The sequence below is a fragment of the Luteimonas endophytica genome, assembly GCF_029887875.1.
GTDB classification, from domain to species: domain Bacteria; phylum Pseudomonadota; class Gammaproteobacteria; order Xanthomonadales; family Xanthomonadaceae; genus Luteimonas; species Luteimonas endophytica.
Genome location: NZ_JARXRM010000036.1, coordinates 50,810 through 108,480, shown reverse-complemented (window position 1 = coordinate 108,480; position 57,671 = coordinate 50,810). Strand labels below are relative to the sequence as shown.

The 57,671-nt window shown below is 69.4% G+C and carries 45 protein-coding genes and 2 tRNA genes (1 of these 47 cut by a window edge); 37 read left to right on the top strand and 10 right to left on the bottom strand.

Annotation, left to right across the window (positions count from 1 at the left end; all coding sequences use genetic code 11):
* From petA to QFW77_RS12730, 5 genes are all read left to right on the top strand, one after another.
* Positions 1-112, top strand: partial view of a ubiquinol-cytochrome c reductase iron-sulfur subunit gene (gene petA, locus QFW77_RS12750; protein ID WP_280575124.1) — the final stretch only. It extends 527 nt beyond the left edge of the window; only the last 112 of its 639 coding nucleotides appear in the window; the start codon falls outside the window, past its left edge; the stop codon is at positions 110-112.
* 99 nt (positions 113-211) lie between these two features.
* Positions 212-1,402 (top strand): cytochrome b, encoded by a 1,191-nt coding sequence (locus QFW77_RS12745; protein ID WP_280575192.1) that lies wholly within the window; start codon positions 212-214, stop codon positions 1,400-1,402.
* Positions 1,403-1,433: 31 nt separating this feature from the next.
* Positions 1,434-2,198 (top strand): cytochrome c1, encoded by a 765-nt coding sequence (locus QFW77_RS12740; protein WP_425603325.1) that lies wholly within the window; start codon positions 1,434-1,436, stop codon positions 2,196-2,198.
* Between the two features lie 169 nt (positions 2,199-2,367).
* Positions 2,368-3,003 (top strand): glutathione S-transferase N-terminal domain-containing protein, encoded by a 636-nt coding sequence (locus tag QFW77_RS12735; RefSeq protein ID WP_280575191.1) that lies wholly within the window; start codon positions 2,368-2,370, stop codon positions 3,001-3,003.
* A 45-nt stretch (positions 3,004-3,048) separates the two neighbouring features.
* Positions 3,049-3,495 carry a ClpXP protease specificity-enhancing factor gene (locus QFW77_RS12730; protein ID WP_280575122.1) on the top strand — a complete coding sequence of 149 codons (447 nt, stop codon included), beginning with the start codon at positions 3,049-3,051 and terminating at the stop codon, positions 3,493-3,495.
* A gap of 30 nt (positions 3,496-3,525) precedes the next feature.
* Here QFW77_RS12730 and QFW77_RS12725 read toward each other — a convergent pair whose 3' ends face one another.
* Positions 3,526-3,849, bottom strand: coding sequence for a DUF3301 domain-containing protein (locus QFW77_RS12725; protein ID WP_280575121.1), 324 nt, complete (start codon positions 3,847-3,849; stop codon positions 3,526-3,528).
* A gap of 76 nt (positions 3,850-3,925) precedes the next feature.
* On the opposite strand from QFW77_RS12725, the gene QFW77_RS12720 reads away from it, so the two are divergent.
* The gene (locus QFW77_RS12720; RefSeq protein ID WP_280575119.1) at positions 3,926-4,726 is read left to right on the top strand and encodes an FHA domain-containing protein; all 801 of its coding nucleotides are present in this window, start codon (positions 3,926-3,928) and stop codon (positions 4,724-4,726) included.
* On the opposite strand, the gene nadC is transcribed toward QFW77_RS12720, so the two are convergent.
* Entirely contained in the window at positions 4,723-5,592 is an 870-nt protein-coding gene (nadC, locus tag QFW77_RS12715) for a carboxylating nicotinate-nucleotide diphosphorylase (protein WP_280575118.1), read from the bottom strand. The genes QFW77_RS12720 and nadC overlap by 4 nt on opposite strands.
* An 8-nt stretch (positions 5,593-5,600) precedes the next feature.
* Complete coding sequence (locus tag QFW77_RS12710) at positions 5,601-5,867, bottom strand: Trm112 family protein (RefSeq protein WP_280575117.1); 267 nt, start codon at positions 5,865-5,867, stop codon at positions 5,601-5,603.
* Positions 5,868-6,012: 145 nt separating this feature from the next.
* Here QFW77_RS12710 and purE point away from each other — a divergent pair, with 145 nt between their 5' ends.
* A complete protein-coding gene (gene purE, locus QFW77_RS12705; protein WP_280575115.1) occupies positions 6,013-6,552 on the top strand; it encodes a 5-(carboxyamino)imidazole ribonucleotide mutase in 540 nt (179 codons plus the stop codon).
* Complete coding sequence (locus QFW77_RS12700) at positions 6,549-7,721, top strand: 5-(carboxyamino)imidazole ribonucleotide synthase (RefSeq protein WP_280575114.1); 1,173 nt, start codon at positions 6,549-6,551, stop codon at positions 7,719-7,721. The genes purE and QFW77_RS12700 overlap by 4 nt, the downstream gene beginning before the upstream one ends.
* 182 nt (positions 7,722-7,903) lie before the next feature.
* On the opposite strand, the gene QFW77_RS12695 is transcribed toward QFW77_RS12700, so the two are convergent.
* Positions 7,904-8,488: a superoxide dismutase gene (locus tag QFW77_RS12695; protein WP_280575112.1), complete on the bottom strand. Its 585-nt coding sequence runs from the start codon at positions 8,486-8,488 to the stop codon at positions 7,904-7,906.
* 135 nt (positions 8,489-8,623) lie between these two features.
* Between QFW77_RS12695 and grxD the strand changes: the two genes are divergently transcribed.
* From grxD to QFW77_RS12640, 11 genes are all read left to right on the top strand, one after another.
* Positions 8,624-8,941, top strand: coding sequence for a Grx4 family monothiol glutaredoxin (gene grxD / locus QFW77_RS12690; RefSeq protein ID WP_280575111.1), 318 nt, complete (start codon positions 8,624-8,626; stop codon positions 8,939-8,941).
* On the top strand, positions 8,938-9,738 hold the full coding sequence (locus QFW77_RS12685) for an SDR family NAD(P)-dependent oxidoreductase (RefSeq protein WP_280575110.1): 801 nt from the start codon (positions 8,938-8,940) through the stop codon (positions 9,736-9,738). Before grxD ends, QFW77_RS12685 begins: the two co-directional genes overlap by 4 nt.
* On the top strand, positions 9,735-10,331 hold the full coding sequence (locus QFW77_RS12680; protein WP_280575109.1) for a MarC family protein: 597 nt from the start codon (positions 9,735-9,737) through the stop codon (positions 10,329-10,331). The genes QFW77_RS12685 and QFW77_RS12680 overlap by 4 nt, the downstream gene beginning before the upstream one ends.
* Positions 10,332-10,601: 270 nt before the next feature.
* Positions 10,602-13,895 carry a TonB-dependent receptor gene (locus QFW77_RS12675; RefSeq protein ID WP_280575108.1) on the top strand — a complete coding sequence of 1,098 codons (3,294 nt, stop codon included), beginning with the start codon at positions 10,602-10,604 and terminating at the stop codon, positions 13,893-13,895.
* 112 nt (positions 13,896-14,007) lie between these two features.
* Entirely contained in the window at positions 14,008-15,396 is a 1,389-nt protein-coding gene (gene ppnN, locus QFW77_RS12670; protein WP_280575106.1) for a nucleotide 5'-monophosphate nucleosidase PpnN, read from the top strand.
* A gap of 185 nt (positions 15,397-15,581) precedes the next feature.
* Positions 15,582-16,106 carry a GspH/FimT family pseudopilin gene (locus tag QFW77_RS12665; protein WP_280575105.1) on the top strand — a complete coding sequence of 175 codons (525 nt, stop codon included), beginning with the start codon at positions 15,582-15,584 and terminating at the stop codon, positions 16,104-16,106.
* Positions 16,103-16,585: a type IV pilus modification protein PilV gene (pilV, locus tag QFW77_RS12660; protein WP_280575104.1), complete on the top strand. Its 483-nt coding sequence runs from the start codon at positions 16,103-16,105 to the stop codon at positions 16,583-16,585. The genes QFW77_RS12665 and pilV overlap by 4 nt, the downstream gene beginning before the upstream one ends.
* Entirely contained in the window at positions 16,582-17,772 is a 1,191-nt protein-coding gene (locus QFW77_RS12655; RefSeq protein ID WP_280575102.1) for a PilW family protein, read from the top strand. Before pilV ends, QFW77_RS12655 begins: the two co-directional genes overlap by 4 nt.
* Positions 17,773-17,776: 4 nt before the next feature.
* Complete coding sequence (locus QFW77_RS12650) at positions 17,777-18,304, top strand: pilus assembly PilX family protein (RefSeq protein WP_280575101.1); 528 nt, start codon at positions 17,777-17,779, stop codon at positions 18,302-18,304.
* Between the two features lie 11 nt (positions 18,305-18,315).
* Positions 18,316-22,149 (top strand): pilus assembly protein, encoded by a 3,834-nt coding sequence (locus QFW77_RS12645; RefSeq protein ID WP_280575100.1) that lies wholly within the window; start codon positions 18,316-18,318, stop codon positions 22,147-22,149.
* Positions 22,150-22,169: 20 nt separating this feature from the next.
* The gene (locus QFW77_RS12640; protein WP_280575099.1) at positions 22,170-22,625 is read left to right on the top strand and encodes a type IV pilin protein; all 456 of its coding nucleotides are present in this window, start codon (positions 22,170-22,172) and stop codon (positions 22,623-22,625) included.
* 283 nt (positions 22,626-22,908) lie between these two features.
* Here the strand turns inward: QFW77_RS12640 and QFW77_RS12635 are convergent.
* Both QFW77_RS12635 and QFW77_RS12630 read right to left on the bottom strand, forming a co-directional pair.
* A tRNA-Asn gene (locus QFW77_RS12635) sits at positions 22,909-22,985 on the bottom strand.
* 253 nt (positions 22,986-23,238) lie between these two features.
* A complete protein-coding gene (locus QFW77_RS12630) occupies positions 23,239-23,769 on the bottom strand; it encodes a GspH/FimT family pseudopilin (protein WP_280575098.1) in 531 nt (176 codons plus the stop codon).
* A 192-nt stretch (positions 23,770-23,961) separates the two neighbouring features.
* Here QFW77_RS12630 and uvrB point away from each other — a divergent pair, with 192 nt between their 5' ends.
* The 12 genes from uvrB (at position 23,962) to QFW77_RS12570 (ending at position 43,197) form a co-directional block, all read left to right on the top strand.
* Positions 23,962-25,995: an excinuclease ABC subunit UvrB gene (gene uvrB / locus QFW77_RS12625; RefSeq protein WP_280575097.1), complete on the top strand. Its 2,034-nt coding sequence runs from the start codon at positions 23,962-23,964 to the stop codon at positions 25,993-25,995.
* A 248-nt stretch (positions 25,996-26,243) separates the two neighbouring features.
* Positions 26,244-26,318: transfer RNA gene (locus tag QFW77_RS12620), tRNA-Val, on the top strand.
* Between the two features lie 129 nt (positions 26,319-26,447).
* Entirely contained in the window at positions 26,448-28,772 is a 2,325-nt protein-coding gene (locus QFW77_RS12615) for an FdhF/YdeP family oxidoreductase (RefSeq protein ID WP_280575096.1), read from the top strand.
* Between the two features lie 45 nt (positions 28,773-28,817).
* A complete protein-coding gene (locus QFW77_RS12610; RefSeq protein ID WP_280575095.1) occupies positions 28,818-29,459 on the top strand; it encodes a UdgX family uracil-DNA binding protein in 642 nt (213 codons plus the stop codon).
* Between the two features lie 130 nt (positions 29,460-29,589).
* Complete coding sequence (locus tag QFW77_RS12605; protein WP_280575094.1) at positions 29,590-30,462, top strand: HpcH/HpaI aldolase/citrate lyase family protein; 873 nt, start codon at positions 29,590-29,592, stop codon at positions 30,460-30,462.
* A complete protein-coding gene (locus tag QFW77_RS12600) occupies positions 30,452-32,947 on the top strand; it encodes a sodium:solute symporter family protein (RefSeq protein ID WP_280575093.1) in 2,496 nt (831 codons plus the stop codon). Before QFW77_RS12605 ends, QFW77_RS12600 begins: the two co-directional genes overlap by 11 nt.
* A gap of 94 nt (positions 32,948-33,041) precedes the next feature.
* Positions 33,042-33,917 (top strand): LysR family transcriptional regulator, encoded by an 876-nt coding sequence (locus QFW77_RS12595; protein WP_280575092.1) that lies wholly within the window; start codon positions 33,042-33,044, stop codon positions 33,915-33,917.
* Between the two features lie 246 nt (positions 33,918-34,163).
* Positions 34,164-36,314, top strand: coding sequence for a TonB-dependent receptor (locus QFW77_RS12590; RefSeq protein WP_280575090.1), 2,151 nt, complete (start codon positions 34,164-34,166; stop codon positions 36,312-36,314).
* A gap of 10 nt (positions 36,315-36,324) precedes the next feature.
* Positions 36,325-37,653, top strand: a complete 1,329-nt coding sequence (locus tag QFW77_RS12585; RefSeq protein ID WP_280575088.1) for a serine hydrolase domain-containing protein — start codon at positions 36,325-36,327, stop codon at positions 37,651-37,653.
* Between the two features lie 106 nt (positions 37,654-37,759).
* Positions 37,760-39,955, top strand: a complete 2,196-nt coding sequence (locus QFW77_RS12580; RefSeq protein WP_280575086.1) for an SUMF1/EgtB/PvdO family nonheme iron enzyme — start codon at positions 37,760-37,762, stop codon at positions 39,953-39,955.
* Complete coding sequence (locus QFW77_RS12575; protein WP_280575084.1) at positions 39,952-41,877, top strand: glycoside hydrolase family 127 protein; 1,926 nt, start codon at positions 39,952-39,954, stop codon at positions 41,875-41,877. The genes QFW77_RS12580 and QFW77_RS12575 overlap by 4 nt, the downstream gene beginning before the upstream one ends.
* A 117-nt stretch (positions 41,878-41,994) precedes the next feature.
* A complete protein-coding gene (locus QFW77_RS12570; RefSeq protein ID WP_280575082.1) occupies positions 41,995-43,197 on the top strand; it encodes a CaiB/BaiF CoA transferase family protein in 1,203 nt (400 codons plus the stop codon).
* 375 nt (positions 43,198-43,572) lie between these two features.
* Here QFW77_RS12570 and QFW77_RS12565 read toward each other — a convergent pair whose 3' ends face one another.
* Positions 43,573-46,368, bottom strand: coding sequence for a TonB-dependent receptor (locus QFW77_RS12565; protein WP_280575190.1), 2,796 nt, complete (start codon positions 46,366-46,368; stop codon positions 43,573-43,575).
* Positions 46,369-46,603: 235 nt separating this feature from the next.
* On the opposite strand from QFW77_RS12565, the gene QFW77_RS12560 reads away from it, so the two are divergent.
* Both QFW77_RS12560 and QFW77_RS12555 read left to right on the top strand, forming a co-directional pair.
* Entirely contained in the window at positions 46,604-47,083 is a 480-nt protein-coding gene (locus QFW77_RS12560) for an oxygenase MpaB family protein (RefSeq protein ID WP_280575080.1), read from the top strand.
* A complete protein-coding gene (locus QFW77_RS12555; protein ID WP_280575078.1) occupies positions 47,080-47,739 on the top strand; it encodes a methyltransferase domain-containing protein in 660 nt (219 codons plus the stop codon). Before QFW77_RS12560 ends, QFW77_RS12555 begins: the two co-directional genes overlap by 4 nt.
* Here QFW77_RS12555 and QFW77_RS12550 read toward each other — a convergent pair.
* On the bottom strand, positions 47,723-48,325 hold the full coding sequence (locus tag QFW77_RS12550) for a methyltransferase domain-containing protein (protein ID WP_280575077.1): 603 nt from the start codon (positions 48,323-48,325) through the stop codon (positions 47,723-47,725). The two genes, QFW77_RS12555 and QFW77_RS12550, sit on opposite strands and share 17 nt — an antisense overlap.
* 93 nt (positions 48,326-48,418) lie before the next feature.
* Entirely contained in the window at positions 48,419-50,035 is a 1,617-nt protein-coding gene (locus QFW77_RS12545) for an alpha-glucosidase (RefSeq protein WP_280575076.1), read from the bottom strand.
* A gap of 247 nt (positions 50,036-50,282) precedes the next feature.
* On the opposite strand from QFW77_RS12545, the gene QFW77_RS12540 reads away from it, so the two are divergent.
* Complete coding sequence (locus QFW77_RS12540; RefSeq protein ID WP_280575075.1) at positions 50,283-51,764, top strand: MFS transporter; 1,482 nt, start codon at positions 50,283-50,285, stop codon at positions 51,762-51,764.
* Positions 51,761-53,503, top strand: a complete 1,743-nt coding sequence (locus tag QFW77_RS12535) for an alpha-amylase family glycosyl hydrolase (RefSeq protein ID WP_280575074.1) — start codon at positions 51,761-51,763, stop codon at positions 53,501-53,503. Before QFW77_RS12540 ends, QFW77_RS12535 begins: the two co-directional genes overlap by 4 nt.
* Here the strand turns inward: QFW77_RS12535 and QFW77_RS12530 are convergent.
* On the bottom strand, positions 53,500-54,528 hold the full coding sequence (locus QFW77_RS12530) for a LacI family DNA-binding transcriptional regulator (protein ID WP_280575073.1): 1,029 nt from the start codon (positions 54,526-54,528) through the stop codon (positions 53,500-53,502). The two genes, QFW77_RS12535 and QFW77_RS12530, sit on opposite strands and share 4 nt — an antisense overlap.
* Before the next feature lie 351 nt (positions 54,529-54,879).
* On the opposite strand from QFW77_RS12530, the gene thrS reads away from it, so the two are divergent.
* Both thrS and infC read left to right on the top strand, forming a co-directional pair.
* A complete protein-coding gene (thrS, locus tag QFW77_RS12525; RefSeq protein WP_280575072.1) occupies positions 54,880-56,778 on the top strand; it encodes a threonine--tRNA ligase in 1,899 nt (632 codons plus the stop codon).
* Between the two features lie 91 nt (positions 56,779-56,869).
* Positions 56,870-57,391, top strand: coding sequence for a translation initiation factor IF-3 (gene infC / locus QFW77_RS12520; RefSeq protein ID WP_280575189.1), 522 nt, complete (start codon positions 56,870-56,872; stop codon positions 57,389-57,391).
* Positions 57,392-57,671 lie beyond the last annotated feature (280 nt).

Sequence of the window (57,671 nt, the reverse complement as noted above, 5' to 3'; positions counted from 1 at the left end):
CGGCCGCGTCTACGAAGGCGTTCCCGCGCCCACCAACCTCGTGGTGCCGCCGCACCACTATGCCGACGACAACACCATCGTCGTCGGCCTCGATCCCGAGGGGGCCGCATAAATGGCGAACGTCGACGACAAGATGGCCGCTCCCAACGATCCGGCCACCGGCATCATCGCCGCGTTCCGCGCCTGGTTCGACGACCGTACCCCGGGGCTGATGCCGGCGTACCGCAAGCACATGACGGAGTACTTCGCGCCGAAGAACTTCAACGTCTGGTACTACTTCGGTTCGCTGGCGCTGCTGGTGCTGGTCAACCAGATCGTCACCGGCATCTTCCTGACGATGCACTACAAGCCGTCGGCCGCGGAGGCGTTCTCTTCGGTCGAGTACATCATGCGCGACGTGGAGTGGGGCTGGCTGATCCGCTACATGCACTCCACCGGCGCTTCGCTGTTCTTCATCGTCGTCTACCTGCACATGTTCCGCGGGCTGATGTACGGCAGCTACCAGAAGCCGCGCGAGCTGGTGTGGATCCTCGGCATGCTGATCTATCTGGTGCTGATGGCCGAAGCGTTCCTCGGCTACGTGCTGCCCTGGGGGCAGATGTCGTTCTGGGGCGCCAAGGTGATCATCTCGCTGTTCGGCGCGATCCCGGTGATCGGCAACGGCCTGACCGAGTGGATCATGGGCGACTTCCTGCCCGGCGACGCCACCGTCAACCGCTTCTTCGCGCTGCACGTGATCGCACTGCCGCTGGTGCTGCTGCTGCTGGTCGTGCTGCACCTGGGGGCGCTGCACGAGGTCGGCTCCAACAACCCGGACGGCGTGGACATCAAGAAGGGGCCGAAGGGCAACCGCTGGTCGGCGAAGGCCCCGCTCGATTCGATCCCGTTCCACCCGTACTACACGGTCAAGGACCTGGTGGGCGTCGGCTTCCTGCTGATCCTGGCCGCCTTCATCATCTTCTTCACCCCGGAGATGGGCGGCTGGTTCCTCGAGCACGACAACTTCATCGAGGCCAACCCGCTGGTCACCCCCGAGCACATCAAGCCGGTGTGGTACTACACGCCCTACTACGCGATGCTCAGGGTGGTGCCCGACAAGCTGGGCGGCGTGCTGGTGATGTTCGGCGCGATCGCGATCCTGTTCGCCGTGCCCTGGCTGGACCGCGCCAGGGTCAAGTCCTATCGCTACCGCGGCATGCTGTCCAAGGTGCTGCTGGGGCTGTTCGCGATCAGCTTCTTCTGGCTTGGCAAGATCGGCGCCGGCCCGGGCACCGACCCGGTCGAGACCATCGTCGGACGTTGCCTGACCTTCTACTACTTCGCGTTCTTCATCACGATGCCATGGTGGACCAGGATCGACCGCACCAAACCTGTGCCCGAGCGGGTGACGACGCATGACTAGGGATCCGGGAATCGGGAATCGGGAATCGGGAATCGTGAAGAGCGGCTATCAGCGTCTGGTCAGTCACGCGGCGGTGCTCGCCGGGGGACTGCTGTTGTCCTTCTCGGCGCTCGCCGCCGACCCGGGCACCGCGCTCCAGCAGTCGGGCACCGACCTCGCCGACCGCGCCTCGCTGCAGCGCGGCGCGCGGTTGTTCATGAACTACTGCGCCGGCTGCCATTCGCTCAAGTACCTGCGCTACTCGCGCATGGCCGAGGACCTCGGGCTCAGCGAAGAGGAGGTCATGGAGAACCTCAACTTCACCGGCGCCGCCTTCGGCGAGCACATCGTCCCGGCGATGCCGGCGGAGCAGGCCGAGGACTGGTTCGGGGTGGCGCCGCCCGACCTTTCGCTGGTGGTGCGCACCAAGGCCGGCGGCCCCGACTGGATCTATACCTTCCTCAAGTCGTTCTATCAGGACGAGTCGAGCGCGCAGGGCTGGAACAACACCCTGTTCCCCGACGTGTCGATGCCGAACCCGCTGTGGGAGATGCAGGGTCTGCAGCATCCCGTCTACGGTGCGCCCGACGAGACCGGTCAGCCCGCCATCGAGCGCCTGGAGCTGGCCCGCCCGGGCACCCAGGACGCCGCGGAGTTCGACCGAACCGTCCGCGACATCGCCGCATTTCTCGAGTACGCCGCCGAACCGGCAGCGCTCAAGCGCCAGGGCATCGGCGTCTGGGTGATCCTGTTCCTGGCGTTCTTCACGTTCCTCGCCTGGCTGCTGAAGAAGGAATACTGGCGCGACGTGCACTAGGCGGACCCTCCACGAGCCCGGCTTCGGCGCGGGTTTCTTGCAGATCAGGCCGGCGCAGACCGGCCCTCGGCAGCCGTGGGGGGACGGCTCGGGAACCGGGCGACCGTCCCGCAGTGGGCGGGCGGCGTCGATGCGGCCGGCGGTATCCGGCCGTGGGAGAGTGCCGATGATGGCCGCGAGTCCGCGTATGCGTAATGCCCTGACCCTGTTTTCGTCCGTCGATGACGTGCTCTGCCACCGCGTCCGCCTGGTATTGGCGGCCAAGGGCGTCACCTACGACCTGATCGCGGTGGATCCGCAGAGCCCGCCCGAGGATCTGCTCGACCTCAACCCGTACCACTCGGTGCCCACCCTGGTCGAACGCGACCTGGTGCTCTACGCCGCGTCGGTGGTCTGCGAGTATCTCGACGAACGCTACCCGCACCCGCCGCTGATGCCGGTCGACCCGCTCTCCCGCGCGCGCCTGCGTCTGGCCATGCTCCGGCTGGAGCACGACTGGGTACCGCAGATCCAGGCGATCCAGCTGGGCAACAAGCAGCAGGCCGAGGCCGGGCGCAAGCGCCTGCGGGAACTGCTGACCGCCTCGGTTCCGCTGTTCAAGGCCAGCAAGTTCTTCCTCAGCGCCGAGATGAGCCTGGCCGACTGCGCCATGGCGCCGATCATCTGGCGGCTGCAGGCGCTGGGCGTCGCGTTGCCGAAGGACGGCAAGGCGATCGAGGACTACGGGAACCGCATCTTCCGCGGGCCCGGCTTCGTGCGCAGCCTGACGCCGCAGGAGAAGAACCTGCGCGAACTGCCGGAATGAGCCGCGCGCGCTGGCCCGGCGCGGCGATGGCGGTACACTGACGGCATGCCCGAGACCGCCGCGCCCGGCATGACCAGCCATCGCCCGTACCTGTTGCGGGCGCTGTACGAGTGGATCGCCGACAACGGCATGACCCCGCACATCCTGGTCGATGCCGAGCAGCCCGGGGTGCGGGTGCCGACGCACGCCGTGAAGGAAGGGCGGGTGGTGCTCAACATCGCCGAGCGCGCGGTGACCCGATTGGAGATGGACAACGGCGGCGTGCGTTTCACGGCGCGCTTCGGCGGGGTCAGCCATCCGGTCGAGGTACCGGTCGGCGCGGTGCTGGCGATCTATGCCCGCGAGACCGGTCACGGCATGGTGCTGCCGGAGGACGTCGGAGGCGGCCCGGGGCCGGACCCGGACGACGATCCGGGCACGGCGGCCGATGCCCAGGCGGGCGACGACGCACCCGCACCGAAGCGCGGTGCGCACCTGCGCGTGGTCAAGTAGGCGCCAGGCCGCCGCGGGCGGCCTGGCCTCTCAGTGCAGGTCGCGCTGCGACGCCCGCACCGGCCCGCTGAACGAGACCAGGGTGTCGCCGTGCAGCACCAGTCGGCCGACGTGCCGCTCGGTCCCGTCCTCCGAATACTCGAAGCGGAAGCTGCGTTCCAATCCGAGCCGGCCGTCCTCGCCGCGGCGCAGCCGCAGCCCGGCGGCGTGCACGGTCTGGTCGAGCCACTGCACCCCGGCGGCGCGGCACGCCTGGCGGCCGATCCGCTCGGCGCGCTCGGCGGCACCGCGCCCGGCGCTCCAGAAGGCGAAGGCCGCGGCGCCGGCGATCATCACGAGCACTAGATCGAACATGCGTGTAATGTGGCGCCCGCATCGGCCCCGGGCAAGGCCCGTCGCCGCGCCCAGCCAGACCAGCCCGGAATCGCCGATGAGCGCCCAGTCCTTGAAACTCGTGTTCCCCGGCGGCGAGCATCCGCAGGTGCTGCTCGGACCGGGCGTGAGCCGGATCGGCTCGGATCCGCACGCCAACATCGTGCTCGACAGGCCCGGCGTGCTGCCCAGCCACTGCGAGCTCCAGGTCGGCGCCCACGGGGTCACGCTGAAGGTGCCCGAAGGCATCGCGGTGCGGGTCAACGGCCGGGTGGTCGATGGCGTGCTCGCGCTGCGTCCCGGCGACGTGGTGGGCTTCGAGCAGGTGCAGGCGCGGTTGGTGTCGATGGAGGTGGCCACCGCGGTCCCGGCCACCCCGGCCGGCGTGCCCGCCAACGACGACATCGACGCCACCGCGGTCCGCCCGGCGCTGCCGCGCTACGTGCTGCGCGGCGTGTCCGGCCACGCCTTCGGGCGCAGCTACCCGGTGGTCGGGCCCACGGTGGTCGGCCGCGCCGCAGAGTGCACGCTGCGCTTCGACGAGCCGGGCCTGTCGCGTTCGCACGTCCGGCTCACCCCGACCCCTGACGGCATCGAGCTCCAGGACCTCGGTTCCAGCAACGGCAGCTTCCTCAACGGGCGCCGGGTGCAGATGGCGCTGGCGCGCCCCGGCGACGAGATCGGCTTCGACCAGCTGCGCTTCCGCCTGCTCGCCCCCGGCCAGGGGCAGCCGGTGCAGGTGCACGCGCGTCCGGTGGCGGACATCCATCCGCGCGGCGGCCGCGGGTGGCGGCGCTGGGGCCTGGCGCTGACGGCGCTGCTGACGGCCGCCGCCGCGTTGGCGCTGGTGCTGCGTTAGCCGGAGCAGGCCGGTCCCAGCTTGAGCGACAGGTCGATCGCGCGCACGTGCTTGGTCAGCGCGCCGATCGAGATGCAGTCCACGCCGTCGGCGGCGATCGCGCGCACGCCTTCCAGGTCGACCCCGCCCGAGACCTCCAGCGGCACTCGCGCCGCGCCCGCGGCGGCCGCGATGCGCACCGCCTCGCGCCGCGCCGCCGCGTCGAAATCGTCGATCAGGACGCGGTCGCAGCCGGCCGCCAGCGCCTCGCGCAGCTGGTCCAGGGTTTCCACCTCGACGATCAGCGGCAGCGACGGCTGCTGCGCGCGCGCCGCGCCGATCGCCGCGGTGACCGAGCCGGCCACACGCACGTGGTTCTCCTTGAGCATCACCGCATCGAACAGACCGATCCGATGGTTGACCCCGCCGCCCACGCGCACCGCATACTTCTGCGCCTGGCGCAGCCCGGGCAGGGTCTTGCGGGTATCGAGGATCCGCGCGCCGGTGCCGCGCACCGCGTCGACGTAGGCGCGGGTGGCGGTGGCGGTGGCGCTCAGGGTCTGCACGAAGTTGAGCGAGGCGCGCTCCGCGCTGACCAGCGCGCGGGCGCGACCGGACAGCTCGGCCAGAATCGTGCCGGCGACCACCCGGTCGCCCTCGGCCACCCGCCAGTCGATCCGCACCTCCGGGTCGAGCCTGCGGTGGCAGGCGTCGAACCACGGACGACCGCAGACCACCGCGTTCTCCTTGCACAGCAGCCGCGCGACATCGGTGGCATCGGGCAGCAGGGCGGCGGTGACATCGCCGCTGCCGATGTCCTCGGCCAGGGCGCGGGCCACGTCGGCCTCGACCGTCGCGGTGGGCGGTGGCGCGATGGTGGCGGCCATCGCCGGGATCAGGCGGGAAAGCCGTCGATCTGCGCGGTGGCGATGCCTTCCTCCACCAGCAGCACCGGGATGCCGTCGTCGATTCGGTAGATCCGCTTGCGGTCGCGGGTCGCCAGCGCCGCGTCGAGCGGTTCGGCCTGGGCGGTGCCGTCGTTGCGCCGCACGGCGCCGGCGGCGACCGCGCGGTTGACCGCCTCGAGCCCGGTCTTGTCGAGCAGTGCCAACGGTTGCCGGGTGTCGGGACAGACGAGGATGTCGAGGAGCTTGCGGTCCATGGGGCGTGAGCGGCGATTCGTGGTGAGCGATTCGGCAGCGTACCACTCCGGCAGTGCGGCCGCCGGTTCCGTTGGCGCTGTTCCGGATCGCCATCGCCAATCGACGATCCCGGCTAAAATGCGCCTTTAGCGCCCGGGGACGACCATGCCAGCCACGCCAGCCAGCTCCGCCGCGCCGCTCGTCGGCATCGTGATGGGCTCGCGTTCCGACTGGGACACGATGCAGCACGCCGCCGAACACCTCGAAGCGCTGGGGGTGCCGCACGAAGTACGGGTGGTGTCGGCCCACCGCACCCCGGATGCGATGTTCGCCTACGCCGAATCGGCCGGGCAGCGCGGGCTGCGGGCGATCATCGCCGGCGCCGGCGGCGCCGCGCACCTGCCGGGAATGCTGGCGGCCAAGACCGCGGTGCCGGTGCTCGGCGTGCCGGTGCAATCGAAGTCGCTCAACGGGCTCGACTCGCTGCTCTCGATCGTGCAGATGCCGGCCGGGGTGCCGGTCGCGACGTTCGCCATCGGCCGTGCCGGAGCGGTCAATGCCGCACTGTTCGCCGCGGCGCTGCTGGCGGCCGGACACGCGGAGGTTGCGGCGGCGCTGGAGGCGTTTCGCCGGCGCCAGACCGAAGCGGTGGCCGGCGCCGACGATCCGCGCCGGCCGCCGGCCGGATCCGGGCTGCGCCCGTGACCACCGTCGGGATCCTTGGGGGCGGCCAGCTTGCGCGCATGCTGGCGCTGGCGGGCGCACCGCTGGGGCTGCGCTTCCTGGTGATGGATACTTCGGCCGAGGCCTGCGCCGGACAGTTCGCGCCGCTGCTGGTCGGCGACTACCGCGACGAGGCGGCGCTCGCCGACTTCGCCGCGCGCGTGGACGTGGTGACCTTCGACTTCGAGAACGTCCCGGCCGAGTCCGCGCGCTGGCTGAGCGCGCGGGTGCCGGTGTTCCCCAATCCCGGCGCGCTGGGCGTCGCCCAGGACCGGCTGGCGGAGAAGATGCTGTTCCGCGAGCTGGCGATTCCCGTGCCGCCGTTCGCCGACATCGCCTCGCGAGAGGACCTGGACGCCGCGCTCGCCCGGATCGGCACGCCCTGCATCCTCAAGACCCGCCGCCTCGGCTACGACGGCAAGGGGCAGTTCCGGCTGAAGCCCGCGCCGGGGGCCGGTACGCCCGCAGCGGTACAGCGGGTCGCGGACCAGGCCTGGGCCGCGCTGGGCCCGCAGGCGGAGCGCGTCGGCCTGATCCTGGAGGCCTTCGTGCCGTTCGACCGCGAGCTGAGCGTGGTGGCGATGCGCGGCCGCGACGGCAGTTTCGATACCTGGCCGCTCACCGAGAACTGGCACGTCGACGGGGTGCTCTCGGCCAGCCTGGCGCCGGCGCGGGTCGACCCGGCGCTGGCCGAGACGGCCTATGGCCATGCCCGCCGTCTGGCCGAGGCGCTGGACTATGTGGGCGTGTTCGCACTGGAACTGTTCTGCCATGGGGGCGAACTGCTGGCCAACGAGCTGGCGCCCCGGGTGCACAACTCCGGGCACTGGACCATCGAAGGCGCCGAGACCTCGCAGTTCGAGAACCACCTGCGCGCGGTGCTCGGGCTGGCCGCTGGCGCGACCACCGTGCGCGGCCATGCCTGCATGTTGAACTGGATCGGCGAGTTGCCGGATCCGGCGCCGGTGCTGGCCGAGGCCGGTGGCCACTGGCACGACTACGGCAAGTCGCCGCGCGCCGGCCGCAAGGTCGGCCACGCGACGTTGCGGGCGGACACGCCGGAGGCGCTGGCCGCTGCGCTGCAGCGCGGCGGCGACGCGCTCGGGCGGCAGTCCCAGGTCGCCCCGGCGATCGCGGCCCTGCGCGGTTGACGGGCGCCCGCCGCACGCTTCCGTGCCCCCGGCCCGATCCCGTCCTTCGGCCGACTCCGCAGCAGCGCCCGGACCGCCGCAGAAGCGGGCCGTGCCCGCCAAAGCCGGCGCAGTTGCCGATGCCCGGAACCGCTGCCGCGGCGCCGGAGATTCCCGCGGCCTTCGCGGCCATGGGGCCGCTCCTACAGGCGCGCGGCGATCGATTCCCAGGCCACCAGGCGCCAGAAGGCCTCGAGGTACTTCGCCCGGTTCGCACCGTAGTCCGGCAGGTAGGCGTGCTCCCACAGGCAGCACGCCAGCAGGGGCGTGTCCGGCCCGGTCAGCGGCGTGACCGAGTGCGGGGTCACGGCGATCGCCAGGCGCCCGTCGTCGCGCCGCAGCAGCCAGGCCCAGCCGGAGCCGAACCCGCGCAGGGCCGCTTCGTCGAATTGCGCGCGGAAGCCCTCGACGCTACCGAAGGCGCCGGCCAGGGCCTCGGCCAGCCGCCCCTCGGGTTCGCCGCCGCCGCCGGCAGCGGCCGGCTTCAGGCAGCGCCAGTACAGCCCGGTGTTCCAGGCCTGGGCGGCGTGTTCGGCCATCGCCCCCTGCGCCTTGCGCACGATTTCCTCGAGCGCCAGCTCGGCGAAGGCGGTGCCGGCGACCATGGCGTTGAGGGCATCCACATGGGCGCGGTGGTGGCCGTCGTGGTGCCGTGCCACGGTGTCGCCGGACAGATACGGCTCGAGGGCGGTGCGATCGTAGGGCAGGGCGGGCAGGTCGATGGGCATGGGCACCGGGTTCGGGAGTGGCGGCCACGGCCCGCGAGCGGCCGCAGGGCGCGCGAGGCCTTACAATCGCCGATTCTAACCCCACGTCCGCCGCCGGCCTTCGCGCGCGGCGCGGGCAATCCAGGAGTACGCGAGATGGTGATGCAGCGGATCCAGGCCGAGGTCGAGGGCCACCCGATCGTCCTGTTCATGAAGGGCACGCCGCAGTTCCCGATGTGCGGTTTCTCCAGCCGCACCGTCAAGGTGCTCAAGGACGCCGGCGTCGGCGACCTGCGTACCGTCAACGTGCTGGAGGAGCCGGAAATCCGCGCCAACCTGCCGCGCTATTCCAACTGGCCGACCTTCCCGCAGTTGTTCATCAACGGCGAACTGATCGGCGGCTGCGACATCGCCGTGGAGCTGCACGAATCCGGCGAGCTGGCACGGATGGTCGCGGAAGCGCAGAAGGCGTGAGCGCGGCGACCTTCCCGGGCGTTGCCGGCCAGGCGCCGGGCGCGGCGCCGCTGGACGGACGGGTGGTGCTGGTCGCGGGTGCGCACGGCGGTCTCGGCCAGGCCGCTTCGCTGGCCTGCGCGCGTGCGGGCGCGCGCCTGGTGCTGCTGGGGCGGCGCATCCCCAAGCTCAACCGCCTGCTCGATGCGATCGAGCGCGAAGGGGGCGAGGCGGTGCTGTATCCGCTCGACCTGGAAGGCGCCGGCCCCGACGATTACGCCGAACTCGCCCGGCGCATCGAATCCGGCTACGGCCGGCTCGACGGGCTTATGCACTGCGCCGCCGAGTTCCGCGGCCTCACCCCGCTCGAGCACACCGACCCGGCGGCGTTCGCACGTGCCATCCACGTGGGACTCACGGCGCGCTGGTGGCTGACCCAGGCCTGCCTGCCGCTGCTGCGGCGCGGCGCCGACGCTTCGGTGGTGTTCGTGGTCGACGCCGCCGATGCCACCAGCGGCGCCTACTGGGGCGGCTACGGCATCGCCCAGTCGGGCCTGCATGCGATGGTGCGGATGCTGCACGCCGAACTCGCCGGCACCGCGGTGCGGATCAGCGGCCTGCAGCCGGGGCCGATGCGCACGCCGCTGCTCGCGCGCGCGTACGTCGAAGGCGACCGGGCCGGTGCCTGCGAGCCGGAGCGCTACGCGGGCGCCTGCGTGACACTACTCTCGGCAGCCGGCGCCGCGCGCCGCGGGCAGATCTGGCGCCCCGGCCCGGATGTCGGCGGGATCGCCCTGCCGATGCTGGCCGCGCAATGACCATCGCCTCCGCGGCGCTGCTGCTGTTCCTGATCCTCGATCCGCTCGGCAACATCCCGGTGTTCCTCGGCATGCTGCGGCGGCTGCCGCCGCGGCGGCAGCGTATCGTGCTGGCGCGCGAACTGTTGATCGCCCTGGGCGTACTGATGCTGTTCCTCTGGGCCGGCAAGTACGTGCTGGAGCTGATGCACCTGCGCCAGGAATCGGTCTCGATCGCCGGCGGGATCGTGCTGTTCCTGATCGGGCTGCGGATGATCTTCCCGCCGCCGCAGGGGCTGATGGGCGAGCTGCCCGAGGGCGAGCCGTTCATCGTGCCCATGGCCATTCCGCTGGTGGCCGGCCCGTCGGGGATGGCCGCGGTGATGCTGATGGGCAGCAGCGAGCCGGAGCGGCTGGGCGAATGGAGCCTGGCGCTGCTGCTGGCGTGGGCGGCCACCGCGGCGATCCTGTTCTCGTCCACCTGGCTGTACCGCCTGCTCGGCATGCGCGCCCTGATCGCCATGGAGCGGCTGATGGGGATGCTGCTGGTGGCGATCTCGGTGCAGATGCTGCTGGACGGCGTGGTCGGCTACCTGGGGTTGACCCCAGGCTGAGGCGGCGCGCTCCCCCAGATGACAAGCACTTAGCCGACCTTGCTGAGGCGGCGGATAAAAGCCATTCCGGACAGGGGGTTGCACGGTTCCGGGGCTGTCATTTCTCTGTCATCCGTGACGGCTATCGTGTTAATCTGTTGTTAACCGCAGCGCACCTGTTCGCGCCCGGCCGGGGCTCCTAGACACCTTCGCACCACACCTTTCGCATTCCGAAAAACGACCATGCGCACGTCACGCGTGGTCATCACCCACGCATCGAGGCTATCGACAATGACTCACAAGCACCGCGTCCGACTCTCCAGGCTCTCGCTCGGTCTGATCGTCGCGCTCGCCGCAGCGCCGGCGTTCTCGCAGAGCACCTCCGCCGGTGTCGGCGGCCAGGTCGTCGGCGCCGACGGCCAGCCGGTCGCGGGCGCGGAGGTCACGATCGTCCATACAGAATCGGGCACGGTGAACCGCACCACCACGGACGCGAACGGCCGCTACAACGCCCGCGGCCTGCGTGTCGGCGGTCCGTACACCATCACCATCAACAAGGCCGGCGCCGGGACGGACACCGAGGACGACGTCTACCTCGCCCTCAACCAGACCACCCAGATCAACTCGCAGCTGAGCGGCGACATCGCCACCCTCGAGTCGGTGCAGGCGATCGGCTACGCCGGCGGCTCCGAGATCTTCAGCGCCACCAAGATGGGCACCGGCACCAGCCTGAGCCTGCAGCAGATCGAGGCGCTGCCGTCGATCCAGCGCAACATCCAGGACTACATGCGCATGGATCCGCGCATCGCCCAGACCGACAAGGGCCGCGGCGAGATCTCCGCCGCCGGCCAGAACACCCGCTACAACGTGATCCTGATCGACGGCGTCCGCACCAACGACCCGTTCGGCCTGGAAGCCAACAACCTGCCGACGCTGCGCCAGCCGGTCTCGATGGACGCGATCGAAGCGATCGACATCGACCTGTCCAACTACGACGCTTCCATCACCGGCGGCACCGGCGCGGTGGTGAATGCGGTGACCAAGTCGGGTACCAACGAGTTCTCCGGCTCGGCCTATTACGTCTATCGCGACCAGGACTGGGTGCGCGACAACGAGGACGGCTCGCCGTTCGGCGGCTTCATCGACGAGGAGACCTACGGCGCCACGTTCGGCGGGCCGATCATCAAGGACAAGCTGTTCTTCTTCGTCAACTACGAGAAGTTCACCCGCTCTGCGCCCGGCCCCTCGTTCGGTCCGGAGGGCTCGTCCGCATCCAACATCGTCGAGGGCGTGACCAACGAGGACATCGCCGAGGCGCAGCAGATCGCCCGTGACGTGTACGGCGTGGATATCGGCGGGTACTCGGTGCCAGAAGGCCTGACCACCGACGTCGAGGAGTACGCCGCCAAGATCGACTGGAACATCGGCGACAACCACCGCGCCTCGCTTCGCTACAGCAAGCTGGAGCAGAGCGACGCCAACCTGCCGGGCCTGGACAACGACGAAATCTCGCTGAACAGCTACTGGTACTCGCACGAGAAGTCGTTCGAGAGCCTGGTCGCCCAGGTGTTCAGCGACTGGACCGACACGTTCTCGACCGAGTTCAAGCTGTCGACCCGCGACTATCTCGCGGTGCGCAATCCGCTCGGCGATCCGCTCCCGCAGATCGAAGTCAATCTCGGACCCGCCGATCCGGCCGATCCCGACCTGCCGGGCGATGGCCCGTTCCTCAACTTCGGCACCGAGCAGTTCACCCACATCAACCGGGTCGAGACCGAGCAGCTGTCCGCCTACGGTGCCGGCATCTTCTACTTCGGCGACCATACGCTGAAGGCCGGCTTCGACTGGGAACGCAACGAGATCTTCAACCTGTTCGGCCGCGACCTGTTCGGCAGCTATTCGTTCGCCAGCCTCGATCATTTCCGCCGCGGCGAATACGCCAGCTACAGCTCGCGCAGGCCGCAGCCCGGCGAGTCGTTCGACAGCATCGCCGCCAACTACGAGCAGGAGAACCTCGGCCTGTTCGTGCAGGACACCTGGGCGCCGACCTACAACCTGACCCTGAACTTCGGCCTGCGCGTCGACATTCCGAAGATCGACGACGTGCCGCTGTACAACCCGATCGTCCAGCAGGCCTACGGACTCGACAACACCGCCACCATCGACGGCAACGAGCTCTGGCAGCCACGCTTCGGCTTCAACTACACCTTCGACAGCGAACGCCCGACCCAGCTGCGCGGTGGCGTGGGCCTGTTCCAGGGCGCGGCGGCCAACGTCTGGATCAGCAACTCGTTCCAGAACTCAGGGTATACCCCGCAGATCTACGGCATCGATATCGACGATCCGGGCAATACGCTCACCCGCGAGGAGCTGTGGGCGCAGTACCCGATCACCATGGATCCGAACGGCCAGCCGGCGCCGGACAGCGACCAGCAGATGGTGGTTGCGCTGATGGATCCCGACATGGAGCAGCCGTCGTCGTGGAAAGCCAACCTGGCCTTCGATCACGAACTGCCCTGGTACGGAATCGTCGCCTCGGCCGAACTGCTGCTGACCAAGGTGGAGACCGCGCTGCACTATGAGATCCTCGGCCTGGGCGATCCGACCGCGGTCGGGCCCGATGGCCGGCTGATCTACTACTGCACCCCCGCGACCGCCAGCAGCCCGCGCTGCAACCGGGACGTGGCGATCGAGCAGGCCGTCGCCGAGCTGGAAGCGGCGGGCCAGTTGCCCGACGGTCTGTCCAACATCACCGGCCTTGGCAACGACAACGTCATCTACCTGCGCCCGACCAACAAGGGCGGCAGCCAGCAGCTGACGCTGAGCCTGACCAAGCCGATGACCGAGAACTGGTCGTGGATGGCGGCGTACACCAAGACCAGCGCGGAGGAGGTCAACCCGCTGACCTCGTCGCAGGCCCATTCGAACTGGGACGGTCGCGCGATCTTCAACCCCAACGTGCCCACCGCCGACACCTCCAACTACGAGATCAGCGACCGCTTCACCGCGGCCCTCACCTGGCAGCGGGCGTTCTTTGGCGACTACCGCACCACCGCCACGGTCGTGTACGAGGGTCGCACCGGCCGCCCGTACAGCTGGACCTACCTCAACGACGCCAACGGCGACGGCGAGACCAACGATCTGTTCTACGTGCCGGATGGCTTCGGCGACGTGGAGTTCACCGGCGGTGCGGAGATGGAGCGTGCGTTCTTCGACTGGCTGAGCCAGCATCCGGAGCTCATGGCGCAGCAGGGCGGCGTGGTCGAGCGCAACAGCGAGCGTTCGTCGTGGGTCAACAACTTCGACATCCGCATCAGCCAGGAGCTGCCCGGGTTCTTCGACGGGCACAAGTCGGAGCTGTGGCTGGACATCCTCAACGTCGGCAATCTGATCGACAAGGACTGGGGCCAGATCAACGAGATCGGCTTCCCGTTCGGGCGCCGGGTGGCGCGCATGAACGGCATCAACGAGGACGGCCAGTACATCTACGACTTCGATCCGGACGGCGTCTTCAGCGAGCGGCTGTACGACAACACCGGGCAGTCGCGCTGGGCCCTGCAGCTGGGCTTCCGCTACAAGTTCTGATCCGCCAGGGTTCGTACCGCGGGACAGGAACGGCCGGGGCCCGCCCCGGCCGTTTCCTTTTCCGCCCGGCGCTGCGCTACAGTGCCGCCCCCGACCGGAAACGACCACGGACATGACGGAAACGAGCAGGGCATCGAGGGCGATGCCGGTGGTGAACGCGCGGATCTACCCGCGCGGCGGGCTGGACGTGCTCTCGCGCGAGGAAGTGGCCCGCCTCAAGGACGCCACCCACGGCGGCATGCACGACCTGCTGCGCCGTTGCGCGCTGGCGGTGCTCACCAGCGGCAGCGCCTCGGACGACCCGCGCGCGGCGCAGGAACTGTACTCGGACTTCGACATCCAGGTGGTGCAACGCGACCGCGGCATCCGCATCGAGCTGGCCAACGCGCCGGCGATGGCGTTCGTCGACGGCCGGATCATCGCCGGCGTCGCCGAGCTGCTGTTCGCGGTGGTCCGTGACTTGGCCTACATGGCGATCGAGCTGGGCCCCGAGTACGCGGTCGACCTGGAGTCCTCCGCCGGCATCACCGATGCGGTGTTCGGGCTGCTGCGCAACGCCCGCATCCTGCGCCCGGGCGATCCCAACCTGGTGGTGTGCTGGGGCGGGCACTCGATCAACCGCGACGAGTACGACTACACCAAACTGGTCGGCTACGAGCTCGGCCTGCGCGCCCTGGACATCTGCACCGGCTGCGGCCCGGGCGCGATGAAGGGGCCGATGAAGGGCGCGGCCGTGGCCCACGCCAAGCAGCGCCTGGACCGTTCGCGCTACATCGGCGTCACCGAGCCCGGCATCATCGCCGCCGAGTCGCCGAACCCGATCGTCAACCACCTGGTGATCATGCCGGACATCGAGAAGCGGCTCGAGGCGTTCGTGCGGATCGGCCACGGCATCATCGTGTTCCCGGGCGGCGTGGGCACCGCCGAGGAGATCCTGTACCTGCTCGGGCTGCTGCTGCGCGAGGAGAACGCCGCGCTGCCGTTCCCGCTGATCCTGACCGGCCCCACCGCCTCGGCGCCGTACTTCGAGCAGATCGACCGGTTCCTGCGCCTGACCCTGGGCGAGGCCGCCACCTCCCGCTACGAGATCATCATCGCCGAGCCGGACAGGGTGGCCCGGCGCATGGCCGAAGGCGTCGAGCGGGTGCGGGAGCACCGCCTGGCCCAGCAGGACGCGTTCTTCTTCAACTGGTCGCTGCACGTGCCGCTGGAGTTCCAGCAGCCGTTCGTGCCCACCCACGAGGCGATGGCGGCGCTCGACCTGCACCACGGCCGCAAGCCGCACGAACTGGCCGCCGACCTGCGCCGCGCGTTCTCCGGCATCGTCGCCGGCAACGTCAAGGAAGAGGGGATGCGCCGGGTCGAGGAGTTCGGCCCGTTCCAGATCCACGGCGATACCGACATGATGGAAGCGCTGGACGCGCTGCTTCGCGCCTTCGTGCAGCAGCGCAGGATGAAGATCTCCGGCCAGTACCGGCCCTGCTACGAAGTGCGGGCCTGAAGACCGGTCCGGCCGCGCGCGGAACCGTGCGGGCGCCCGCTCCGCCCGCGACCACGATCACGCCCGCGGCGTCGCGATTGCGCTCGTCGGGCCAGACGACCGCCTGTCCCCGGCGAGGTTGCAACCGCGCTGGCGCCGATTAGGCTACCTGCGCGCCCGTCCACGCGGGCAGGGGAGAGGATCGGATGCGCCAACGGGGGTTCACGCTGGTCGAGTTGATGGTGACGGTCGCCATCGTTGCCATTTTGGCCGCGATCGGCCTACCGAGCTTCCAGGGTTCACTGCGCTCCAACCGGGTCGCTACCGGGACCAATGAGCTCATGGCGTCCTTGGCGCTCGCCCGTTCGGAGGCTATCCGTAGTCCCGGCGGCGCGGCGATCTGCACTAGTGCGGATGGGGCCACCTGCAGCGTGGGCTCCTGGAATGGCGGCTGGATCGTCTGGATAGACGTCAATGGTGACGGTTTGCTGACTTCGCCGGATGATCGCGTCCTGCGTCATGTTCAAGCGATGACCAAGCTCGAGGTGGACATGGAGACGACGGAGGCCGTGAAGAATGTCATCCGGTTCGACCGACGAGGTCGTCCGATAGGCAGCCAACGTCAGTTCGCGCTGCAACCCGATGGCTGCCCGACCGGTCAAGAACTGGTTAGGCAGGTCAGCCTGACCCCAACAGGACAAACCAGAATGCGGAGGAGCAGCTGCTCATGAACAGGCGTTCGGGCCGTAGTCTTGCTGGTCGGACGGCGGGTTTCAGCATGATCGAGGTGATGGTCGCACTGCTGGTTCTCGCTCTGGGTCTGCTAGGTTTCGCCCTGCTTCAAACCATGAATCTCCGTTATACGCAAAGCGCGAATCAACGGACTCAGGCGACCAATCTGACCTACGACCTGCTCGACCAGATGCGTGCGAACCGGTTTGCCGCTGCCTGGTACGCGGGCGAGGCTGGTGCGGACTTTGATGCGGGAGAAGTGACCAGCGCGGACTGCGAGGAGCGGACCGTGGGTACTGTGGCGATAGAGGACAGTATCGAGCGGTGGCAATGTCAAGTGTTTCGCACGCTGGGCGAGAGTGCCGGAGCCCGGGTGACCTACGCGGCTGGCCTGGTCACGGTGGCGGTCAGTTGGGGAGATCAGCGATGGAATCCCGCCAGCCCCGACACCACCTTCGAACTGACGACACGTCTATGAGCACTTACAGTCGGCATCGCAGTATCCAGGGCCTGTCGCTGATCGAGATAATGATCGCGCTGGCGATCGGTACCGTGTTGGTGTTGGGGCTGGTTCAGGTCTTCGCCGCCTCCCGTACCGCCTATCAGCTCTCCGAGGGAATGGCGCGTACCCAGGAAAACGCCCGCTTCGCGATGGATTTTCTCCAGCGCGATATCCGGATGGCGGGCCACTTTGGTTGCGTCAATGATCAGGCCCACTGGGTCAAAGAGGAGGGCGATCCTTCAGTGCATGTGGCTGCGCCCTCGGTCACGCATCCTCTGAACTTCCAGATCTCCATTCAGGGTTACGAGGCCACCGGAACCGGTCCTAATGCAACGGTGGTGATCGGAAGTCCAGCGGCCAACTGGACACCCGCGGTGCCGGGGGAGCTTGCGGCGCTGAACCCGCTTCCTGGCAGCGACATCATCGTGCTCCGCTATCTAGGAAATCTTAGCGCTCCAATTAGCGACATTTCTGGTGCGCCCGGAAGTGAAACGGTGAACATGCCCGTTGGAAGTTGGGGCGCTTTGACCGATGAGGGCGTTGCCAATCCAACTTTATTTGGAATTGCCGATTGCACCCACTCCACAGTGTTTCATGCGAATGGTGGAGCAGGTGCGATAACTGTCGCGGCCGCCGTTCCTACTACGCATCTTGTCGACGCGTACGGCTCCCAGCCCGGATCGCAGACAAGGATCTACCGTGCCAACTCCCTGGTGTACTACGTTGGCCGGGGAACATCAGGAGAACCGGCACTGTTTCGAGCGCGGGCCGATCACACCGGCGCCTATCCCTTGGACGACAGGGAAGAGCTGGTCGAGGGGATCGAAAGTCTGCAGCTGCTCTACGGGCAGGACGATGTGCCAACGCTAACTGCGGACACCCCGCCGGTCGGAAACATCACCGAGCAAGGGACAGCAGCCGCGCTGCTTGCTGGCGCGGGCACCAATGAGGCGATCGCGAATGAATGGCGGCGGGTCGGGCTGGTCCAGGTGGGCATACTTGCACGCAGCCCGGCCCCAGCGGCCGCAGCTGAGATCGCCAGCGCGGACAACTACATCAGGATCGCTGGCGTGGAGTACCAGCCTGCTGCGACCAACGACACCCGCTACCGTTCGGGTTATGAATCCACCGTTGCTCTGCGCAATAGGCTGTTCGGGAACTGAGGCCATGGCCAAACTAAATCTGCAACCCACCCCAAGCTCCATGGAAAGGCAACGTGGCGCGGTGCTTTACGTTGCTCTCATCATGCTGGTGCTTCTGGCCATGATCGGCATCGTGGCCCTGCAAGTTGCGGGCATGCAAGAGCGCATGTCGGCAAACTACTATGCGACGAATGTTGCCTTCCAGAACGCGGAAGCGCTTGCGCGGAATGTCGAATGCAACATCGAGGACTTCGACAACCGCACCGACCCGGCGAGTTGTCCGTCGGTGGTCGTCGAGACCGACATTGAGCGAAACTGTGATCTGCCGTTCGACGTTCAGGACTGGTTGGCAGCCCAAGCGCTTACCACCGCGCCGGTCAGCAACATTCGTAAGATCGACGAATGCATCGTAGGAGAATCTCCGATCCCGTTGGGCGTCGGCCCCGTCGGCGATGTGACGCCCATCAGCATCTATCAGATCACCGCCTACGATGTCGACTCCAGTACGAATCGTACCTCCGCTGCTGCGGTCGATACCGTTTTCAAGCTCTGAGGAACGCAAACATGCCCTCCCGCCGCATCAAGACGATCTTTGCCGCAATCACCCTGGCAGCAGCGGGGGGCGCCGGGTACTTTCTTTATGGTTTGATCGCGGCGCAGGGCCAGGGCGTGCTGGCGCAGGCGCCCCTGAATACTCAGGTCCAAGTGCCAGCATCCTTCATCATGGCGCTCGACGATTCCGGATCCATGAACTGGGAGACGTTGAACAATACCCGAGATGGAGTATTTGTCTGGCGCAACAACAGTTTCTTCAATTCGAGTTCCGTCGCTTGGGGATATGGGAACGTCAACAGCGATGCCTACCGGTATCTGATGCTTTTTCCCTATCCGGGGCGAAACAACTATCAGAACAGTATTCCACCCCTGGATGTATTCGGCTTCGCGAGATCCCCGGATTTCAATCCCGCGTACTTCGATCCTCGCGTCAGCTACGAACCCTGGAAGAATGCTGATAGATCGGATTACAGCGATATAGACCCTGCCGCAGCTCCGGTCGATCCTCGTCCGGCCGGTGTCAACAACAAGATCAACAGGACATTCGATCTTACTCGTCCTGTGCGCGAACACGGGGGCAATACGGCTGGTGGAAACCAATGGGGCTTTCGAGTGCACAGTGGAATGGTGCTCCCCCAGGGATTGGTGTATTACAGGCCAAACAACTACTGCGGAAACATCCCCGGTCCAAATGGGGAGTGGCACACTTTAGCTTCCGAGGTGACGGTTGCGAGCATCACCAACACCGGAAACGCCATTACGGGAAACAATTGCAGGCTCGGTATAGAGTACTTCCCGGCGACCTTTTATCTCAAGACAGGCACGTTGCCTGGATATACGGCGGAACCAGTGGAGGTTCCCGATGCCCACGGGCTGGCCGCGGGAGAACGGCTCTACCGTTACGAAATCAAGCTTGAAAACTACGCCAGCCCGGAACTCTACGACGAAGCCATCCAGAACTTTGCGAATTGGTTCACTTACTACCGGACCCGGCGCGAATCGCTCGTCGCCGGGCTGACAAACGCGCTTCTCTCGGTCAACGACATGTCGATCGGTTGGTTCCGGATCAACAACCGCAATGATGTCGTCATGCGGGACATGGGCAACGAGACAGCCAAGGCCGCGCTTTACTCGGACTTCCATCGTCTGATTGCCAATGGAAGTACGCCCAGCCGCCAGGCAGTAAATCATCTTGGTGCGCAGTTTAAGAGAACCGGCGATGGGGCGCCGATCCAACTGAGTTGCCAGAAGAATGCGGGTATGCTTTTCACGGACGGTTACATTAACGACTCCGGCAGCCCGAATGTTGGCGGAAATTTGGATGGGACGAGGATGCCCACTGCTCCATTCGCCGATTCGGTGGGCAACACAATGGCGGACATCGTGGTTCCCTACTATTTGGATAGTCTGCGACCAGACATCGAAGCAAACAACGTTCCGGTTCCCGAGTCCTGCGACGTTACCGATCCAGACCCTAGGCTGGATTGCCAGACCAACCTGCACATGAATTTCTATGGAGTAACGCTGGGCACGCTCGGCCATATGTATGGTGTGGATTATGTTCCCAACCCGGCTACGCCTTGGACGGTCACGCCGGACCCGTTTTCCAGTTCGCCGTCTTGGCACACCGCTCGCGTCGACATGAATCCACACGCCGTGGACGAAATGTGGCACGCAACGCTGAATGCCCGTGGCGAGATGATCAACGCCACAACTCCGGCTGCGATCTCGGCCGCGATGCGCAGGATTCTGGCGGCGGTGGCGTCGGGCGCTTCCCCGTCCGGCACCATCGGCCTTACCGGGGCGAGAATCGGGGACGGCTCCCTGACGGTGGTGCCGCGATATGAGGCTCGCAATGAAGGAACTGACTGGTTCAGTACACTGACGGCACAGCAAGTGTCGATCGACCCCGTCACTCGCGAGGCAGTTTTCTCTACCGCCTGGGAGGCAAGTGACAAACTGGGCCCCGGATCGCGTAATGTCTGGTTCGCGGATGGTGCGGGCACCCGTCGTTTCAATGCCGCAAACGTCGCGTTGCCCGATCTTTGCGACAAGCCTGGGGACCTCTATCCGGGTATCGCGCGCTGCAGCGCTGGCGAAATCTCCGCCCTCGGGGTGGATATCGCGGGTGTAATCGATTATCTGCTTGCCGGTGATTCGCTGGAACGTGAGAGGGGCGGTACGCTAAGGGATCGAAGCACTCCCTTGGGCGACATCGTCAATTCGACCCCCGTCATCAGTTCGCCAACAGACGATTATGGCTATCGTCTGCTCGGTGGAACGATCGCAAGCGAGTACGGAGATTATCTCGTCAAAAAACGTTCGCGACGCTACATGGTGTATGTGGGGGCCAATGCTGGAATGCTGCATGCGTTCGACGGCGGGATGAACGCGGATCAGGAAATGGATGCCGCAGCGGGCGGAGAAGAGCGGTTCGGCTACATTCCGGCGACGGCGCTCGGGCACATGGGAAATTTGCTATTTCCCTATGACCCTGCTAGCCAAGGCGACCAGAAGTTTACCCATCGCTATTATGTGGACGGGCCGATCACGGTGTCCGATGCGCGAGATTCCTCCAATAACTGGCGAACCGTTCTGGTTGGGACGGCGGGGGCGGGTGGGCGAAGCGTCTTTGCTCTGGACGTTTCCGATCCTGCGGGTTTTAACGCTTCGAGCCGCTTGTGGGAAGTTAGCGATCTCGATTTATCGCTGGCGCAGGACGTGCGCGAGAACATAGGACATGTGCTCGGCAAGCCGGTCGTCGTGCCGGTCAAGACTGTTCCGGGCGGCGATGTGCGTTGGGTCGCGGTGTTCGGCAATGGATACAATAGTGCCAGCGGCAAGGCTGTCCTGTTCGTCGTCGACATCGACAGCGGTACTCCTGAGATCACGATGATCGAAGCCACTGAAGCCGGATCCAGCATCGCGGGTACAAACGGGCTAGGCAATGTGGTCATCGTAGATCGTTGGGGTGGAAACGATCTCAATAGCGGGATTCGGGATGGATTTGCCGATACCGTCTATGCGGCGGATCAAAAAGGCGCCCTGTGGAAGTTCGATCTGCGTGCGGCGGCTCCCGCTAGTCCGGTGAGGCCGTTGTTCGTGACCGATGAGTACACCGAGGGTGGACAGAACTATCGACAGCCGATCACCGGTGGGATGACCGCTGCAGTCGGTCCGCGCGGTGGTGTGATGCTGTACTTTGGCACCGGAAGTTTCTCTTTCCACGGTGACCCTGCAGACAGGTCTTTGCAGTCGCTCTACGCGATCAACGATGTCGAGCGTGGCCCTACTTCCCAGACGTTGTCTAGGAGCCATTTGTTGGGCCAATCGGTCGAAACGGAAGATGGTGTGCGCATCTTGAGTGTGAACGCCACAGTTCCAGTCTCTCCGCTTGGATGGTTCATCGATCTGCCGGCTGGGGAAAGGTTCGTCGGCAATCCCCGTATCGCCTCTGGGGTGATCTTTATGCCGACCTACGCTCCTGAGGCAGAGACGGCTGGGTGCTCAGCCTCCGGCTTCAACTGGTTGTTCGGGCTTAACGCCAGAAGCGGAACCGCGGGCTTGTCGAACGTTCGTGTCGGTTCCCCCGATGGCGATTCGCCAGGGCAGGGCACCGCAGCTATTCAACTAGCTACCGGAGGAAGTGCGCCAGTGCGCGATGTTGCTGTGAATGTCGTCCCGCGTTTGGCGCCGGCCACTCCAGATGATCCGACAGCACCCGGCGCTCCCCCGAGTCCCGCGGAACGGCAATGCTGGATGGCCGTTACCGTGGCAGGGCTGGCAGACCCCTTGTATTTGCCCTATCCCTGCGGCCGGCAGTCTTGGAGGCAGATCGAATGAGCACTGGCAGAGGAACATGCGTGGAGATCTCTCCGCGACGGTCAAGTCCAGGAAGCGGCGTCCGCCGGTCTGTTGCTGGCTTCACTCTCATCGAACTGATGGTGGTGGTGGCCGTCGTTGCCATTCTTGCAGCGATCGCCGTTCCGTCCTATCAGGAACAGGTTCGTAAATCGCGGCGCGGTCAAGCCAAAGCGGACCTCGTCGAGCTGGCGCAACGGGCCGAACGTCATCACACGACCAACAACACTTACGAAACCTTCTGGGACACGGTGGCCGCGACCGATCGCCAGTCGCCGAGGGGGGGGGAAGCGCGCTACGTCATAGGCATCTCCGCCGTCGACGCGAATTCCTACTTATTGACTGCGGTGCCCCAAGGTGCACAGGCGCGAGACACCAGGTGCATGTCGTTGACGCTCAGCAGCACTGGAGAAAAAGACATCGTCGGAGGATCAGGCGCTGCGGCCGATTGTTGGTAGCCGTCGGTGCTCATGTATCCTTGCCTAACGGCAGCGCCGTTGCTTGGGCTCGTTCGGAGCGACCACCAGGCACAGGTCATCGCGCTCGCCCTCTGTAGAGTGTCGATTCGGCCTCTGTGCAGAGGGTGGTGTCGGCCACCATCTACGCACGGTTCCAAGCGGAGATGCCCCGGCTGGTATCAAACAATGCCGGCAGCATGCGATGTACATGCCAGTCACCGGTTTGACTGCCGGGAGTTTCCGCTTGCGTACCGACGTATGCGAAGCCAGCGGAAGAGAAAGGTGGCGCCCGAAGTTGGACTCGAACCAACGACCCCCTGATTAACAGTCAAGTGCTCTAACCAGCTGAGCTATTCGGGCGGGGACGGCCATTTTAGTGGCTTGGCCGCGCCGGTCAAGGAGACCACCGATCGCGCGCCGGCCACTTCGTCCGTGCCGGGGCGGGCCGATCGCGTGCCCGGACCCCGTCGCCCCGCACGCCGGTGGAGGCGCGGGCCGACCGGGCAGGCGGCTCGGGGGCGCGGCGACACGTGGCGGTGGCGCCGGGCGCGAGCGCCCGCGGGAGGAGGCCGGCGCTGCCGCCTCGCCGATCTCGTCCGGGCCGCAGCCGGCCTCAGCCACCCGGGCAGGGCACCGGGCGCGCGGGCCGCTCGGTGCGCACCCGTCCCAGGTTGCTGACGATCACCTTTCCGGCCAGCCGATCCCCGGTGCAGGCGGCCACGCTGAGATTGCTGCCTAGGCTGCGGCCATCGGCGCGATAGACGACATGGCGGCGGCTGGAGCGCAGGCTGAGGCCGCGGGCGGCCGCACCCGGACCGTCGCTGGCGCGGAGTATGTCGGCGGGCCGGCCCGGTTGGCGGTCGCCGTCCGGATCGCGGAACACCATCCAGCCCTCGCCCCAGTCACGGTCGCCGCGGCAGCGCAGCGCGGGCGTGCGCGGACAGACCACCACCGCCCCGCGGCCCATGATCGCGCTGCTGCGGGCCATCGCCAGGTCGGTGCCCACCAGGTGCATGGCGGTGGCCGCGTGCTGGCGCCGCAGCACCTCGCCGAAGGCGGGCAGGCCGATGGCGAGGGTGATGGCGACGATGGCGAGCACGGCCATCGCTTCGATCAGGGTGAAACCTGACTCCTTGCGGGTCATCGTCGGCGTCCTTGCCGTGAAACGTTCCGCATTGTCGGCCGGTGCGGGGCCACCGTCCGTCGGCACTGCGGCGAATCGGGGGTAGGAATTCGCCGGAAGACGGGTAGGGGCGGAGGGCGCCGTTGCTCCTCGCTCACCCAGCCGCAGTCACCAGCCACTAGACTGGGCCTTCCCCCGCGCCCCCAGCGACCGATGACCGACAAGGCTGCAGACTCCCGCTTCCGCCTCGTGGCGCCCTATACCCCGGCCGGCGACCAGCCGGCCGCGATCGCCCGCCTGATCGACGGCTTCGAGTCCGGCCTGGCCCGGCAGACCCTGCTCGGCGTCACCGGCTCGGGCAAGACCTACACCATCGCCAACGTGATCCAGGCGGTGCAGAAGCCGACCCTGGTGATGGCCCACAACAAGACCCTCGCGGCGCAGCTGTACGGCGAGTTCAAGGCGTTCTTTCCCGACAACGCGGTCGAGTATTTCGTCAGCTACTACGACTACTACCAGCCCGAGGCCTACGTGCCGTCCTCGGACACCTACATCGAGAAGGACAGCTCGATCAACGATCACATCGAGCAGATGCGGCTGGCGGCGACCAAGGCGCTGCTGTCGCGGTCCGATGCGATCATCGTCGCCACGGTCTCGGCGATCTACGGCCTGGGCGATCCCGAGGACTATCTGAAACTGCGGCTGATCCTGGCCCGGGGCGAGCGCATCGAGCAGCGCGCGCTGATCCGCCAGCTCACCGAGCTGCAGTACACCCGCAACGACACCGAACTGCGCCGCGGCACCTACCGGGTGCGCGGCGAGGTGATCGACGTGCACCCGGCCGAGTCGGAGGCCGAGGCGCTGCGTATCGAGCTGTTCGACGGCGAGGTCGAGAACCTCAGCCTGTTCGACCCGCTCACCGGCGAGGTGCAGCGCAAGGTGCCGCGCTACACCGTCTACCCGAAGACCCACTACGCCAGCACCCGCGAGAGCGTGCTCAACGCGGTCGAGACGATCAAGATCGAGCTGAAGGAGCGGCTGGAGCAGCTGTACGCCCAGAACAAGCTGGTCGAGGCCCAGCGCCTCGCGCAGCGCACCCAGTTCGACCTGGAGATGATGGCCGAGGTGGGGTTCTGCAACGGCATCGAGAACTACTCCCGGCACATGACCCGGCGCCTGCCCGGCGAGCCGCCGCCGACCCTGTTCGACTACCTGCCCCCGGACGCGCTGCTGGTGGTCGACGAGTCGCACGTCACCGTTCCGCAGATCGGCGCCATGTACAAGGGCGACCGCTCGCGCAAGGAAACCCTGGTGGAGTTCGGCTTCCGGCTGCCTTCGGCGCTGGACAACCGCCCGCTGCGCTTCGAGGAGTGGGAGGAGCGCTCGCCGCGCACCATCTTCGTCTCGGCCACGCCGGGGCAGTACGAGCTGCGCGAATCCGATGGCGAGGTGGTGGAACTGGTGGTGCGCCCGACCGGGCTGATCGACCCCGAGGTCGAGATCCGCCCCGTCGCCACCCAGGTCGACGACGTGCTCGGGGAGATCAACCAACGCGTGGCGATGGGCGACCGGGTGCTGATCACCACCCTAACCAAGCGCATGGCCGAGAACCTCACCGAATACCTGGGCGAGCACGGGGTGCGGGTGCGCTACCTGCACTCGGACATCGACACCGTGGAAAGGGTCGAGATCATCCGCGACCTGCGCCTGGGCAACTTCGACGTGCTGGTCGGGATCAACCTGCTGCGCGAGGGACTGGACATGCCCGAGGTGTCGCTGGTGGCGATCCTGGACGCCGACAAGGAGGGCTTCCTGCGCTCCAGCGGCTCGCTGATCCAGACCATCGGCCGTGCCGCGCGCAACCTGCGCGGCAAGGCGATCCTGTACGCCGACACCGTCACCCGCTCGATGCGCGCGGCGCTGGACGAGACCGACCGCCGCCGCCAGAAGCAGGTCGAATACAACGCCGAGCACGGGATCACCCCGAAATCCGTGGCGCGGGCGATCGTCGACATCATGGAGGGCGCGCGTCCCGAGCCGGCGCTGGAGAAGCGCGGCCGGGGCAAGGGCCGCAAGGTCGCCGAGGAGGCCGAGGACTACGCCGCGATGGATCCGGCGCAGCTGGCGTCCCGGCTCAAGGCGCTGGAACAGCAGATGTACCAGCACGCCCGCGACCTCGAGTTCGAGGACGCGGCGCGGGTCCGCGACCGTATCCGCAAGCTGAAGGAAGCCACACTGGTCGGCTGACCGGTGTCGCCCGCGGCCTTCGCGGCCACGGGCCGCTCCTACAGGGCCGCGGCGGTCGACCACCGTAGGAGCGCGCCATGCGCGCGAAAGCCGGCGTGGCGGGCCATGCCTGGAGACGCCGCCGATCCGGCCGCAGCCGCCGGCGGCCGTCCGTCCCGGCGGGCCCTGCGGCGGCCGCCCCAGGTTGTCGCCGGCCGGGCCGCGGGGTAGAATTCGCGGCCCTGCGCTGGAGTCCCGCGCGGGCCAGTGGGCGGTTAGCTCAGCGGTAGAGCACTACCTTGACATGGTAGGGGTCACAGGTTCGAACCCTGTACCGCCCACCACCGCGATGCGGTGGATTCCCCGAGACGGCGCGGCCCGAAGGCTGCGCCGTTTGCGTTTTCGGCCGCGCTTCACTGGGCTTTGCCCGGGGCTGCGCTATCAACGACCGGACGCGTTGCGCGGGAGCGGACATGCACGAGCCCACGGACCTGAAGTTCGAGCCCTACGACGGCCCCGCCGGCGGCTGGGGCTCGGTGCACTCGCTGATGCGCTTCGGCACCGGCAGCGAGGTGCCGACCGCGGAGGCGATGCGCCAGCTGGTCCGCCAGAACAAGGCCGACGGCTTCATGTGCGTGAGCTGCGCATGGGCCAAGCCGAAGGATCCGCACGCGTTCGAGTTCTGCGAGAACGGCGCCAAGGCCACCTTCTGGGAACTGGACCAGGGCCGCGTCGGCGCCGACTTCTTCGCCGACCACCCGGTTTCCGAATTGCTGGAGTGGGCGGATTTCGATCTCGAGCGCGCAGGCCGGCTGACCGAACCGCTGCGCTACGACCGCGACAGCGACCGCTACGTACCGATCACCTGGGACGAGGCGTTCGCCGCCATCGGCCGCGAACTGCGCGCGCTGGATCCGGAAAGCGTGGTGTTCTACGCCTCCGGGCGCGCCTCCCTGGAGACCTCGTACATGTACGCGCTGCTGGCGCGCCTGTACGGCAACAACAACCTGCCCGACAGCTCCAACATGTGCCACGAAAGCACCTCGGTGGGGCTGCCGCGCAGCATCGGCGTGCCGGTGGGCACGGTGCGGCTGGAGGATTTCGAGGCCACCGACTGCATCCTGTCGTTCGGCCAGAACGTCGGCACCAACGCTCCGCGCATGCTCCACCAGCTGCAGCGGGCCAGCCGGCGCGGCGTGCCGATCCTGACCTTCAACCCGCTGCGCGAGCGCGGCTGGGAGCGCTTCGTCAATCCGCAGGAGCCGCTGTCGATGGCGACCGGCACGGCGACCCGGATCAGCTCCGGCTACCACCAGGTCCGCGCGGGTGGCGACCTGGCGCTGATCCAGGGGCTGTGCAAGGCGCTGCTGGCGCTGGACGACGCCGCCACCCGCGAGGGCGGGGCCCGGGTGCTCGACGTCGACTTCATCGCCGTGCATACGCGGGGGTTCGAGGACTTCGCCGCCTCGCTGCGCGCCACCGGCTGGGACGAGATCGAGCGCGAGTCCGGCCTGGCGCGCGCCGCCATCGAGGGCGCCGCCGCGACCTACGCCGCCGCGCGCTCCAGCATCCTGATCTACGGCATGGGCCTGACCCAGCACCGCCGCGGCGTCGACAACGTACGGATGCTCTGCAATCTCATGCTGATGCGCGGCAACGTCGGCCGCCCCGGCGCGGGCATCTGCCCGGTCCGCGGGCATTCCAACGTGCAGGGCCAGCGCACCGTCGGCATCAGCGAGAAGCCCGAGCTGGTGCCGCTCGAGCGGCTGGCGGAGCTGTACCGGTTCGACCCGCCGCGTCGCAAGGGGCTCGACACCATCGGCACGGTCGAAGGGGTGCTCGACGGTTCGGTGCGCGCCTTCATCGGCCTGGGCGGCAACTTCGTGCGCGCCGCGCCCGATACACGCCAGCTGGAACCGGCGTGGGAGCGGCTGCGGCTGACCGTGCAGGTGGCCACCAAGCTCAACCGCAGCCATCTGCTGTGCGGCGAGCTCGCGCTGCTGCTGCCGTGCCTGGGGCGGCTGGAGCGCGATACCCAGGCCGGCGGCGACCAGATCGTGACCACCGAGGACAGCACCGCCTGCATCCATGCCTCGTTCGGTACCCACGAGCCGGCAAGCCGCGAGCTGCTGTCGGAACCGGCGATCGTCGCCGGCATCGCCGAGGCCGCGCTGGAGCCGCGCCCGGAGGTGCCATGGCGCGAATGGGTGGCGGACTACGGCAGGATCCGCGACGCGATCGAGGCGACCTACCCGGACCAGTTCGAGGGCTTCAACCGTCGCATGGCCACGCCCGGCGGCTTTCCGCGACCGATCGCCGCCCGCGAACGGCGCTGGAAAACCGCGAGCGGCAAGGCCGAGTTCATGGTCCCGGAGGTGCTGTGCGCCACCGGTTTCGCCGATGCGGCGCAGCTGATGCGCCTGATCACCCTGCGCAGCAACGACCAGTTCAACACCACCATCTACGGCTACCGCGACCGCTTTCGCGGGATCGAGGGCACCCGCCGGGTGGTGCTGGTGAGCGAAGCCGACATCGCGCGGCTGGGGTTGCGCGCCGGGCAACTCGTCGACCTGGTCGGCGACTGCAGCGACGGCATCGAGCGCGAGGTCGGCGGTCTGCGGGTGGTGCCCTACGACGTGCCGGACGGATGCATCGTGGGCTACTACCCGGAGTGCAATCCGCTGATCCCGGTCGCTCACCACGCCATCGACAGCCACGTGCCCGCGGGCAAGACGGTGCCGGTGCGGATCCGCGCGGAGACGCGCGCCCCGGTCCCCGCCGGGCCGGCGCCCGCCTGAGCGGGGTGCGCCGTGGGTGGACCGGGTGAGCGCCCGAAACCCTCGGTGGAGGTCGACTGGCCCTTCGCCAAGCCCGTGCGCGAGGTTCCGGCCGGCGGCCTGCCGACGCTGCGGCGCAAGGCCGCCGAATGCCGGGCCTGCCCGCTGTGGCGCGACGCCACCCACGCGGTGTTCGGCCAGGGCAGCTCGCGCGCGCGGGTGATGCTGCTCGGCGAGCAGCCCGGCGATCGGGAGGACCTGGCCGGCAAGCCGTTCGTCGGACCGGCGGGGCGGCTGCTGGGCGAGGCGCTCGACGCCGCCGGACTGCAGCGGCGCGATCTCTACGTCACCAACACCGTCAAGCATTTCAAGTTCGAACGCCGCGGCAAGGCGCGGCTGCACAAGCGCGCCAACGCGGCCGAGCAGGCTGCTTGCCGCATGTGGCTGGCCGCCGAGGTCGACCGCGTCGGTCCCGACCTCGTGGTGGCGCTCGGCGCGATGGCGGCGCAGACCGTGTTCGGCCCCGGGTTCGGCATCGTCGCCGGCCGCGGCCGCTGGCACGAGCTTCCCGGCGGCGTGCGCGCCATCGCCAGCTGGCACCCCTCGGCGGTCCTGCGCAAGCGCGGCCGCGACCGCGCCCTGGCCCGGGAGGATCTGCATGCCGACCTGCGCAGGGTGGCCGCCGAACTGGAGCACCTGCGCGGCTGAGCCCGGGGCGCCCGTCGCTGCCGGTGCGCTCGCGCACGCACGGAACAAAAAGTATCGTTTGAAGATGCGCGGAAGCGAGCTTTTCCGGGTTCCCCTTCGCCCACACTGCGCGCCATGGAAGTGCCGCGCCATGCGTAGCAAGCTGTTCGTTCCCGGCTCGCGGCCGGAGCTTTTCGCCAAGGCGTTCGCCGGCGAGGCCGACGCGATCTCGCTGGATCTCGAGGATTCGGTCCCGGAACAGGCCAAGGCGGCGGCCCGCGTCGATATCATGGCGTTTCTCGACTCGACCGCGGCGGCGGAGACCGGAAAGCTGGTGATCGTGCGGATCAACGCGCTGGAGTCGCCGCACTTCGATGCCGACCTGGCGGCCTTCGCCCGTCCCGGCGTGGACCTGATCAACCTGCCGAAGGCCGCCGGCGCGGCCGACGTGGCGCGGGCGGCCGAGGCGCTGGAGGCCGCGGAGCGCCGCAACGGCGTCGCGGCGCCGATCGCGCTGCTGGTCAACATCGAAAGCGCGCGGGCGCTGCGCGCGGCGCACGAGATCGCCCGCGCGCACCCGCGCGTCGCCGGGTTGCAGCTGGGTCTGGGCGATCTGTTCGAGCCGCTGGGCATCGAGCGCGCCAGCGCCGCCAACGTGCACGCGGCGCTGTTCGCGTTGCGCATGGCGGCGGGCGAGGGCGGTTGCTTCGTCTGCGACAGCGCCTATCCGCTGCTGCACGACGAGGCCGGCTTCCGCGCCGAGGCGGAGCTCGCCAGGCAGCTGGGATTCCGCGGCAAGAGCTGCGTGCATCCGCGCCAGGTCCGCTGGGCCAACGAGGTGTTCGATGGCGCAGCCCCGGATCCGGAGGAGGCGCGCCGCATCGTTGCCGCCGCGGCCGAGGCCGGCCGCAACGGCCGCGGCGCGTTCGTGCTCGACGGCAAGATGATCGACCCGCCCTACCTGCGGCGCGCGAGGGAGTTGTTGGAACGCCTCGACGGACCGCGCGGGCGGGATGCGCGCTGAACGCGGCGCCGGGCGGGATGGCGGCGCTGGCGCCGCCGTTCGCCGCTGGCGATGTGGGCGCTGCGGCGTCGGGCGCGCGTGGCGGCATCTGGCCTCGACCGCCCTGGTCGCGGTGGCGCTGCTGTTCGCCGCGCCGGCGCTGGCGGAAAGCCTGTCCACGTTGCGGACCGGCCCGCTGCCGGCGTGGCCGGCGGACGCGCCGGCGCCGGAGGTCCTGGTCGCCGTGGCCGGCGTGCCGGTGGTGGTGGCCGGCGACCGCGCCTGGATGCTGGACGATGCGGGGCGGGGGCGGGCGCTGCCATGGCGCAGGCCGGCCGGCAGTGCGGTCGCGGCCGGCTTCGCCGACGCGGGCGGCGCCGGTTACCTGCTGCTGGCGCCCGTGGGGACGCCCCGGGCCGTGACGCGGATCGTGCGCCTGGATGCGCCGGCGGCAACGGCGGCCCCCGGCCTCCCGCCCGAGCTGCCGGCGCCGCTCGCGCAGGCCCAGGGCGCGGCCCGGGCCGGTGCGCTGTACGTCGCGGGCCTGGGCGCCGACGGCAGCCCGCGGCTGTTGACCCGCGACGGCGCCGATCGTGCCTCGGGGTGGACCGCTCGCGAGGGTTGGCCGGGCGGCGGCGCGCCGCGGGCGCTGGTGGCCACCGCCCAGGGCGTCCACCTCGCCGTGGACGGCGGCGGGGCGGGGCGGACGGACCGCCTGCTGCGCTGGACCGCCGGCGACGGCTGGCGCGAACTCGGCCCGGTCCCGGGGACGGTCGTCGCCGGCGCGGCCCGTGCGCTCGGGCAGGCGCATCTGCTGCTCGCGGTGCGCGATCCCGACGGGTCGGCGTTCCTGAGCTACAACACCATCACCGGCGCCTGGGCCGAGCCGCCCGGCGCACGCGCCGGAACGATCCGCGCCGCGGCGCCGTGGGGCGACGGCATGGCCTGGCTCGACGACTCGGCGGGTGCGCCGCGGCTCGCCACCAGCGAGGTCGAATCGGGCCGGCTGCTGCTGCGCTGGCTGGACTGGATCATCATGGCGGTCTACCTGGCGGCCATGGTCGCCATCGGGCTGTTCTTCTATGCCCGCGACCGCAACGCCTCGACCGCCGACTTCTTCGTCGGCGGTCGCTCGATCCCGTTCTGGGTAGCGGGGGTGAGCCTGTACGCCACCAACGTCAGTTCGATCAGCTTCATCGCCATTCCTGCCAAGGCGTTCGAGAGCAACTGGCAGTACCTGACCAACAACCTGATCGCCGTGGTCGGGCTGATGTTCGTGGCGGTGTGGATCGTGCCGTTGCTGCGGCGGCTCGACCTGATGTCGGTGTTCTCGTACCTGGAGACGCGCTTCCACCCGGCGATCCGGATGATCGCCAGCGCGCTGTGCATCGTGGTGCAGATCGGCAGCCGGATGAGCGTGATCCTGTTCCTGCCGTCTCTGGCGATCGCCACCATCACCGGCATCGACGTGGTCTGGAGCGTGCTGATCATGGGCGGCTTCACCATCCTCTACACCACCCTGGGCGGGATGAAGGCGGTGGTCTGGACCGACTTCGTGCAGGTGTTCGTGATGTTCGGCGGCGCGCTGTTCGCGATCGGTTTCATCCTGCTGCAGATCGACGGCGGCCTGCCGGAGTTCACCGCCGCCGTGGAGGCCGGGGACAAGATGAAGCTGCTCGACTTCAGCTTCGATCTCACCCAGGCCACGGTCTGGGGCTTCCTGTTCCTGGTGCTGTTCGACGTGGTGCTCACCTTTCCCAAGGACCAGGTGCTGATGCAACGGGTGCTGTCGACGCGCTCGGACCGCGAGGCCGGGCGCTCGGTGTGGACGTTCGCGGCGATCATGATCCCCGGCGGCTGCATGTTCTACGGCATCGGCACCGCGCTCTACGTCTACTACAAGGCGCATCCGGAGCGCATGGACCCGCTGCTGCCGATCGACGCCACCTTCCCGCTGTTCATCGCCGCCGAGCTGCCGATGGGGGTGACCGGGCTGATCGTCGCCGGCATCTTCGCCGCCGCCATGTCCACCCTCTCCAGCATCATCAACAGCGTCTCCACCCTGGTCTCGGTGGACTTCTACGAGCGGCTGGTCCGCAACCCGAGCCAGCGGACCAGCGTGCGCCTGGCCGAGGCGACCGGGGTGCTGGTGGGCCTGATCGGGATCGGCCTGGCGCTGCTGCTGTCGCGGTTCGACATCCATTCGCTGCTGGACATCTCGATCGAACTGTTCGGGCTGCTCGGCGGCGGCTTCGCCGGCGCCTACACCCTGGGCATGTTCACCCGCCGCGCCAACGCGCCGGGGGTGGCGATCGGCATCGCCAGCGCCATCGTCCTGACGCTGGTGGCCAGGTACCTGGAGCTGGTGCACTCGTACTTCTATCTCGCCATCTCCATCCTGGTCTGCATCGTGGTCGGCTACCTCGCCAGCCTGCTGTTCCCGGCGCCGACGCGTTCCCTGGCGGGCCTGACGGTCCACGACCCGGCGCCCGGCGCCGCGTCCTGAGCCGTGGTCCGGCTCCACCCCGGGCAGGACTTCCGGCGCTCACGCGCCGGCCCGGCTTCGGTTAGCGTGGCGGCCCCGGGTGCGGAGCGGTGACGTGGACACGCAATTCCTGAGAACCTTCGTCGCCGTCGCCGATCACGGCTCGATGGCGGCCGCGGCGCGCCTGCTCAACATCACCCCGGCGGCGGTGGCGCAGCAGATCCGCACCCTGGAGCGCGAGCTCGGCGCGCCGCTGATCGCACGCGCCGGCCGCACCGTCTGCGTCACCGAGCCGGGCGCGCGCATCCTCGGCCGCGCCCGCGATCTGCTGCGCGACGTCTCCGACCTGCGCAGCGTGGCCAACGACGGCACCCTCTCCGGCGAGCTGCGGATCGGCGCCTGCCCGACCGGGCTGGCCGGGATCCTGCCGGACATCCTGGCGCGGATGGTCGGCGAGTTCCCGCAGATCAACGTGTTCATCCGCCCCGGCTACTCGGCCGATCTGTACAGCGAGGTGGAAGCCGGCGACCTGGACGCGGCGGTGGTGCTGCAGGCGCCGTACGCGCTGCCCAAGACCTGCGACTGGCAGCTGCTGCGCGAGGAGCCGCTGGTGGTGCTGGCGCCGCGGCGGATGGCCGGACGCGACCCGCACGCGCTGCTGGCCGCCGAGCCGCTGATCCGCTACGACCGCAACCACTGGGGCGGCCGCCAGGCCGACGAATACCTGCGCCGGGTCGGGATCGTGCCGCGCGAGCGCTTCGAGGTGAACGCGCTCAACGCCATCGCGGTGATGGTCGATCGCGGCCTCGGCGTATCGCTGGTTCCGGACTGGGCGCGGCCGTGGCCGGAGGGCCTCGACCTGGCGCGGCTGCCGCTGCCGGAGGCGCACCTGGTCGAGCCGCGCAGGATCGGCGCGGTCTGGTCGCGCTCCAGCGTGCGCCTGCGGCTGGTGCGCGCGCTGCTCCAGGAAGCGCGCAAGGCCTTGGCCTGACGGTCGGTGAAGCGATTGTTGCGGCGCACCAAACGTTTGCCTGCTTGATAGGCAATAAAACCTCATCTCTGAACATAGCCGGTGCAGGTGTGACGCCCGCCATGCCGCCCCTAGGCTGCCCGGGACCCGCAAGGGGTCGGCGCCGGGAGGGCGTCGCGACGCAATGCGCACCGCGCCGCGCGTCGCACGGGAACGGACCGCGCCACGGCGCGTTCCGCGGGCAGCCGAACCAGCAGAGACCACACCATGAAGACACCGCTTTCCGTCGCCATCGCCTGCGCGCTGCTCTCGGCTGCGCCCCTGGCCCATTCGCAGGAACCGCAGGACGCCGCCACCGCGCCGGCCGAGGAGGAGACCACCACCACCGACCTCGACCGGATGGTCGTCACCGGCTCGCGCAGCCCGCGCGCCGTGGACCGCATCCCCGGCGCGGTGACGATCGTCTCGCCCGAGGAGGTGCAGCGCTCGCTGACCCTGACCGAGGACGCGACCGCGGTGCTGGCGCGCTCGGTGCCGGGTTACTCGGAATCGTCGCAGGCGATGAGCAATCTCGGCGAGACCCTGCGCGGGCGCACCGCGCTGCGGCTGTTCGACGGCATCCCGCAGGGCTCGCCGCTGCGCGAGGGCAACCGGTCGGGCACCTTCACCGACATGGGCGTGATCGGCCGAATCGAGGTGATCAGCGGTCCCTCGGCCTCGGAAGGCATCGGCGCCGCGGGCGGCATCATCAACTACCTGTCGAAGACGCCCACCGAGGAGGGTACCGTCGCCACGCTCACCTCGCGCTATTCCACCCAGTTCCGCGAGGACAGCGACGCCTGGAAGGTCGGCCTGACCGTGGAGCACAAGCAGGACAGCCACGACGTGTTGGCGGCGGCCTCGTTCATCGACCGCGGCATGGCCTGGGACGCCGACGGCCGCCGCGTCGGCATGAACGCCAGCGGCTCGACCAACGACAGCGAGGCCGACAACCTGTTCCTGAAGTGGGGCATGAACTTCGGCGAGGCCGGCCTGCAGCGCCTGCAGGCCAGCGCCAGCCGCTTCAACATCACCGGCAAGGGCAACTATTCCTGGGTGGAGGGCGATCGCGAGCAGGGGATTCCGGACTCCGCGGTGCGGACCCCGCCGCTGGGCTCGATGACCGAGTTCAACGACTTCCGCCAGTACGCGCTGGCCTATACCAACGCGGACGTGTTCGGCGGCACCCTGCAGGCCGACGTCTACCGCGCCAGCCAGGCGATGCGCTACCCGGCGGAGGACGGTATCGACCGCCAGGATCCGGACATCGCGCCGATCGGCGAGCTGATCGACCAGTCCGAGATCGCCACCGAGAAGAAGGGCCTGCGCGCCTCCTGGACCCGGTCGGAGATCTTCGCCGTGCCCGGCCTCGAGCTGCGCGCCGGGGTCGACCTGGTCGAGGACGAGGCGCAGCAGCGCCTGGCGATCACCAACCGGGTGTGGGTTCCGCCGATGGTCTACGAGAGCACCGCGCCGTACGCGCAGCTGACCTGGGACATCGGCCCGCTGACCCTCAGCGGCGGTCTGCGCCGCGAGGACGGCGAGCTGAGCGTCGACGACTACGTGACCACCTGGTACCGCAACCGGGTCGCGGTCCAGGGCGGCACCCTCGACTACCAGGAGAACCTGCCGAACTTCGGCGCGATCTGGCGGATCGCCGACGACTGGTCGGTGTACGCCTCGTACGGCAAGGGCTTCAGCCTGCCCAACGTCGGCATCCCGCTGCGCAACATCAACCAGCCGGGCCAGACCGTGGAGGGCTTCGTCGACCTGCAGGCGATCGTGGTGGACAACCGCGAGGTCGGCTTCAACTGGCGCGGCCGGCGCGGCAGCCTGGGCGCGTCGTACTACGAGACCAGCTCCGACTTCGGCTCGTCGCTGGTGGTGGACCCCGCGACCGAGGACTTCATCCTCAGCCGCGTGCCGGTCGACATCGAGGGCTTCGAGGCCTCCGGCGAGTGGCGTCCCTCCGAGGCGTGGCGCCTGACCGCGCTGTACTCGCGGATCCGCGGCAAGACCACCTTCGGCAACACCGGCCCGCTGTCGCGGGAGATGGGCATCAACGACATCAGCCCGGACAAGCTGTCCGGCGCCGCGACCTGGGCCTTCAACGCGCGTGGCGACGTCACCCTGGGTGCGACCATGCTGTTCGACCGCGACATCAACGAGGGCACCTCGGCCGAGGAGCACACCAGCGGCTACACCCTGTTCGACCTGAGCGCGAACTACGACTTCGAGCGCTACGGGCGGCTCTCGCTGGGCATCGAGAACCTCACCAACAAGCAGTACATCCTCAGCTGGTCGCAGATCGACTTCTGGAAGAACTACTTCGCAGGCCGTGGCCGCATGGTCTCCCTCACCCACACCATCAAGTTCTGACCGGCGGCCGATGCGCAGCGCCCCCACGCCCACCGGTGAACCATCGCCGCGCCGCCGCGGTGATCGCCGATGGCGCGGGCTCGCGCTCGTCGCCCTGGGCTGGATCGCGTCCGCGGCGCATGCCGGCGCGCCGCTTCCCGCGGCGGACCCCGCCGCGGCGGGGCTGTCGCCGCAGGGGCTGGCGCGACTGCACCGGTTCATGGAGGAAGCGACCGGACCGGCGGGTTATACCGGCGGGGTGACGCTGCTGGCGCGCGGCGGCAGGATCGTCGACTGGCGCGGGTACGGCCATCGCGACCTCGAACGCACCGCGCCGATGCCGCGCGACGCGATCTTCCGCATCTATTCGATGACCAAGACCGTCGCCTCGGCAGCGGTGCTGATGCTGGTTGAGGAGGGGCGGATCGGGCTGGACGATCCGGTCTCGCGTCACTTGCCGGAGCTGGGCGAGCCGCGGGTCGTGTCGGGCGGCGATGCCGACGCGCCGCAGCTGCGCCGGGCGCGCGGCGCGATCACCATCCGCATGCTGCTCACCCATACCGCCGGGTTCGCCGCCGGGCTGGCGGGCGACGCGGCGGCGGTCGAGCTGCTGGAGCGCGCCGAACCGCACGCGGCAGCGGACCTCGCCGGCTTCGTCGCGCGGCTGGCGCGGGCGCCGCTCGCGGCCGACCCGGGCACCCGCTTCGGCTACGACGGCGCGGCCACCGAAGTGCTGGCGCGGGTGGTGGAGGTGGCCGCCGGGCAGCCGTTCGACGAGTTCCTGCAGGCGCGGATCCTCGCGCCGCTGCAGATGGAGGACACCGGCTTCCAGGTGCCCGCGGACCAGCGCCATCGAATTGCCGACATCACCGTGATGGGCGCAGGCGGCCGGCTGGTGCGTCACGACGGTCCGAGCTCGCTCGATCCCGGCGCCCGGCTCAACGCCTATCCCAGCGCCGCGGGCGGACTCTATTCGACCGCCGGCGACTACGCGCGCTTCTGCCAGATGCTGCTCGATGGCGGCGAGCTCGATGGCGTGCGCATCCTCGCCCGCGACAGCGTCGAGGCGATGATGCGCAACCAGCTGACCATGCTGGACCCGCCGGTCACCCAGTTCAGCGACGCCGAGGGCTTCGGCTTCGGCGGCTACGTGGCGATCGATCCCGCCCGCCGCACCCGTCCCGGCGCCGCCGGCCAGTTCGGCTGGGCAGGCGCGGCCTCCACCAGCTACGTCGTCGATCCGCACGAACGCCTGGTCGCGATCCTGATGCTGCAGCACCTGCCCCGCGACGGCGCCGACGACCTGCCGCGACTCGGCGACCGCTTCTACTCCCTCGTCTACCAAAGCCTGGCGCGATGACGGCGGGACGATGCGCGCCGTTCGCGGCTCCGCCGGGCGCGACGTACGATGCACCAGCGCGGCGGCCCCCGCGCACCTCCCTTCCGCTGCGCCACCCCGAGACTCCATGACCGCTCCTCCGGACCCCGCCGTTCCCCGCCACATGACGCCCGAGCAGGACGCCGGGCGCGCGCCGCCGCGAGTCGAATACAAGTTCTCCCACGTCACCACCGGCCGCTACCTGCCCACGCCGGGGAAGGCGCCGGGTTGGCCGTTCGCCGACATCGGCCTGTGGATGATCGACGCCGGCGCCAGCGCCGACGACTGGATCTCCGAGCTGGTGGACTGGCGCCGCGAGCACCTGGTGCGGATCGGCTACGACGACGCGAACTACCGCCGGCCCGAGCTGCAGTGGGCGCAGCGCAACTTCGTGCACGCGCAGATGATGGTGGAGGACCGCTACTTCTACGATGCCGAGGCCGGCCGCTACACCGTCGATCGCTATCTCGACGATCTGGAGGCGCGCTTCGGCGGCATCGACAGCGTATTGATCTGGTTCGTGTATCCGAACATCGGAATCGACGACCGCAACAAGACCGACCTGGCCCACGACCTGCCCGGCGGGCTGGAGGGGCTTCGCGGCGCGGTCGAGGACTTCCACCGGCGCGGCGTGCGCGTGTTCCTGCCGACCATGCCCTGGGACCACGGCACCCGGCCGCCGGAGCTGAGCGACTGGCACGCGATCGCGGCGCTGGCGAAGGCAGTGGGCGCCGACGGGGTCAACGGGGATACCTACAACGGCGTGCCGCGCGCGTTCTTCGATGCCGGCGAGGCCCTGGGCCATCCGCTCGTGCTGCAGCCCGAGTCGACCATCAGCGCCGAGGAGGCGCTGATCTGGAACGTGCAGAGCTGGGGCAAGAAAGCGCCGGACGGGCCGGTGCCGCCGGTGGCGAAGTTCAAGTGGCTCGAGCCGCGCCACATGATCAACTACGAGAACCGCTGGGGCCGCGACCGGACCCACGACCTGCAGTACGTGTTCTTCAACGGCATCGGCTACAACGCCTGGGAGAACGTCTGGGGCATCTGGAACCAGTTCACCGCGCGCGATGCGCAGACGCTGCGCCGGATCGCGGCGATCTACCGGCGGTTCGCGCCGCTGCTGGTGAGCATGGACTGGCGGCCGTACGCGCCGACGCTGCAGTCCGGGGTGTTCGCCAGCATTTTCCCCGGCGAGGGCGCGGTGCTGTGGACCCTGGTCAACCGCCACGAGTCCTCGCTCGACGGCGAGCAGATCGCGGTGGCGCACGTCGCGGGGCGTCGCTACTACGACCTGTGGAACGGCGTCGAGTTGTCGCCGCGGATCGATGGCAAGCGCGCGGTGCTGTCGTTCGCGCTGGAGCCGCGCGGTTTCGGCGCGCTCCTGGCGCAGGATGCGGGTAGCGAATCGACCGGTCTGGACGCCTTCCTCGCTGCCGCCCGCGAGCGTGCCGCCACTCCGCTGCAGTCGCTGTCGGACCGGTGGCGCTCGCTGCCGCAGCGGCTGGTGGAGATCGCGCCGACCGCGGCCGCTCCCGCGGCGCCCGAGGGCATGGTGACGATCCCGGCCGGCGATTTCGATTTCGCGGTCGGCGGCATCGAGATCGAGGGCAACCACTGGGACGGCGTCGACGTGCAGTACCCGTGGGAGGACAGCGCGCGCCGCAACCACCGCCGGCGCATGCGCATGCAGCCGTTCCACATCGACCGGCACCCGGTCACCAACGCGCAGTTCCAGGCGTTCCTGGCCGACAGCGGCTGGCGCCCGCCTGATCCGCACAATTTCCTGCGCCACTGGCAGGACGGCGCGCCGCGGCCGGGCTGGGACGGCAAGCCGGTGACCTGGGTGGCGCTGGAGGACGCGCGCGCCTACGCGCAATGGGCCGGCAAGCGCCTGCCGCGGGAGTGGGAATGGCAGTACGCGGCGCAGGGCGGCGACGGCCGGCGCTACCCCTGGGGCGACGACTGGCGCGAGGATGCGGTGCCGCGTCCGAACCGCGGCCGGACCCTCATGGCACCCGACGACGTCGACGCCCATCCCGCCGGGGCCAGTCCGTTCGGCGTGCTGGACCTGGTCGGCAACGTCTGGCAATGGACCGACGAATACCGCGACGAGCACACCCGGGCCGCGATCCTGCGCGGCGGCAGCGGCTACCGGCCGCGCGCCTCGCACTGGTACTTCCCGCAGGCGTATCGGCTCGACCAGCACGGCAAGTATCTGCTGATGGCGCCGTCCAAGGACCGTTCCGGCTGCGTCGGCTTCCGCTGCGTGGTGGACGCGGCATGAGCGCGTGGCCGGGCGCGGTGCCACCGCGGGCCGTCGCACCGGCGCCGGGCGAGGTGGTGCTGGAAGGCCTGCTCGGCGCGGCGCTGGAGGCGAACCTGCGCGGCCGGCTGTCGCGCTTCATCGTCGACGCGCGCAGCCCGGCGATCGCGATCTTCGATCCCGCGCACGTGGCCTGCAACCACGAGGGCGACTGGTACGGCGAGCATGCCGGCAAGTGGCTGTATGCCGCCGCGAAGGCCGCCGCGCGCAGCGGCGACGCCGCGCTGCGCGCGAACCTGGAGCGGGTCGCCGACCACCTGGTCGGGCTGCAGGGCGCGGACGGCTACCTCGGCAACTATGCGCCGGAGCGGCGCTTTCCTGTGCCGCAGCCGCCCAAGCCGGAGAGCTGGGACGGTGCGCCGGCGCTGCGCACCTGGGACGTCTGGACCCACAGCTATCTGGTGCTGGGCCTGCTCGAAGTGCATCGGTATTTCCCAGCCGCCCGCTACCTCGAGGCCGCGGCCAGGATCGGCGATCTGTGCCTGCATGCGCTGACCGAAGGCGGCATCGACGTCACCGGGCTCGGCAACCACCACGGCATGTCGGCGACCGTGCTGCTCGATGCCGCGGTGGAGCTGCACTTCGCCACCGGCGAGCGCCGCCACCTGGACCTCGCCCTGCGGGTGCTGGAACAGGCCGAGGCCAACCCGCGGCTGGCGCTGCTGACCCGCACGCTCGCCGGCGCCGACGCCTCGCAGATCGGCACCGGCAAGGCCTACCAGCTGCTCTGGAACCTCGTCGGCCTGGCCAAGCTGCACCGCGCCACCGGCGAGCCGCGCTATCTGCGCGCGGTCCAGACCCTGTGGCGGAACGTGCGCGACCATCACCTGAGCCTGGGCGGCGGCCCCTGGGGCGGGGTGGCCCAGCGCTCGCGCGAGGTGTTCAACCCGGCCGGCGTGTTCGATCCCACCGGTTACGTCGAGACCTGCTCGACGCTGTCGTGGATCCAGCTCAACCGCGAGCTGTACGCGATCACCGGGCAGGCGCGCTTCGTCGAGGAAGTGGAGCGCAGCGCCTGCAACGACCTGCTCGGCGCGCAGGCCGCGGACGGCGAGGACTGGTGCTACTACGTCTTCGCCAACGGCCGCCGCGTGCACACCACCTACTGGCGCTGCTGCAAATCGAGCGGGGCGATGGCGCTGGAGGAACTGCCGGCGCTCGCCTACGGGCTGTTCCACGCGGACCCGCCGGCGGATCCGGCGGCCGCCGGCGGTGCCGCGGCCGCCGGGGTGTCGGTCAACCTGTACGGGCCGTCCTCGGCCACGCTGACGCTGCCGCAGGCGGGCAGGGTGGCGCTGCGCCAGGACACCGGGTACCCGTTCGACGGGCGCGTGCTGATCCGGGTTTCGCCGCAGCGGGCCGCGCGGTTCGCGGTCCGGGTGCGGATCCCGGGCTGGGCCCGGGACGCGCGCGCCGAGGTCAACGGCGCGGCGACCGCAGCGTCGCCCGTGCCGGGGGAGTTCCTGGTCCTGGAGCGGACCTGGCGCGACGGCGACGAGATCGTGCTGGAGTTCCCGATGCGGCCGCGGCTGCACCGCCGCACCCACCGCAACTTCCAGGAATCGCGCGCCCCCGATGGCAGCCCGGTCAGGCAGCAGGTGCTGCGCTTCGACTGGTGCGCGATCACCCGCGGACCGCTGGTCTACGCCACCGGGCTGATCGATGGCTTCCGGGTGCAGGAGGCGGTGCGCCTTCCCGACGCGCCTGAGGAGACCTGGCTGGAAACGCTGGCACCGGCCGAGCCGGGCGCGGCCCCGGCGATCCGGCTGTCGCCGCACGGCCGGGCGCCGCTGCTGTTCTCGCCGTGGTACGCCGCAGGCGGGCGGCGCGACGGCGCGTGGCGGCTGACCTGGCTTTCGCTGCCGCCGGAAGACGCGTCCTGAGCGCCGCGCGGCCCCGTCGCAAGGATTCGTGGCGCCAGAACGTAGCCGGACGCGCTGGTTCCGCCCGCCCGGCCGCGCCAGTCTGGCCACGACCCAACCCTGGACCCGGATAGCCCCATGGCCGATTCCTCAGTCTTCGCCGCGCCGCAGCGGAGCGGCCCGCCTGGCCCGCTGAGCGGGGTGCGGGTGCTCGACCTGAGCGCCTATATCGCCGGCCCCTACGGTTGCACCCTGCTCGCCGACCAGGGCGCCGAGGTGATCAAGGTGGAGCCGCCCGACGGCGACAACCTGCGCAACTACCCGTCCACCCTGGCCGCGGAAAGCCGCGCCTTCCTCGGCGTCAACCGCAGCAAGCGCGGCGTGGTCCTGGACCTCAAGCGCTCCGAGCAGCTCGCGGTGCTGCTGCGGCTGGTGCGCCAGGCCGACGTGCTGGTGCACAACTTCCGCCCGGGAGTGCCCGAGCGCCTCGGCGTCGACCACGCCCGCCTGGCGCTGATCAACCCGCGGCTGATCTACTGCGCCGTTACCGGCTACGGCGAGTCCGGCCCGATGAAGGCCAAGGCCGGCTACGACCAGGTGCTGCAGACCATGACCGGCATCTGCACGCTGCAGGGCCCGCCATCGGGACCGCCGGAGCTGGTGTACGGGTCGGTGGTCGACTACTACGCCGCCGCGCTGCTGGCCGCGGGCGTGGCTTCGGCGCTGTACGAACGCGAGCGCAGCGGCGAGGGGCAGTTCGTCGGGGTCTCGCTGCTGCGCAGCGCGCTGACCATGCAGTCGGCGCGGATGATCTGGGCCGAGGGCGAGGCGCTGGATATCTGGCGCGACATGCGCTCGGGCGGGGTGACCGGGATCCACCCGGCGCGCGAAGGGCACCTGTACGTTTCCGCCAATACGCCGCGCTTCTGGCAGGCGTTGTGCGAGCGCACCGGCCTGGGCGAACTGGGCGCCGACCCGCGCTACGACTCGGTGCGCAAGCGCGCGCGGCTGGCCGCGGAGATCGTGCCGCGGCTGCGCGCGGCGCTGGCCGCCCGCACCGCCCTGGAGTGGGAGGAGGCGTTCGGCGATGCGGTGCCCTGCGCCGCGGCGCGCCGGGTCGAGGACATGTTCGACCACCCGCAGGTGCTGGCCGAGGAGATCGTCGCGCCGATCGCCCATCCCGGGCTCGGCAGCTACCGCGGCGTGACCCGGCCGATCAAGTTCGGGCGCACCCCGGGGCCGGCGCCGTTCGCGGCCCCGGGCCTGGGCCAGGACTCGGCGGCGGTGATCGGCGACGCGGACGGTGCGGTCCGGAATGCCGACCCTGAGGCACGGGACTGAAGCGAAGCGGGCTCGCCCGGCCGGGTTTTCTCGAGTTTTTTTCCCTGCCCAGGCAAACCGCCCGATCTGGGGGTGAAGAGAGTCGCGCCCGGCGGCGCACGCTGGTGCAGGAGGCGTTCGCGGGCAGCCGGCGCGGCGCCCCGGTGCGGGACACGCCGTGAATCCATCCATGGAGGCTCGTCGACGCCATCCATGGCGTCGACGGTCCCGCACCGGGGCACCGCACCGGCTGGATGCTGCGCGGGTGCTTTCGGCGAGCTGACGGTTGCTTCCGGGCCCCAGCTGTTCGGCGGTCCGGCACGTGACGGCGCTCTTTCTTGACGTCCCGGTGGGTGGTGGCGCCGGGCGCCCCGGGGCGCCCGATGTGTCAGCAGGTCAGAAGCGGTAGGTCAATCCGAGCAGGTAGGTGCGGCCCCACTCGATGTGCTCGAGCGGGCGGTCCTTGGTGCCGGCGTAGGTGCGGTAGGCCTCGTCGGTGATGTTGCTGGCCTGGAACAGCAGGCTCAGGCCGGCCAGGGCGGTGTGGTCGCCGAACGCGTAGCTGATCTGCGCGTCGGTGATGTCCTCGCCCACCACGTAGCGCAGGGTGCGGTCGCCGTCGAAGTTGCCGATCTCGCCGACGAAGTCGGACCGCTTGCGCTGGCTGATGCGCGCCTCGAAGCCGCTGCGCTCGTAGTAGGCAGTGAAGTTGTACACCCGCTTCGAGAGGCCGGGCAGGGCGATGTTCTCGCTGCCGACGCTGCTCTGGGCGTTCGGCGGCGGCGGGATGGTGATGTCGCTGTCGTTGAAGCTGGCGCTGGCGACGATGCCGAAGCCGGTCAGCGCCTCCGAGAACAGGTCCAGCGGCAGCGAGGCGCTCAGCTCGAGGCCGCGCAGGGAGCCGCCTTCGCCGTTGTAGGGCGAAGTGAAGCGGCCGGTGGTCTGGGTCGGCGGCTCGCCGGGTCCGGGCACGTAGTCGGTGAGCAGGTCGCTGAAGTCGTAGCCGTCGCGGGTCTCGGTGTAGATGTAGGTCCGCAGGTCCTTGTAGTAGAACGCCGCCGCCAGGTAGGCGCGCTCGCCGAAGTACTTCTCGTACGAGAGGTCGAAGGCGTAGGCCCGCCAGGGATCGAGTTCCGGGTTGCCGCCCGAGCCGCCAGGCTCGCCGGTGGCGGTGTTGACGCCGAACTCCAGCGACGCCCGCAGCTCGTCGACGCGCGGCCGCGCGACCTGTTCGGCCAGCGCCACCCGCAGGGTCTGGTCGTCGGCGAGCGAGAACGCCAGGTTGAGGCTCGGCAGAACGTCGGTGTATTCCTTGCCGCGGGTGATCGGCTGCACGTTCTCGCCGTCCGGCAGCGTGGAGTCCCAGTAGCGCGCCGTCGAGGACTGGTCCACCCGCTGCACCTGCACGCCGAAGTTGCCGCGCACCGGCACGCTGCCCCACTGGGTGTCGATGTTCGCGCGCGCGTAGCCGGTGGTGATCTTCTCGTCGACCCGCCAGGCCTTGGGGATCAGGTACGACAGGTCGTCGACCGGGATGAAGCTCATGTAGCGCTCGACCGCGGCCGGCACGTTCCAGGACGGGATCAGGCCGACGCCGGCGAAGCCGAGGTCGACCAGGCCGTACTGCAGGTCGTCGCCGATCGGGGTGTCGCCCTGGGCGCCGAGGTTGATGTTGCCCTCGGGCTGCCACTTGCTCTTCTGGCGGTCGGCGACGTTGATGCCGACGTCGACGTCGGCCAGCCAGGCCATCGATTGCGGCGCCGGGATGGAGGCGTCGAGCCGGAACGCGCGCAGCTCGTCCTCCACCCGCGGGGTCTTGCCGTAGCCGGAGCCGTAGATGGTGTTGGTCAGGTACAGCGAGCCGGGGTCGGAGTAGTCGCGGCCGGGCACGAGCTGGGAGAAGCCGTCGCTGCGGAAGTCCAGCGTCACCGAATCCAGCTGCGGCGCGGGCAGCAGCTGGGTGTTGTTCTCCAGCAGGATCTCGTCGCGCTCGGTCTTCGAGTAGCTGACGTCGGCCGCCAGTTCCACGTTGCCGAGGAAGAACTCGTTGTTCCAGCCGAACGCGCTGATCTCGTCCTCGCGGTGGTTGTACATGCCGCGCACCAGCGGGTAGACGTTGTTGGCGACGCCGCCGGTGAAGGTGCCGTCGTCGTTGATCGACGGGTCGGTGACCTCCAGCCGCCCGTAGCCGCCGTTGTAGTCGCCGAGGTGGACCTCGAACTGGTTGGCGGTGCTGACCTGGGTGGCTTCCGAATAGAACAGGTCGAGGGTGCTGGTCCACGCGTTGGAGGGGCGGAACTGCAGCGTCGCCATGATGCCGTCGCGTTCGGTGTTGCCGGTGCGGCGCAGCGCCTTGATGCCGTCGGAATAGAAAGTGCCTGCGGGCACGCCCGGCCGCCAGCCGTCGCCGATCGCCTGCCAGGGCTCGTACAGGCCGACCTGGTTCTCCTGGATCGGCGTGTCCGAGTGCGAATAGCCGATCGAGAAGCCGAAACGGCGGTCCTCGGAGCGGGTGATGTAGCTGGCGTTGATGCGCTCGCCGTGGGCGGAGGCGTCCGCCGCGGAGCCCAGCGAATTGCGTTGGCCTCGGATGCTGACCACGCCCGCGGGCTCGCCGAAGCTCAGCGGGCGCACCGTGCGCATGTCCAGCGTGCCGGTGAGGCCCTGGCCAACCAGGGCGGCGTCGGGCGTCTTGTAGACGATGACGTTGCTGATCAGCTCGGACGGGTACTGGTCGAACTCGACGCTGCGGTTGTCGCCGGTGCTGACCATCTCGCGGCCGTTGAGCAGCGTGGTCGAGAAGTCCGGCGAGAGGCCGCGCACGCTGATCACCTGCGCGCGGCCCGCGACACGCTGCGCCGACACGCCCGGCAGCCGCGCCAGCGACTCGGCGATGCTGACGTCTGGCAGCTTGCCGATGTCCTCGGCGGAGATCGCCTCGACGATGGAGGTGGACTCGCGCTTGACCGAGATCGCGCTCTCGATGCCCCGACGGATGCCGGTCACGGTCACGGCGTCGAGGTTCACGGCGTCGGCGTCGGTGGCGGCCTGGTCGGCTTCGGCTTCGGCCTGCGGCGCGGACTGGGCGGCGGCGTCTTCTTCGCCGGTGTCCTGCGCGTGGACGTTGGCGGCCAGCATCAGCATTGCGGATGCCAGGGCAACGCTCAGCAGGTTGCGTTCGAGCTTCAACATCTCCCCTCCCAAAAAGGTGTCGTGCGGATCGCGGAACCGGTTCCCGGCGGCGTCCATGCGGATCTGTCCGGCGAGAAACGGGGTGTGACGGATGTCGCGGGCCATGGTAGACCCGGCATTCCCCGCGCACGCCGCCCTGCATACGTATTCATGGCGTGGCGCCCGGTTCATGCCGGTCGGGGCATGCGGCACCGGCCGTCGGTCGGCGTTGCCGCGCACCGGCTAGCATGGCGACATGCCGCCGCCCCACCATCCCTTCACCGCGGTCGCCGCCTCGCGCATCCGTGGATGGGTGCTCAGCGCGTTTCCGCGCGGACAGAGCGGGCGCGACGTGCCCGGGTCGCATGCCGGGGTCGAGGACTACTTCGCGCGGATGCGTCCGCAGCTGGCCTGCGATGCGCGCTCGCGCGAGGTGCTGGCGGTGCTCGAGCGCATCCACCTTCCGGTCCCCGCCGCCGGGCTTTCGCGCGAACTGTTTCTCGGCGCCGGCGCGGCGCTGCTGCCTGGCTGGGCCCGGCACATGCTCGGCCGATCGCCAGCAAGGCGGCTCCGCGACGCGCTCGCCGCACGCACCCTGGCGGGGCTGGCGCCGCTGTTCCGCGCCGCCCTGGACGACGGGGTGGCGCCGCGCGCCTGTGCCCGGGTCGGGGTCGATCCCGCGATCCTGCACGCGATGCCCGGCGCCGCCCGCGCCCCGGCAGCGGATCGGCGATGAGCCGCTGTCCGCTCTGCGGCGGGGTGGAATGCCCGCCCGAAGCGATCGTCCAGGGGCGCCGCTACGCCGCCTGCGGCGGCTGCGGGCTGACCTTCATGCTGCCTGCGGATCGGCCCTCCCCCACGGAAGAACGCGCGATCTACGACCTGCATCGCAACGACCCCACCGACCCCGGCTACCGCGCCTTCCTCGAGCGACTGGCCGCCCCGCTGGCCGCGCGCCTGCGGCCCGGCATGCGCGGATTGGACTACGGCGCCGGCCCCGGCGCCGCGCTCCCGGCGATGCTGTCGGCACGCGGCCTGCCCACCTCCGCGTGGGACCCGCTCTACGCCGCCGATGAGCGCTTGCTCCGGCGCCGCTACCATTTCATCGCCTGCAGCGAGACCGCCGAGCATTTCCACGACCCGGCCGCCGAGTTCGCGCGCCTGGGCGACCTGCTTCTGGACGGTGGCTGGCTGGGGTTGATGACCCAGTGGCGCCTGCCGGGGCGGCCGTTCGCGAGCTGGGGCTACGCCCGCGATCCCACCCACGTGTGTTTCTACCGGCGCCGCACCCTGCGATGGATCGCCGGCCGCCACGGCTGGTCGCTGGAATGTCCGGCGCCGCACATCGCGCTGTTCCGCAAGCCGCCCGCCGCGCTCAGTCCGTGCGGGTGAAGCAGGCGTACTGGCCGGGGGCGCCCAGTTCGAGGTGCGGCTTGCCGATCCCGCCGAAGCGCACCGCGTATCCATTGCGCCGTGCCACGCCGCCGGCCCAGGCGCGGAACCTGGTCCGGTCCCATTCGAAACGGTGATCGGGATCGCGCACCTCGCGTTCGGCCAGGCCGTACAGCACGTTGTATTCGCGATTGGGCGTGGTGACGATCGCCAGGCGCGGGCGGTGGTGGCCGAACAGGGCGCGTTCGGTCCCGGACAGCAGACCGGGATCGAGGTGTTCGATGGTTTCCACCAGCACCGCGGCCTCGTGGGGCGCGAGACCTTCCAGCGGACGCGTGCAGTCGCCATGCATCAGCCGCAGCCGCGGATCGGCTCGGCCAGCGTCGCCGAGTTCGGAGCGCGCCACCGCCAGGGCATTGGTGCACAGGTCGACGCCGGTGATCCGGTCGAACCGGGGATGCGGCAGCAGCCTGGCCAGCAGCCGCCCGGCGCCGCAGCCGAGATCGAGCACGCTGGTGGCCCCGGACTGCAGCAGCAGCGCGGTCACCAGGTCGAGGCGTTGCTCGTGCAGGGTGGCTTCTTCCATCGGCTCGTATCCGCGTCGAGGCGATGATAGCCGCGGCGGCGCGCGGGCGCCGTGCCCGGTCGTGGCGGACCCGGGCGCGCCGCCCGGCCGCGTTCACTCCAGGCTGGCGAACGCCACCGCGTGGCCCGGCATGCGCAGCAGCCCGTCCTCGATCCGGCCCGCGAGCATGCCGTGGCCGTCCAGCGCCCGCGGCGAGGCGCCCGCCGGAAGCCGCCAGTCGACGGCTCCCGGCGACAGGTTGAATGCCGACAGCAGGGTGCCGGATCGATGCGTACGCTCGAAGGCCAGCAGCGGTTCCGGCGCGTCGAGGAAGCGGATCCCGCCCTCGACCAGGGCCGGGTGCGCGCTGCGCCAGCGCAGAAAGCGCCGCACCGCGTTGAGCACCGAGCTGGGGTCGTCCTGCTGCGTCGCCACGCTGCGCGCGCGGTGCGCGGCCGGGATCGGCAGCCACGGCTCGCCGGTGGTGAAGCCGGCTCCGGCATCGCCATTCCACGGCAGCGGCGTGCGGCTGCCGTCGCGGCCCTTGAAGCTCGGCCAGAAGGCGATGCCGTAGGGATCCTGCAGCGCCTCGAACGGCACCTCGGCCTCGGGCAGGCCGAGTTCCTCGCCCTGGTACAGGCACACCGAGCCGCGCAGCGAGCAGACCAGCGCGACCATCTGCCTGGCGAAGTCGTCGCTGGCGTCCGCTCCGCCCCAGCGCGTCACCGCGCGCTGCACGTCGTGGTTGGAGATCGCCCAGCAGGGCCAGCCTTCGCTCATCGCCGCTTCCAGGCGCTCCACGGTGCCGCGGATGTGGGCGGCGCTGAAATCGTCGGTGAGCAGCTCGAAGCTGTAGCCCATGTGCAGCCGCCCGGCGCTGGTGTACTCGGCGGTGGTGGCGAGCGAGTCTTCGGAGGAGATCTCGCCCAGGGCCGCGGCGTCGCCGTAGCGATCCATCAACGCGCGCAGTTCCTCGAGGAAGGCGATGTTCTCGGGCCGGGTGTTGTTGTAGTGGTGGTACTGGAAGGCGTAGGGGTTGTCAGGGCTGAAGCCGCGGCCGACCCGCAGTTCCATCGGTTTGGGCGGGTTGTCCCTCAGCTGCGCGTCGTGGAAGCAGAAGTTGATCGCATCCAGGCGCAACCCGTCCACGCCGCGCTCCAGCCAGAAGCGCACGTTGTCCAGCGCCGCCGCGCGCACCTGCGCGTTGTGGAAGTTGAGATCGGGCTGCGAGGACAGGAAGTTGTGCAGGTAGTACTGGCCCCGCCGCGGCTCCCATTTCCAGGCCACGCCGCCGAAAAGCGACATCCAGTTGTTGGGCGGGGTGCCGTCGGGGCGGGCGTCGGCCCATACGTACCAGTCGGCTTTCGGGTTGTCGCGGCTCTCCCGGCTCTCGCGGAACCAGGGGTGCTCGGACGAGGTGTGGCTGAGGACCTGGTCGATCATCACCCGGACCCCCAGTCCATGCGCCCTGGCCAGCAGCGCGTCGAAGTCCGCCAGGGTGCCGAACAGGGGATCGACGTCGCGGTAGTCGGCGATGTCGTAGCCGAAGTCGTGCATCGGCGAGCGGAAGAACGGCGCCACCCAGATCGCGTCGACCCCGAGCGAGGCGACGTGGTCCAGGCGCGCGACGATCCCGGGCAGGTCGCCGACGCCGTCGCCGTCTGTATCCATGAAGCTGCGCGGGTAGATCTGGTAGATCACCGCGCCGCGCCACCACGGGCTGTTCGCCATCCACTGCCTCTGCACGGGTGCGCGCACGGCCGGCGCGCGGGCGGCCACTATTCCACGAACCCCTGCGTGCGGGCGACGGCGGCGGCGGCGACGCGGCGATGAATACGTATGCGTACGCCCGTGTTGCGGCCGCGCCGGACACTACCATGGCGCCTGCCGCGCCCGGCGCGGAGCGCCGCCAGTGCGCCGGCCGGACAGGCGCCCATCACCACCATGGCACCATCCCCGCACCACGACCGGAGCAGCGATGAGCGCGAAACCGCAACTGACGTTCTGGCAGATCTGGAACATGTGCTTCGGGTTCCTGGGCATCCAGTTCGGCTTCGCCCTGCAGAACGCCAATGTCAGCCGGATCTTCCAGACCCTGGGCGCGGAGATGGAACAGATCCCGATGCTGTGGATCGCGGCGCCGCTGACCGGTCTGATCGTGCAGCCGATCGTCGGGTATTTTTCGGACCGGACCTGGACCCGGCTGGGCAGGCGGCGGCCGTACTTTCTCTACGGCGCGGTCTTCGCATCGCTGGCGCTGCTGGTGATGCCCAACTCGCCGGCGCTGTGGGTGGCCGCCGGAACGCTGTGGGTCCTGGACGCCTCGATCAACGTGTCGATGGAGCCGTTCCGGGCCTTCGTCGGCGACCAGCTGCCGCCGCGGCAACGGCCGGCCGGGTTCGCCATGCAGAGCTTCTTCATCGGCGTGGGCTCGATCGTCGCCAGCATGCTGCCCTGGTTGCTGGCGAAGGCGGGCGTGGCCAACACCGCGGCGCCGGGCGCGATCCCGGACACGGTGAAGTACGCCTTCTATCTCGGCGGCGCGGTGCTGTTCCTGGCGGTGGGATGGACCGTGCTGCGCACCCGCGAGTACCCGCCGGAGGTGCTGAAGTCCCAGGACACGGCGCCGCCACTGCGACACGCGCCGCTCGACCGCGCGCGCACCGCCCGCATCGGCCTGGCCTGGCTGCTGGCCGGCGTGCTGGGCATCGCCTCGATCCTGTGGTTCGGGCTCGACCAGCAGCTGTACGTGCTCTCGGGCGTGCTCGCCGCGTACGGCGTGGCGCTGCTGCTGACCGCGCGGCTCCAGCACCGCAACATGTTCACCACGATCATGGCCGACCTGCAGGCGATGCCGGATGCGATGCGGCGCCTGGCGGTGGTCCAGTTCTTCTCCTGGTTCGCGCTGTTCGCGATGTGGATCTACACCACCGCCGCGGTCACCGGGGTGCACTTCGGCGCCGCCGATGCGCAGTCGGAGGCGTACAACGACGGCGCCAACTGGGTGGGCGTGCTGTTCGCCGCCTACAACGGTTTCGCCGCGCTGGCCGCCATCGCCATCCCGTGGATGGTGCGCCGCTGGGGCCTGCGCGCCAGCCACCTGGTCAACGTCTGGCTCGGCGCGGCGGGCCTGCTCTCGTTCCTGGTGATCCGCGACCCGCAGTGGCTGCTGCTGTCGATGGTCGGGGTGGGTTTCGCCTGGGCCTCGATCCTGTCGCTGCCGTACGCACTGCTGTCCGACAGCCTTCCCGCGGAAAAGATGGGCGTCTACATGGGCATCTTCAATTTCTTCATCGTGATCCCGCAGCTGGTGGCGGCGAGCATCCTCGGGTTCCTGCTCGAGGCCGTGCTCGGTGGCCGGCCGATCATGGCGTTGGCGGTCGGCGCCGCCAGCCTGGCGGTCGCGGGCCTGTGCGTGCTGCGGGTGCGCGAGCCGCTGGCGGCGGAGCAGCCGGCATGAGGCGGGCATGGCGGGCGCTGGCGGTGCTGGCGCTGGCGGGCTGCGCGGGGCCGGAGCCCGGGGCCGCGGATCCGGGCGCGCCAGCCGCCGCCGCGCAAGCGGCGGCGCCGCAGCCGGCGGAGGACGGGCGGGGCCTCTACGGCACCCTCGAGCCGTTCGCCGAGCACGCGGTGTACTTCGTGGTCACCGACCGCTTCGTCAACGGCGATCGGTCCAACGACCAGCGCGACCAGGGCGGCGCCCATCCGAGCTTCGACCGGCCGCTGCCCGAATGCGATGGCGTCAGCGCGAACGTCGGCTACCAGGGCGGCGACTTCCGCGGCCTGCTCGACAACGCCGGCTACATCCGCGAGATGGGCTTCGGCGCGGTGTGGATCACCCCCATCGTCGAGAACCCCGACCAGGCCTTCACCGGCGGCGACCCGATCACCTGCAGCAGTTTTCTCAGCGATCGCGGCAAGGCCGCCTACCACGGCTACTGGGGCATGAACTTCTACCGGGTGGACGAGCACCTGCCCAGCGAGGGGCTCGACTTCGCCTCCTTCACCGACGGCATGCGCGCGCACGGGCTCAGGACCGTGCTGGACATCGTCGGCAACCATGCCTCGCCGGCCTGGAGCATGCCGGAGGCCCAGCCCGGCTACGGCCAGGTCTTCGATGCACGGGGGCGGCTGGTCGCCGACCACCAGAACCTGCCTCCGGAACGGCTCGATCCGGAGCGCCAGCCGCTGCACCGCTTCTACGCCACCGCCCCGGATCTCGCGCAGCTCGGCGACTTCGACCCGGACAACCCGGAGGTCATGGACTACCTGGTCGGAGCCTACCTGCAGTGGATCGAGCAGGGCGCGGACGCGTTCCGCATCGATACGATCCGCCACATGCCGCACGGTTTCTGGAAGCGCTTCACCGGGCGCATCCGCGCGGTGCATCCGGATTTCTTCATGTTCGCCGAGGCCTTCGACTACGAGGCAGCGAAGATCGCGCCGCACACCTGGGCGGAGAACGGCGGGGTCAGCGTGCTCGATTTCCCGATGAAGCAGGCCATGGACGAGGTGTTCGCCGGCGGCGCCGGCTTCGAGCGGCTGGCAGGGGCGCTGCACCTGCAGGACGGCCCCTACGCCAATCCCTACGAACTGGCGACCTTCTACGACAACCACGACATGCCGCGCATGGATGCCACCGACGCCGGCTTCATCGACGCCCACAACTGGCTGTTCACCGCGCGCGGCATTCCGGTGATCTACTACGGCTCCGAGACCGGGTTCATGCGCGGCCGGGCCGAGCACGCCGGCAACCGCAACTACTTCGGCCAGGCGCGCATCGACGCCGCCGCGCAAAGCCCCATCCACGCCGGCCTGCGCCACATCGCCAACCTGCGCCGGGTCTCGCCGGCACTGCAGCGGGGGCTGCAGCTCGGGCTGCGGATGGAAGGCGACGAGGCGGCGTTCTACCGCGTCTTCGAGCAGGCCGGCCGGGCGCAGATCGCGCTGGTGCTGCTCAACAAGGGCGATGCGCCGCGCCGGGTCGAGGTGCGCGAGCTGCTGCAGCCCGGGCAATGGCGCGACGGCCTCGGCGGGGAGACGCTGACGGTCGAGGACCGGCTGGCCGCGGAGGTCCCCGCCCACGGGGTGCGGGTGTTCCTGCACGACGGGCCGCCCAGGCGCGCCGACCTGCGCGCGCGCCTGGTGGAACTGATGGCGCGCCGGCTGGGCGGGCCGGAGGCACCGAAGGCGGACTAGGCGCCCGTGGAGCCGCGCAGCAGCAGCCGCGCCGGAATGGTACGGCTGTCGACCGCCTCGCCGGCGATCAGGGCGAGCAGGCTGTCGACCAGGATGGCGCCGGCCTGGCGGGTATCCTGCTGCACCGTGGTCAGCCCCGGGGTGACGAAACTCGCCAGCGGGATGTCGTCGAAGCCGGCGACCGCCACGTCCTCCGGCACGCGCAGTCCGCGCTCGTGCAGCGCCTTCATCGCGCCGATCGCGATCAGGTCGCTGGCCGCGAACACGGCGTCGAACGCGGCGCCGCTGCGTAGCAGCGCGCTGGCGGCGTCGAAGCCGGCCTGCTCGGTGGTGACGGCATCCACCTGCAGGGCCGGATCGGCAGTCAGCCCCGCTCCGGCCAGGGCCGCCGACAGCCCGCGGTGGCGCTCCTGGAATTCGGGATAGTGCTCGGAGGCGTCGCCCAGGAAGGCGATGCGGCGACAGCCGCGGGCGAGCAGGTGGCGGCCCAGGTCCAGGCCTCCCTGGAAGTTGTCGCAGCCGATCGAGACCCCGGGCTGGCCCGGCAGCGCCGCGCCCCAGCGCACGAAGCGGGTGCCCTGTTCGACCAGCTGCTGCAGGCGCGTGCGCGCCTCCAGGTAATCGCCGTAGCCGAGCAGGATGATGCCGTCTGCCTTGTGGCTGTCCTCGTAGTCGGCATGCCAGTCGCTGGACAGCTGCTGGAACGAGATCAGCAGGTCGTAGCCGCGCTGCGCGCAGGCGCGGGTGATCGAGCCGAGCATCGACAGGAAGAACGGATTGATCGAGGCATCGTCGGGGGCCGGCTCCTCGAAGAACAGCAGCGCCAGGGTGCCCGACTGCTGGCAGCGCAGGTTGGAGGCGTTCTTGTCGACCTTGTAGTTGAGCTCGCGGGCGATCGCCAGGATCCGGCGCCGGGTCTCGGGGCTGACCATCGGGCTGCCGCGCAGGGCGCGCGAGACGGTCGGCTGCGACACCCCGGCCAGGTGGGCGATGTCGAGCGAGGTGGGCTTGCCTTTGGTCGTCATGGGCGTGCGGCCGATGGCCGCCGGAGGGCGGCCGGCCGCATCATGCCACGCGCGCGGTGGCGGGGCCCGCCGCGCTGCAACGGTCCTGGCAGCTGCTAGAATCGGACGAATCCGGAAGCTCCCAGGAACAGGTGGCCCGCGGCAACGCCGGCCGAGCGTGCGACATGGACACTCCCCTGCGCCACCGCTGACCCGCTCCGAGGCCCACGCCAAGCGCCCTCGGGCGCTTTTTTTATGCGCTGCGCGCACGGATCGGGAGGCCGGACTGGGGAGGCGAAGAACCGCCCCTTCCCGCCTCGACCATTCCCCCGCCCGAATCGCCAAAACCCGAAACCCAATCCCGGCCCTCAAATGATCACCATCACCCTCCCCGACGGCAGCCGCCGCGAGTTCGCATCCCCCGTCAGCGTCATGGACGTGGCCCAGTCGATCGGCCCGGGGCTGGCCAAGGCCACCGTGGCCGGGCGCGTCGACGGCCGCCTGGTCGACGCCAGCGACCCGATCGACCGCGACGCCAGCCTGCAGATCATCACCCCCAAGGATCCCGAGGGCGTGGAGATCATCCGCCACTCCTGCGCGCACCTGGTCGGTCACGCGGTCAAACAGCTCTACCCGGACGCCAAGATGGTGATCGGCCCGGTGATCGAGGACGGCTTCTACTACGACATCTGGCACGAGCGCCCGTTCACCCCCGACGACCTGGCGGCGATCGAGCGGCGCATGGCCGAGCTGATCGACACCGGCTACGACGTCGTGAAGAAAATGACCCCCCGCGAGGAGGTCATCGCCACCTTCCGCGCGCGTGGCGAGGACTACAAGCTGCGGCTGATCGAGGACATGCCGGACGAGACGCAGATGGGCCTGTACCACCACCAGGAATACGTGGACATGTGCCGCGGCCCGCACGTGCCCAACACGCGCTTCCTCAAGGCGTTCAAGCTGCTGCGCATCTCCGGTGCCTACTGGCGCGGCGACGCCAAGAACGAACAGCTGCAGCGCATCTACGGCACCGCCTGGGCCGATGCCAAGCAGCTCAAGGCCTACGTGGAGCGAATCGAGGAGGCCGAGAAGCGCGACCACCGCCGCATCGGCAAGCAGCAGGAGCTCTTCCATCTGCAGGAGGAGGCCCCGGGGCTGATCTTCTGGCATCCGAAGGGCTGGGCGCTGTGGCAGGTGGTCGAGCAGACCATGCGCCGGGTCTACCGCGACAGCGGCTACGGCGAGGTGCGCTGCCCGCAGATCCTCGACGTGTCGCTGTGGAAGAAGTCCGGCCACTGGGACAACTACAAGGAGAACATGTTCTTCACCGAGTCCGAGAAGCGCACCTACGCGGTCAAGCCGATGAACTGTCCGGGCCATGTGCAGGTGTTCAACCAGGGCCTGCACAGCTACCGCGACCTGCCGATCCGCTACGGCGAGTTCGGCTCCTGCCACCGCAACGAGCCCTCCGGCGCGCTGCACGGCATCCTCCGGGTACGCGGCTTCACCCAGGACGACGGGCACGTGTTCTGCACCGAGGACCAGGTGGAGGCCGAGGTGGCCGCCTTTCATGAACAGGCAATGCGGGTCTATGCCGAGTTCGGCTTCGAGGACGTGCAGCTGAAGCTGGCGCTGCGCCCGGAGCCGCGGCTGGGCGACGACGCCACCTGGGACAAGGCCGAGGCGGCGCTGCGCGGCGCCCTGTCGGCCTGCGGGGTGGAGTGGCAGGAACTGCCGGGCGAGGGCGCCTTCTACGGGCCGAAGATCGAGTACCACCTGAAGGACGCGATCGGCCGCACCTGGCAGCTGGGCACGATGCAGGTAGATTTCATGATGCCGGGGCGTCTCGGCGCCGAATACGTCGACGAACACAGCCAGAAGCGCACCCCGGTGATGCTGCACCGGGCCATCGTGGGCTCGATGGAGCGCTTCATCGGGATCCTGATCGAGCACCACGCCGGGGCGTTCCCGGCCTGGCTGGCGCCGGTGCAGGCGGTGGTCATGAACATTACCGACGCCCAGGCCGATTATGTCGCGGACCTGCGGAAAACCCTTGCGAATCAAGGGGTACGGGTGGAGGCGGATTTGCGGAACGAGAAAATCGGTCGTAAGATCCGCGAGCACACTCTGCAGCGGGTGCCGTACCTGCTGGTGGCGGGGGACCGCGAGCGGGACAACGGGACGGTCGCCGTGCGCACGCGGGCGGGGGAGGACCTGGGGAGCATGCCGGCTTCCGACTTCGTTTCACGCCTGGGCCGCGACACGCGGTAGCATGATGTGTGATCCGGTGGGCCCGTGGGGCCGCGCCGGGAGCCCCGGACGCTGACGAGCGGCCGGCACAGTCGAACATGGAGATCGCAATATCAGCACCCCTGAAAAGCAGAACCGCAGGAACAGCGACATCCGCGTACCCCGGGTACGCGTGATCGGTTCGGACGGCGAGATGATCGGCGTCCTGTCGCGCGACGAGGCCCTGCAGCAGGCCGAGAGCGAAGGCCTCGACCTGGTCGAGATCCAGCCCAATGCCGATCCTCCGGTCTGCCGGATCATGGATTACGGCAAGTACAAGTTCGACCTGCAGAAGAAGGCCAACGCGGCCAAGAAGAAGCAGAAGCAGGTCGAGATCAAGGAAGTGAAGTTCCGGCCGGTCACCGACGAGGGCGACTACCAGATCAAGCTGCGCAAGATGCGCGGCTTCCTGGAGGAAGGCGACAAGATCAAGGTCAACATCCGCTTCCGCGGCCGCGAGATGAGCCATCAGGAGCTGGGCCGCGAGATGGCGGCGCGCATCGAGGCGGACCTGGGCGAGGACATCGTGATCGAGTCGCGCCCGCGCCTGGAAGGCCGCCAGATGGTGATGATGATCGCGCCGAAGAAGAAGTGACGGGTGCGGCCGCGGGCCGCCGATGCCAGCGCCCGCTGCCGCTTCGCCAGGGCGGTCGGACGATGAAAGGAGCGCGCCAATGGCGCGCTCTTTTCTTTGTCCGCTCGACCGGTTGCCGGAGGAGGATGCGGCTTCCGCCCCCTTGGCGATCGAGCCGCACGAGCGCCACGCGTGGCGCATTGGCAGGCCGCCGAGTCGCGAACCGGAAGCGCTTGGCTTGCGGGGCTTCGGAACCAGCGGCGCCCGGGCCGGGGGATGCTCCCCGGCGGAGTCGGGCCAT

Bases quoted from the DNA above. Each gene is read 5' to 3' on its own strand.
- QFW77_RS12745 (WP_280575192.1), top strand. From the start codon at position 212: ATGCCGGCGTACCGCAAGCACATGACGGAGTACTTCGCGCCGAAGAAC.
- QFW77_RS12735 (WP_280575191.1), top strand. From the start codon at position 2,368: ATGGCCGCGAGTCCGCGTATGCGTAATGCCCTGACCCTGTTTTCGTCC.
- QFW77_RS12730 (WP_280575122.1), top strand. From the start codon at position 3,049: ATGCCCGAGACCGCCGCGCCCGGCATGACCAGCCATCGCCCGTACCTG.
- QFW77_RS12725 (WP_280575121.1), bottom strand. From the start codon at position 3,849: ATGTTCGATCTAGTGCTCGTGATGATCGCCGGCGCCGCGGCCTTCGCC.
- QFW77_RS12720 (WP_280575119.1), top strand. From the start codon at position 3,926: ATGAGCGCCCAGTCCTTGAAACTCGTGTTCCCCGGCGGCGAGCATCCG.
- nadC (WP_280575118.1), bottom strand. From the start codon at position 5,592: ATGGCCGCCACCATCGCGCCACCGCCCACCGCGACGGTCGAGGCCGAC.
- QFW77_RS12710 (WP_280575117.1), bottom strand. From the start codon at position 5,867: ATGGACCGCAAGCTCCTCGACATCCTCGTCTGTCCCGACACCCGGCAA.
- purE (WP_280575115.1), top strand. From the start codon at position 6,013: ATGCCAGCCACGCCAGCCAGCTCCGCCGCGCCGCTCGTCGGCATCGTG.
- QFW77_RS12695 (WP_280575112.1), bottom strand. From the start codon at position 8,488: ATGCCCATCGACCTGCCCGCCCTGCCCTACGATCGCACCGCCCTCGAG.
- grxD (WP_280575111.1), top strand. From the start codon at position 8,624: ATGGTGATGCAGCGGATCCAGGCCGAGGTCGAGGGCCACCCGATCGTC.
- QFW77_RS12680 (WP_280575109.1), top strand. From the start codon at position 9,735: ATGACCATCGCCTCCGCGGCGCTGCTGCTGTTCCTGATCCTCGATCCG.
- QFW77_RS12675 (WP_280575108.1), top strand. From the start codon at position 10,602: ATGACTCACAAGCACCGCGTCCGACTCTCCAGGCTCTCGCTCGGTCTG.
- ppnN (WP_280575106.1), top strand. From the start codon at position 14,008: ATGACGGAAACGAGCAGGGCATCGAGGGCGATGCCGGTGGTGAACGCG.
- QFW77_RS12665 (WP_280575105.1), top strand. From the start codon at position 15,582: ATGCGCCAACGGGGGTTCACGCTGGTCGAGTTGATGGTGACGGTCGCC.
- pilV (WP_280575104.1), top strand. From the start codon at position 16,103: ATGAACAGGCGTTCGGGCCGTAGTCTTGCTGGTCGGACGGCGGGTTTC.
- QFW77_RS12655 (WP_280575102.1), top strand. From the start codon at position 16,582: ATGAGCACTTACAGTCGGCATCGCAGTATCCAGGGCCTGTCGCTGATC.
- QFW77_RS12650 (WP_280575101.1), top strand. From the start codon at position 17,777: ATGGCCAAACTAAATCTGCAACCCACCCCAAGCTCCATGGAAAGGCAA.
- QFW77_RS12645 (WP_280575100.1), top strand. From the start codon at position 18,316: ATGCCCTCCCGCCGCATCAAGACGATCTTTGCCGCAATCACCCTGGCA.
- QFW77_RS12630 (WP_280575098.1), bottom strand. From the start codon at position 23,769: ATGACCCGCAAGGAGTCAGGTTTCACCCTGATCGAAGCGATGGCCGTG.
- uvrB (WP_280575097.1), top strand. From the start codon at position 23,962: ATGACCGACAAGGCTGCAGACTCCCGCTTCCGCCTCGTGGCGCCCTAT.
- QFW77_RS12615 (WP_280575096.1), top strand. From the start codon at position 26,448: ATGCACGAGCCCACGGACCTGAAGTTCGAGCCCTACGACGGCCCCGCC.
- QFW77_RS12605 (WP_280575094.1), top strand. From the start codon at position 29,590: ATGCGTAGCAAGCTGTTCGTTCCCGGCTCGCGGCCGGAGCTTTTCGCC.
- QFW77_RS12600 (WP_280575093.1), top strand. From the start codon at position 30,452: ATGCGCGCTGAACGCGGCGCCGGGCGGGATGGCGGCGCTGGCGCCGCC.
- QFW77_RS12590 (WP_280575090.1), top strand. From the start codon at position 34,164: ATGAAGACACCGCTTTCCGTCGCCATCGCCTGCGCGCTGCTCTCGGCT.
- QFW77_RS12585 (WP_280575088.1), top strand. From the start codon at position 36,325: ATGCGCAGCGCCCCCACGCCCACCGGTGAACCATCGCCGCGCCGCCGC.
- QFW77_RS12580 (WP_280575086.1), top strand. From the start codon at position 37,760: ATGACCGCTCCTCCGGACCCCGCCGTTCCCCGCCACATGACGCCCGAG.
- QFW77_RS12575 (WP_280575084.1), top strand. From the start codon at position 39,952: ATGAGCGCGTGGCCGGGCGCGGTGCCACCGCGGGCCGTCGCACCGGCG.
- QFW77_RS12570 (WP_280575082.1), top strand. From the start codon at position 41,995: ATGGCCGATTCCTCAGTCTTCGCCGCGCCGCAGCGGAGCGGCCCGCCT.
- QFW77_RS12565 (WP_280575190.1), bottom strand. From the start codon at position 46,368: ATGTTGAAGCTCGAACGCAACCTGCTGAGCGTTGCCCTGGCATCCGCA.
- QFW77_RS12560 (WP_280575080.1), top strand. From the start codon at position 46,604: ATGCCGCCGCCCCACCATCCCTTCACCGCGGTCGCCGCCTCGCGCATC.
- QFW77_RS12555 (WP_280575078.1), top strand. From the start codon at position 47,080: ATGAGCCGCTGTCCGCTCTGCGGCGGGGTGGAATGCCCGCCCGAAGCG.
- QFW77_RS12550 (WP_280575077.1), bottom strand. From the start codon at position 48,325: ATGGAAGAAGCCACCCTGCACGAGCAACGCCTCGACCTGGTGACCGCG.
- QFW77_RS12545 (WP_280575076.1), bottom strand. From the start codon at position 50,035: ATGGCGAACAGCCCGTGGTGGCGCGGCGCGGTGATCTACCAGATCTAC.
- QFW77_RS12540 (WP_280575075.1), top strand. From the start codon at position 50,283: ATGAGCGCGAAACCGCAACTGACGTTCTGGCAGATCTGGAACATGTGC.
- QFW77_RS12535 (WP_280575074.1), top strand. From the start codon at position 51,761: ATGAGGCGGGCATGGCGGGCGCTGGCGGTGCTGGCGCTGGCGGGCTGC.
- QFW77_RS12530 (WP_280575073.1), bottom strand. From the start codon at position 54,528: ATGACGACCAAAGGCAAGCCCACCTCGCTCGACATCGCCCACCTGGCC.
- thrS (WP_280575072.1), top strand. From the start codon at position 54,880: ATGATCACCATCACCCTCCCCGACGGCAGCCGCCGCGAGTTCGCATCC.